Source organism: Streptomyces sp. PL-29 (assembly GCF_058344425.1).
Genome location: NZ_CP136996.1, coordinates 623,086 through 680,756, shown reverse-complemented (window position 1 = coordinate 680,756; position 57,671 = coordinate 623,086). Strand labels below are relative to the sequence as shown.

The 57,671-nt window shown below is 73.3% G+C and carries 40 protein-coding genes (2 of these 40 only partly in view); 24 read left to right on the top strand and 16 right to left on the bottom strand.

Translation table 11 applies throughout. The features are described from left to right. Positions 1-1,263, bottom strand: the 5' portion of a protein-coding gene (locus R4Z63_RS03085) for a tryptophan halogenase family protein (protein WP_037921705.1). 339 nt of this gene lie to the left of the window's left edge; the window shows 1,263 of its 1,602 coding nt (coding positions 1-1,263); its start codon is at positions 1,261-1,263; its stop codon lies beyond the left edge, outside the window. A 175-nt stretch (positions 1,264-1,438) separates the two neighbouring features. Here R4Z63_RS03085 and R4Z63_RS03080 point away from each other — a divergent pair, with 175 nt between their 5' ends. The 15 genes from R4Z63_RS03080 to R4Z63_RS03010 all read left to right on the top strand — a co-directional run bounded on the left by R4Z63_RS03080 (position 1,439) and on the right by R4Z63_RS03010 (position 26,556). After that, entirely contained in the window at positions 1,439-2,434 is a 996-nt protein-coding gene (locus tag R4Z63_RS03080) for an AfsR/SARP family transcriptional regulator (protein ID WP_052030546.1), read from the top strand. 127 nt (positions 2,435-2,561) lie between these two features. Next, positions 2,562-4,073 (top strand): aldehyde dehydrogenase family protein, encoded by a 1,512-nt coding sequence (locus R4Z63_RS03075; RefSeq protein WP_384456002.1) that lies wholly within the window; start codon positions 2,562-2,564, stop codon positions 4,071-4,073. After that, on the top strand, positions 4,070-5,902 hold the full coding sequence (locus R4Z63_RS03070; protein WP_384455994.1) for a non-ribosomal peptide synthetase: 1,833 nt from the start codon (positions 4,070-4,072) through the stop codon (positions 5,900-5,902). Before R4Z63_RS03075 ends, R4Z63_RS03070 begins: the two co-directional genes overlap by 4 nt. A 3-nt stretch (positions 5,903-5,905) precedes the next feature. Beyond that, the gene (locus R4Z63_RS03065) at positions 5,906-6,652 is read left to right on the top strand and encodes a thioesterase II family protein (RefSeq protein ID WP_384455991.1); all 747 of its coding nucleotides are present in this window, start codon (positions 5,906-5,908) and stop codon (positions 6,650-6,652) included. Positions 6,653-6,670: 18 nt separating this feature from the next. After that, positions 6,671-6,871, top strand: coding sequence for an MbtH family protein (locus R4Z63_RS03060; protein ID WP_384455999.1), 201 nt, complete (start codon positions 6,671-6,673; stop codon positions 6,869-6,871). Position 6,872: 1 nt separating this feature from the next. Then, on the top strand, positions 6,873-8,087 hold the full coding sequence (locus tag R4Z63_RS03055; protein ID WP_037921709.1) for a cytochrome P450: 1,215 nt from the start codon (positions 6,873-6,875) through the stop codon (positions 8,085-8,087). 15 nt (positions 8,088-8,102) lie between these two features. Further along, positions 8,103-12,041, top strand: coding sequence for an amino acid adenylation domain-containing protein (locus tag R4Z63_RS03050; protein ID WP_384455988.1), 3,939 nt, complete (start codon positions 8,103-8,105; stop codon positions 12,039-12,041). Beyond that, on the top strand, positions 12,041-12,685 hold the full coding sequence (locus R4Z63_RS03045) for a 4'-phosphopantetheinyl transferase family protein (RefSeq protein WP_052030553.1): 645 nt from the start codon (positions 12,041-12,043) through the stop codon (positions 12,683-12,685). Before R4Z63_RS03050 ends, R4Z63_RS03045 begins: the two co-directional genes overlap by 1 nt. A 12-nt stretch (positions 12,686-12,697) precedes the next feature. Next, complete coding sequence (locus R4Z63_RS03040) at positions 12,698-13,729, top strand: winged helix DNA-binding domain-containing protein (RefSeq protein ID WP_384455985.1); 1,032 nt, start codon at positions 12,698-12,700, stop codon at positions 13,727-13,729. A 118-nt stretch (positions 13,730-13,847) separates the two neighbouring features. Next, the gene (locus R4Z63_RS03035; RefSeq protein WP_384455982.1) at positions 13,848-15,125 is read left to right on the top strand and encodes an MFS transporter; all 1,278 of its coding nucleotides are present in this window, start codon (positions 13,848-13,850) and stop codon (positions 15,123-15,125) included. A 171-nt stretch (positions 15,126-15,296) separates the two neighbouring features. Next, the gene (locus tag R4Z63_RS03030) at positions 15,297-19,388 is read left to right on the top strand and encodes a non-ribosomal peptide synthetase (RefSeq protein WP_384445002.1); all 4,092 of its coding nucleotides are present in this window, start codon (positions 15,297-15,299) and stop codon (positions 19,386-19,388) included. Continuing rightward, positions 19,381-22,737, top strand: a complete 3,357-nt coding sequence (locus R4Z63_RS03025; RefSeq protein WP_384445000.1) for a non-ribosomal peptide synthetase — start codon at positions 19,381-19,383, stop codon at positions 22,735-22,737. The genes R4Z63_RS03030 and R4Z63_RS03025 overlap by 8 nt, the downstream gene beginning before the upstream one ends. Beyond that, positions 22,737-24,143, top strand: coding sequence for a condensation domain-containing protein (locus R4Z63_RS03020; protein ID WP_384444998.1), 1,407 nt, complete (start codon positions 22,737-22,739; stop codon positions 24,141-24,143). Before R4Z63_RS03025 ends, R4Z63_RS03020 begins: the two co-directional genes overlap by 1 nt. An 80-nt stretch (positions 24,144-24,223) precedes the next feature. Continuing rightward, positions 24,224-25,414, top strand: a complete 1,191-nt coding sequence (locus tag R4Z63_RS03015; protein WP_052030564.1) for an acyl-CoA dehydrogenase family protein — start codon at positions 24,224-24,226, stop codon at positions 25,412-25,414. Then, positions 25,411-26,556: an acyl-CoA dehydrogenase family protein gene (locus R4Z63_RS03010; protein WP_384444995.1), complete on the top strand. Its 1,146-nt coding sequence runs from the start codon at positions 25,411-25,413 to the stop codon at positions 26,554-26,556. The genes R4Z63_RS03015 and R4Z63_RS03010 overlap by 4 nt, the downstream gene beginning before the upstream one ends. 158 nt (positions 26,557-26,714) lie before the next feature. Here R4Z63_RS03010 and R4Z63_RS03005 read toward each other — a convergent pair whose 3' ends face one another. The 6 genes from R4Z63_RS03005 to R4Z63_RS02980 form a co-directional block, all read right to left on the bottom strand. Next, positions 26,715-27,296 (bottom strand): GNAT family N-acetyltransferase, encoded by a 582-nt coding sequence (locus R4Z63_RS03005; RefSeq protein ID WP_384444993.1) that lies wholly within the window; start codon positions 27,294-27,296, stop codon positions 26,715-26,717. Continuing rightward, positions 27,293-28,399 (bottom strand): threonine aldolase family protein, encoded by a 1,107-nt coding sequence (locus R4Z63_RS03000; RefSeq protein WP_384444991.1) that lies wholly within the window; start codon positions 28,397-28,399, stop codon positions 27,293-27,295. The genes R4Z63_RS03005 and R4Z63_RS03000 overlap by 4 nt, the downstream gene beginning before the upstream one ends. Beyond that, positions 28,396-29,085, bottom strand: a complete 690-nt coding sequence (locus tag R4Z63_RS02995) for a DUF2461 domain-containing protein (protein ID WP_384444990.1) — start codon at positions 29,083-29,085, stop codon at positions 28,396-28,398. Before R4Z63_RS02995 ends, R4Z63_RS03000 begins: the two co-directional genes overlap by 4 nt. Beyond that, positions 29,082-30,482, bottom strand: a complete 1,401-nt coding sequence (glyA, locus tag R4Z63_RS02990) for a serine hydroxymethyltransferase (protein ID WP_384444988.1) — start codon at positions 30,480-30,482, stop codon at positions 29,082-29,084. The genes R4Z63_RS02995 and glyA overlap by 4 nt, the downstream gene beginning before the upstream one ends. A gap of 54 nt (positions 30,483-30,536) precedes the next feature. Then, positions 30,537-33,827, bottom strand: coding sequence for a non-ribosomal peptide synthetase (locus tag R4Z63_RS02985; protein ID WP_384444986.1), 3,291 nt, complete (start codon positions 33,825-33,827; stop codon positions 30,537-30,539). A 91-nt stretch (positions 33,828-33,918) separates the two neighbouring features. After that, positions 33,919-35,781, bottom strand: coding sequence for an AfsR/SARP family transcriptional regulator (locus R4Z63_RS02980; protein ID WP_384827115.1), 1,863 nt, complete (start codon positions 35,779-35,781; stop codon positions 33,919-33,921). 213 nt (positions 35,782-35,994) lie between these two features. Here R4Z63_RS02980 and R4Z63_RS02975 point away from each other — a divergent pair, with 213 nt between their 5' ends. After that, positions 35,995-36,201 carry a hypothetical protein gene (locus R4Z63_RS02975; RefSeq protein ID WP_037921718.1) on the top strand — a complete coding sequence of 69 codons (207 nt, stop codon included), beginning with the start codon at positions 35,995-35,997 and terminating at the stop codon, positions 36,199-36,201. A gap of 124 nt (positions 36,202-36,325) precedes the next feature. Here the strand turns inward: R4Z63_RS02975 and R4Z63_RS02970 are convergent, their stop codons facing one another. Both R4Z63_RS02970 and R4Z63_RS02965 read right to left on the bottom strand, forming a co-directional pair. After that, complete coding sequence (locus R4Z63_RS02970) at positions 36,326-39,370, bottom strand: AfsR/SARP family transcriptional regulator (RefSeq protein WP_384444981.1); 3,045 nt, start codon at positions 39,368-39,370, stop codon at positions 36,326-36,328. Positions 39,371-39,510: 140 nt separating this feature from the next. Beyond that, positions 39,511-39,981, bottom strand: coding sequence for a MarR family winged helix-turn-helix transcriptional regulator (locus R4Z63_RS02965; RefSeq protein ID WP_037921720.1), 471 nt, complete (start codon positions 39,979-39,981; stop codon positions 39,511-39,513). A gap of 368 nt (positions 39,982-40,349) precedes the next feature. Here R4Z63_RS02965 and R4Z63_RS02960 point away from each other — a divergent pair, with 368 nt between their 5' ends. Further along, on the top strand, positions 40,350-41,852 hold the full coding sequence (locus R4Z63_RS02960; protein WP_384444979.1) for an FUSC family protein: 1,503 nt from the start codon (positions 40,350-40,352) through the stop codon (positions 41,850-41,852). Here the strand turns inward: R4Z63_RS02960 and R4Z63_RS02955 are convergent. Beyond that, positions 41,842-44,139, bottom strand: coding sequence for a HelD family protein (locus R4Z63_RS02955; protein ID WP_384444977.1), 2,298 nt, complete (start codon positions 44,137-44,139; stop codon positions 41,842-41,844). The two genes, R4Z63_RS02960 and R4Z63_RS02955, sit on opposite strands and share 11 nt — an antisense overlap. A 140-nt stretch (positions 44,140-44,279) precedes the next feature. Here R4Z63_RS02955 and R4Z63_RS02950 point away from each other — a divergent pair, with 140 nt between their 5' ends. The 3 genes from R4Z63_RS02950 to R4Z63_RS02940 all read left to right on the top strand — a co-directional run bounded on the left by R4Z63_RS02950 (position 44,280) and on the right by R4Z63_RS02940 (position 47,381). Then, entirely contained in the window at positions 44,280-44,867 is a 588-nt protein-coding gene (locus R4Z63_RS02950; RefSeq protein ID WP_384444975.1) for a GNAT family N-acetyltransferase, read from the top strand. A 257-nt stretch (positions 44,868-45,124) separates the two neighbouring features. Next, positions 45,125-46,261: a nitric oxide synthase oxygenase gene (locus tag R4Z63_RS02945; RefSeq protein WP_384444973.1), complete on the top strand. Its 1,137-nt coding sequence runs from the start codon at positions 45,125-45,127 to the stop codon at positions 46,259-46,261. A 55-nt stretch (positions 46,262-46,316) separates the two neighbouring features. Next, positions 46,317-47,381, top strand: a complete 1,065-nt coding sequence (locus tag R4Z63_RS02940) for a lactonase family protein (protein ID WP_384444971.1) — start codon at positions 46,317-46,319, stop codon at positions 47,379-47,381. An 84-nt stretch (positions 47,382-47,465) separates the two neighbouring features. Here R4Z63_RS02940 and R4Z63_RS02935 read toward each other — a convergent pair whose 3' ends face one another. From R4Z63_RS02935 to R4Z63_RS02925, 3 genes are all read right to left on the bottom strand, one after another. Continuing rightward, positions 47,466-48,380, bottom strand: coding sequence for a sirohydrochlorin chelatase (locus R4Z63_RS02935; RefSeq protein ID WP_384444969.1), 915 nt, complete (start codon positions 48,378-48,380; stop codon positions 47,466-47,468). Positions 48,381-48,476: 96 nt separating this feature from the next. Further along, the gene (locus R4Z63_RS02930; protein ID WP_037921730.1) at positions 48,477-49,163 is read right to left on the bottom strand and encodes a uracil-DNA glycosylase; all 687 of its coding nucleotides are present in this window, start codon (positions 49,161-49,163) and stop codon (positions 48,477-48,479) included. An 11-nt stretch (positions 49,164-49,174) separates the two neighbouring features. Continuing rightward, the gene (locus tag R4Z63_RS02925) at positions 49,175-50,266 is read right to left on the bottom strand and encodes a WD40/YVTN/BNR-like repeat-containing protein (RefSeq protein WP_037921732.1); all 1,092 of its coding nucleotides are present in this window, start codon (positions 50,264-50,266) and stop codon (positions 49,175-49,177) included. 236 nt (positions 50,267-50,502) lie between these two features. Here R4Z63_RS02925 and R4Z63_RS02920 point away from each other — a divergent pair, with 236 nt between their 5' ends. The 3 genes from R4Z63_RS02920 (at position 50,503) to R4Z63_RS02910 (ending at position 53,513) form a co-directional block, all read left to right on the top strand. Next, the gene (locus R4Z63_RS02920; protein WP_384444966.1) at positions 50,503-51,843 is read left to right on the top strand and encodes a wax ester/triacylglycerol synthase family O-acyltransferase; all 1,341 of its coding nucleotides are present in this window, start codon (positions 50,503-50,505) and stop codon (positions 51,841-51,843) included. 79 nt (positions 51,844-51,922) lie between these two features. Then, positions 51,923-53,032 carry an NADH:flavin oxidoreductase/NADH oxidase gene (locus R4Z63_RS02915; RefSeq protein ID WP_384444964.1) on the top strand — a complete coding sequence of 370 codons (1,110 nt, stop codon included), beginning with the start codon at positions 51,923-51,925 and terminating at the stop codon, positions 53,030-53,032. Positions 53,033-53,165: 133 nt separating this feature from the next. Then, on the top strand, positions 53,166-53,513 hold the full coding sequence (locus R4Z63_RS02910) for an ArsR/SmtB family transcription factor (RefSeq protein WP_384444962.1): 348 nt from the start codon (positions 53,166-53,168) through the stop codon (positions 53,511-53,513). Between the two features lie 100 nt (positions 53,514-53,613). Here the strand turns inward: R4Z63_RS02910 and R4Z63_RS02905 are convergent, their stop codons facing one another. After that, a complete protein-coding gene (locus tag R4Z63_RS02905; RefSeq protein WP_384444960.1) occupies positions 53,614-54,972 on the bottom strand; it encodes an FAD-dependent oxidoreductase in 1,359 nt (452 codons plus the stop codon). Positions 54,973-55,025: 53 nt separating this feature from the next. Next, positions 55,026-55,736 (bottom strand): DUF305 domain-containing protein, encoded by a 711-nt coding sequence (locus R4Z63_RS02900; RefSeq protein WP_384444958.1) that lies wholly within the window; start codon positions 55,734-55,736, stop codon positions 55,026-55,028. A 63-nt stretch (positions 55,737-55,799) separates the two neighbouring features. Between R4Z63_RS02900 and R4Z63_RS02895 the strand changes: the two genes are divergently transcribed. Then, positions 55,800-57,296 carry an LVIVD repeat-containing protein gene (locus tag R4Z63_RS02895; protein WP_384444955.1) on the top strand — a complete coding sequence of 499 codons (1,497 nt, stop codon included), beginning with the start codon at positions 55,800-55,802 and terminating at the stop codon, positions 57,294-57,296. 11 nt (positions 57,297-57,307) lie between these two features. On the opposite strand, the gene R4Z63_RS02890 is transcribed toward R4Z63_RS02895, so the two are convergent. Continuing rightward, positions 57,308-57,671: the 3' portion of a TetR/AcrR family transcriptional regulator gene (locus tag R4Z63_RS02890; RefSeq protein ID WP_384444953.1), read on the bottom strand. Its footprint extends 266 nt past the window's final position; only the last 364 of its 630 coding nucleotides appear in the window; its start codon lies off the right edge, out of view; the stop codon is at positions 57,308-57,310.

Here is a 57,671-nt window from a genome sequence, read left to right as displayed (position 1 = left end):
GAACGGCGTGTCGTTGCGCGGCGCGTAGAAGAAGTGCGCCTGGATGAAGTCGCGGGTGTCGTCGAACATCACCTCGATCTCGTGGTTGAAGCTGTCGATCAGACCCTCGTTGAAGGTCTTGTCCGGGAAGTGCTTGGCCAGCTGGTAGATCGCGGCCGTGATGAAGTAGATGCCGGTCGACTCCAGTGGCTCCAGGAAGCAGGACGACAGGCCGATGCTGACGACGTTCTTCACCCACGCTCGGCGGTTGCGGCCGACCCGGAAGCGGATGTGGTTGAACTTCGTCTCCTCGACGTCCAGGCCCCACATGTCGGCGAACTCGCGGGTGGCGGCGTCCTGGTCGGTGAACTTGCTGGAGTACACGTAGCCGGTGCCGAAGCGGCCCAGCATGGGGATCTTCCACGCCCAGCCCGACGACATGGCGATGGCCGAGGTGTACGGCTCCACCCCGTTCGCCTCGTCGTCGTGCGGGACGGCCGTTGCCACCGCGCTGTCGCACAGCAGGTGGTCGCTCATGTCGATGAACGGCTCCTGCATCGCCTGGTTGATCAGCAGCCCGCGGAAGCCCGAGCAGTCCACGAACAGGTCGGCGTCCAGCGCCAGTCCGCCCTTGGTGTGCAGTGTCGTCACGTGTCCGCGGGAGTCCTGCTCGGCCCGCACCATCTCGTCCTGCACGTGGTTGACGCCCTGCTTCTCGGTGGCGAAGCGGCGCAGGAAGTCGGCCACCAGCTGGGCGTCGAAGTGCCAGGCGTACCGGGTCGCCGGGCGACCGTCGAGCCAGCGCGGCGCCTTCATCGCGTCCATCACGGGGGGCTCGCGGAAGCAGGCGTAGTCGAACGGCTCGGTGGTGCGGCCCTCGTACTTGCGCTTGAACCAGTAGTGCGACAGCGGCGTCTGGTCGTAGTCGGGCAGCAGCCCGAAGGGGTGGTAGAAGTGGTCCGGGCCGCCGCCCGGCAGCTCCCGGGCCGTCGACTCGCCCTGCCCGTCGGTGCGCCAGTTCACGAAGCGCACGGCCATCTTGAAGCTGGCGTTGCACTCCCGCATCCACTCGTCCTCGGCGATTCCCAGGTAGTCGAAGAACGAACGCTGGAGATTGGGCACGGTGGCCTCGCCGACCCCGATGCGCGGGATCGTCGGGGCCTCCAGGACGGTGATGTCGACCGTTCCCTGGAGCGCCTTGCCGAGATACGCGGCCGTCATCCAGCCGGCCGTGCCGCCTCCCAGGATGACGACCTTCTGAAGCCGGGTGTCGGTGCTGGTCATGAAACAGCCCTCATTTCGGAGTCGGCGGTTCGGGTGGTCGTGCTCATCAGTGTCGAAAAACGCCCTATCACCGCCCTACACCGCAAGGATCCGGCCGTTGTAGGCCCGATATAGGCCCCCCGAACACACTCTTCGCAGGCAGAGCGGCAGGCGGGACGACGACCGGGAGGACGCGATGACCACCGCAGCGACCGAGAAAGCGGGGCCGGCGGTACGCGTCCGCTTCCTGGGCGATTTCGAGCTGACCGTGAACGGCACCCCCGTGCGGCGCTGGCGCGCCGGCAAGGCCCGCGGCCTCTTCCAGTACCTGGTGGTCCACCGCGGCCAGATGCTCACCCGCGACCGGCTCTATGCGTCCCTGTGGCCCGGCACCGACAGCACCGCGGGCAGCTCGCTCAAGGTCGCCGCCCACGCCCTGCGCCGGGTGCTCGACGCCCACCCCGACCGGCCCGGGGACTCCGGGATCCAGCTGGTCTACCGCGACTTCGGCTACGTCCTGCACGTCGCCGGCCTGTGGTGCGACCTCGACCGCTTCCAGGAACTCGTGCACGCCGGCCTGCGGGCCGCCACCGCCGGCGACACCGCGCTCGCCCGGACCCGGCTGCGGGCCGCGATCGCCCTCTACGGCGGGGAGTTCCTGCGCGGCGAGAGCGCCGACTGGGTCGTCGAACAGCGCGAGTACCTCCGGGCGCTGGTGCTGCGGGCACTGGGCGTGCTGCGCGCGGACGCCGAGGAACGCGAGGACTTCGTGGAGCTCATCGAGCTCTGCAAGCGCACCCTGGAGATCGACCGCCACCACGAGGAGACCTACCGCGCGCTGATGGCCGCCCACGGCCGGCGCGGCGAGCTGGCCTGCGTACGCCGCTGGTACGAGCTGTGCGCCCGCCGGCTGCGCGACGAGCTGGCGGTGGCGCCGGGCGCGGAGACCCAGCGGCTGCTGCGCTCCCTGATCCCGGCCGCCGCCCGCAGCGCCGCTCCGGCACCGGCCTCCGTCGGCGGCGCCCCCGCCACGGTCCGCGCGCTGCGGCCCGCAGGGCGCCAGCCCGGAACGCCCCCGTGGACCGCGGAGGTCCGTACGACCGTCACCCTGGCCCGCCCCGTCCGCAGGGCCAGGCCCGACACCCGGGCCCCGGCCGTCCTGGCCCGCACCGCGGACCCCGCGACCGCGTGACCGACGCAGCTGTTCAGCGAGCCCGTCAACTCCGTGACCGAGTGAGGAACCCACCGTGACCGTGCTGACCGTGCCGACCGTGCCGCAGGACTCCAGACCGCCCGGCGGCGAACCGAACGAGGCACCCCTGCCGCCCCGTTACACCGACCAGTGGATCGGCGGCGCCTGGGTCGCCTCCGACACCGACGGCCGCCTCGTGGTGACCGACCCCGCCACTGAGCGCGCCCTGGCCACCGTGCCCGCCGGCACCGCCCGGGACGCCGACCTCGCCGCCCGCGCGGCCGCCGCGGCCTTCGAGGGCTGGGCTGCCACCCCGCTGCGCGAACGCACCGCTCTGCTGCGCAGGGTCGTCGAGGCCATGGAGGCACGGGCCGACCGCTTCGCCGAGGTCATCACCGCCGAGGTGGGCGCGCCCACCCGGATGGCCCGCCACACCCACGTCGGGCTCTCCCTCGGCATGGCCGCGCACTGCGTCGAGACCGCAGCCTCCTACTCCTTCGAGGAGCGCGTGGGCCACTCGCTCGTCGTGCGCGAAGCGGCGGGGGTCGCCGCTTGCATCACCCCGTGGAACACCCCGCTGCTGCTCACCGTGCAGAAGATCCTCCCGGCGCTCGCGGCCGGCTGCACCGTGGTGCACAAGCCGAGCGAGATCACCCCGCTGCACGCCCGGCTGTTGGCCGAGGCCATCGCCGAGGCGGACCTGCCGCCCGGGGTCTTCAACATGGTCGTCGGCACCGGCGACACCGTCGGGACCGCGCTGGTCGCCCATCCGCTGGTCGACGTCGTCTCCCTGACCGGTTCCACCCGGGCCGGACGCGACGTCTCCGCGCTCGGCGCCGACCGCCTCAAGCGCGTCCACCTCGAACTCGGCGGCAAGAACGCCAGCCTCCTCCTCGACGACGCCGACCTGGCCCCGGCCGTCGCCGCCACCGTCGACCAGATGCTCTTCAACACCGGCCAGACCTGCCTGCAGTGGAGCCGGCTGCTGGTGCCGCGCGAGCGCCAGGACGAGGCCGTGGAGCTCGCCGTCCGGGCCATGGACGGCTACGTCACCGGCGACCCGCGCGACCCCGCGACCGATCTCGGCCCGCTGGTGTCCGCGGCCGCGCACGCCCGTGTCACCGCGTACATCCGCCGCGGCGCCGAGGAAGGCGGAGCCCGTCTGGTCCACGGCGGCCCCGACCGGCCCGCCGGCCTCGACACCGGCTACTACGTCCGGCCGACGGTCTTCGCCGACGTCGACCCGCTCACCACGATCGCCCAGGAGGAGATCTTCGGGCCGGTGCTGTCCGTCATCCCCTACGACGACGAGGAGCAGGCCGTCCGGATCGTCAACGGCACCCGCTACGGGCTGCACGGCGCGGTCTGGTCCGGCGACGACGCCCGCGCCCAGCGGATGGCGCGCCGCTTCCGCTCCGGCCTGGTCGACGTGAACGGCGGCCAGTTCAACCCGGCCGCACCGTTCGGCGGGTTCAAGCAGTCCGGGATCGGCCGAGAGTGCGGCACCGCCGGGCTGGAGGCCTTCCTGGAGACCAAGTCGATGCAGCTCCCGCAGGGCGCGGGGGACCAGGTGGTGGGTCCGCGGCTGCGGGCCACCGAGGCCGCCCGCCCCGTGGACACCGAGAGGAACGACGGATGACCGAGCCCCTTGCCGGGCCGCCCGGGGCGAACGCCCTGGGCGGGCTCCCGCCGCTGTTCGCCCGCCTGGAACGGTGGACCCGCGAACAGCCGAACGAGACCGCGGTCAAGGCCGTGGACGGGAATCTCACCTACGCCGCGCTGACCGCCCGCACCGCCCGGTACGCCGCCGCCCTCGCCCGCGCCGGAGTCGGCCCGGAGACCTCGGTCGGGCTCCTGCTGGGACGTTCCCGGGAGAGCGTGCCCGCCCTCCTCGCCGTCTGGAGCCTGGGCGGGACCGCCGTACCGCTGGACCCCGGGCACCCCGTGGAACGCCTCGGCGGCGTACTGCGCGACGCCGGGGCCGCCGTCCTGGTCGCCACCGGGGTGCCCGCCGGCCTGGAAGCGGGCGGGACCGAACTCCTGACCCCCCGCGAGGTCCGCCGCGGCGCCCCCGGGGCGCTCGCCGTGTCCCCGCCCGCCCCCGACAACTGCGCCTACCTCATCTACACCTCCGGAACCACCGGCCGTCCCAAGGGCGTCGAGGTCACCTACCGCGGCCTGGACACCTTCGTCGAGGCCCTCCGCGGACTCGGCCTGCCGCCCGGCGGTCTGGGCCTCAACGCCGTCTCGCCCGCCTTCGACGGCTGGCTCTGGTGCACCCTCCTCTACCTCGTGCACGGCCAGGGGGTGGCCCTCACCGACCTCTCCCTCGACGGACTGCGGCAGGCCGCGGCGGAGGGCCGCGAGCCGCTGCCCGCCGGACTGCGCACCGTCTCCCTCACACCGTCGCTGCTCGCCGCCCACGGCGCGGGACTCGAATCCGCCGAGGTGGTCGTCGTCGCCGGGGAGGCCTGCCCGGCCGCACTGGCCGAGCGGTTCGCCCGGGACCGCCGCCTGCTCAACGTGTACGGGCCGACGGAGGTGACCATCGCCGCCACCTGGGCCGACAGTCGACGAGGGGACGACGTGACCGGAATCGGACGACCGCTGCCCGGCTACCGGGCGTACGTGCTGGACGAGGAGCTGCGGCCGGTGCCCGCGGGTGCCGAGGGCGAGCTCTACCTGGGCGGGCCCGCCGTCGCCCGCGGCTACCGGGGCCGCCCCGGCCTGACCGCCAGCCGCTTCCTGCCCGACCCCTTCCAGGGCGGCGGCACCCGCATGTACCGCACCGGCGACGTGGTGGTCCGCCGCGACGGCGGCGAACTGGAGTACCGGGGCCGCCGGGACGACCAGGTCAAGATCCGCGGCCACCGCATCGAGCTCGGCGAGATCGAGCGCGTCGCCGCAGAACTCCCCGAGGTCGTCGCCGCCGCCTGCTGCCCGCTGGCCTCGGGACAGGCCCTCGGCCTCGCCGTCGTCGCCGCCCCCGGCGTCGACGACCCGGACGGGCTCGCCGGCCGGGTCGTCGAACGCTGCCGCAAGCAGTTGCCCGCCGCGGCGGTACCGGGCACGGTGCGGGTACTGGACCGGATCCCGACCCTGACCACCGGCAAGGCCGACCGGGTTGCGCTGGCCCGGGCCCTGGAGCAGCCGGAAGACGGCGCCGGAAGCGGCGCGGCCGGGGACGGCGCGGTGAGCGCGAGCGAGCGCACCGTGATGACGGTCTGGGCCGAGGTGCTCGCCACCGAGGTCCCCGGCCCCGAGTCGGACTTCTTCGACCTCGGCGGTCACTCCCTGGCGGCCGCCCGAGCGGTCTCCGAGCTGCGCCGTGCCACCGGACTGCGGGTCGGCCTCGGTGCGCTCCTGGCCCGGCCGACGGTCACCGACGTCGCCGCCGAGATCGACCGGCTGGCGGCCGAACAGGGCGGGTCCGCAGCCGATGCGGCCGGCGCCGCCGAAGGGGCGTAGGCCATGGGCACCTGGATCTCCACCTGGACGGCGGAGCCCGCCGACCCGGCCCTGCCGGTACTGCTCTGCCTGCCCCCCGCCGGGGCCGGCTGCCAGCAGTTCCGCGCCTGGCAGCCCGCGCTCGACGGCACCGCGCAGGTGTACGGCGTACAGCTGCCGGGCCGCGAGAACCGCTGGCGGGAGCCGATGCCGGACACCTTCGACGAAGCCGTCGAGGCCATCGCGGCCGAACTGGTGTCCGTCGTCGGGAACCGGCCGCTGATCGTCTTCGGCCACAGTTTCGGCGGCCTCCTCGGCTACGAGGTGTCTCGCCGTGTCACCCCGCGGGCCCTGGTGGTCAGTGGCTGTCGGGCCCCCGGCCACTGGACCGGCGCCGGACGCGGCATCGTCGACGACGGTGAGGAGCTGGACAAGCTCTTCGACACGGCCGACCTCGACCCGCGGCTGCTCGACGAGGACACCCGGGCCCTGATGGTCGGGATGCTCCGCAAGGACGCCCAGCTCTCCCTGAGCTATGTCCACCAGCCGGGCACCCGGCTGTCCGTGCCCGTCCACGCCTGGGGCGCCGATGGCGACGAGACCGTCAGCGCGGCCGAACTGGACGGCTGGGCGGAGGTCACCACCGCCGGCTTCACCCGGCACAGCACCACCGGCGGACACCATGCCGTACTGCGCCGCCCGCAGCCCGTACTGGACCACTTGACCGCCCTGTTGCGGGGCGAGGGCGCCCCCCTCGCCCCGACCGCCTGACAGCCCGCCCGCACCCATCTGCCGAGTCCGGAGGACACCGTGCCCACCACCCACCAGGTCCTCGTGAACCACGAGGGGCAGTACGCGCTGTACCCCGCCACGCGCGAGACGCCCGACGGCTGGACGCCGGCCGGCTTCGACGGCACCGAGGACGAATGCGCCGCCTTCGTCGACGCCCACTGGCCCGACACCCGCCCGCTCAGCCTGCGAGGAGCCTGAGATGGAGATCGACCTGCTCGACCCGGGCCCCTTCGGCCGCAACGACTTCTGGCCGACGTTCACCTGGCTGCGCGCCAACGCGCCGGTGCACTGGCACCCCGAGCCCGGCAGCGACGACGGCGGCTTCTGGGCGCTGAGCCGGCACCGCGACATCATGAAGGTCTACGCCGACAGCGACACCTTCCTGTCGGGCCGCGGGATGCGGCTGGGCAGCGACCCCGCCGCCGTCGCCGCGGTCGCCCAGCGGATGCTCATCGTCTCCGACGTCCCGCACCACACCCGCCTCAAGCGGGCCCTCGGACAGGCCTTCGGCCCGCAGCAGATGCCGCGCCTGGAGGCCCTCGTCGAGCAGGTCGTCGCCGACCTGGTCACCGAGGCCGCCGAATGCGACGAACTGGACTTCATCGACCTCGCCAAGCAGCTGCCCAACCGGGTGGTCTGTGCCATTCTGGGCATTCCGCGCGCCGACTGGTCCTGGATCGGCGCCCTGACCACCGACGCCTTCGACTCCCCGGACGAGGCGGTGCGCAGCAGCGCCCACTCGGAGATCTTCCTGTACTTCATCGAGCTGCTCGCCGAGCGCCGGGTCCGCCCCGGCGACGACCTGGTCAGCCAGATCGCCCACGACACGCTCGTGGACGAGGGCGACGGCAGCGAACGGCCGCTCAGCGACCACGAGATCGTCTTCAACCTCAACGGCGTCCTGTCCGGAGCCAACGAGACCACCCGCTACTCGGCGGCCGGCGCGGTCCACATGTTCGCCGAGCACCCCGACCAGTGGCGGCTGCTGCGCGGTCTGGGACCCGACGGAATCGCCCCGGCGGTCGAGGAGATCCTGCGCTGGACCACGCCCGGGGTGCACGCCCTGCGCACCGCCGCCCGCGACACCGAGATCAACGGGATCCCCATCGCCGAGGGCGCCCGCGTGACCCTGTGGAACGTTTCGGCCAACCGGGACGAGGACGTCTTCGCCGACCCGCACTCCTTCCGCGTCGACCGCCGCCCCAACCGGCACGTCGCCTTCGGGCACGGCCGCCACCTCTGCCTGGGTGCCCGCCTCGCCCGCTTCGAACTCGGCGCCCTGCTCACCGAGATGCTCGCCGTACTGGACGGGTTCGAACTGACCGGTCCCGCCACCTTCAACTCGTCCAACTTCACCTGGGGGATCAACAGTCTCCCCGTGCGGCTGCTGCGCAGCCGAGCCTTCGCGAAGTAAGAAAGGGCCCGTACTGTGACCACCGCACTCGTCGACTTCAACCGTTCGGACGCCGCGTTCCCCACGACCGGGTACCCGGAACTGCTCGCCGGACAGGCCGCCCGCACCCCCACGGCCACGGCCCTCGCGCAGGGCGGCCGCACCTGGACCTACGCCGAACTGGAGGGCGCCACCAACCGCCTGGCGCACGCCCTGATCGCCCGCGGTGCCGCGCCCGGGGCCAGAATCGGCCTGTGCTATCCGCGCAGCGCCGAGTACGTCCTGGGCTCCCTGGCGATCCTCAAGACGGGCGCGGCGATCGTCGCCCTCGACCCGGTCAACCCGGACGACCGGCTCGCCGCGATGATCGGTGACGCCGACCCGCTGCTCGTCCTCGCCCCGGCCGAACTCGCCCGCCGGATACCCCAGGACGTGCCGCGGGACGAGGTCGCCACCGCCGGACAGGGCATGCCGGACACCGCGCCGCCGTCCGTGACCGGGCCCGACACCGTCAGCCACCTCATCTACACCTCCGGCTCCACCGGCACCCCGAAGGCCGTCCTGGAACGGCACGGCGCGCTCACCAACCTGGTCCACTGGACCACCCGCGCCTACGGGGTCCGCCCCGGCGACCGCGCCTCGTGGATGTCCACCCCCGGCTTCGCCGTCCAGATCATGGAGTGGCTGGCCTACCTGCCGGCCGGCGCCGCGATCCACATCCCCGAGGCGGGCCAGGCGCAGACCCCCGAACAGATCCGCGACTGGCTGGCCGGCGAGGGCATCACCCACACCATGCTGGTGGCCGCACTGGCCGAGCCCGTGTGGGGCCTGAGGTGGCCGGCGGACACGGCGCTGCGGATCCTGGTGACCACGGCCGAACGCGTCCACAGCTGGCCGCCCGTCGACACCCCCTTCCGGGTGGTGATGACCTACGGAACCACCGAGACCACCAACGTCCTGTCCTGCTTCGACCTGGGCGCGGGTACCGACTTCACCAGTCAGGCCACGCCGGAGGAGGTCCGTGCCACCCGCCAGGTCCCGGTCGGCGTGCCCATCGCCAACCTCCGCGTCCACCTCCTGGACGACGACGGCCGTCCGGTTCCCGAGGGGGAGGTCGGCCGGCTGCACGTCTCCGGCGCCGGGGTGGCGGCCGGCTACCACGGCCGCCCCGAGCTCACCGCCGCCACGTTCCACCCGAACTTCGTCGAGGGCGACCCGCACCCGGTGCTCTACGACACCGGCGACCTCGCCCGCCGGCGCGAGGACGGGGCCGTCGAGCTCCTCGGCCGGTCCGACTCGCAGGTCAAGATTCGGGGCTTCCGCGTGGAGCTCGGCGAGGTCGAGACGCACATCGCGCGCCTCGACGGCATCGCCGAGGCGGTCGTCGTCGCCCAGGAGCGCGACCCCGGCGGCAAGCGGCTCGTCGCCTACGCGTCCCCGGCCGGCGGGGCCGAGCCCGACCCGGCCGGCGTGCGCGCCGACCTCGCCCGCACCCTGCCCTACTACATGGTCCCCGCCGCCGTCGTCGTGCTGCCCGCCCTCCCGCGGCTGCCCAACGGCAAGGTCGACCGGCGCAGCCTGCCCGAGCCCCCCGAGGGCCGCGACGGCGTCGGCGCCGGCTACGAGGCACCGCGCAACGAGGTCGAGGACGGCCTGAGCCGGCTGTGGGCCGACGCGTTCCGCACCGACGGCATCGGTGTCCACGACAACTTCTTCGAGCTGGGCGGACACTCGCTGCTCGCCTTCCAGCTCATCGACGAGATCCGCCGCCGCTACGGCGTCGAGCTGAGCCTCTCCGACCTGTCCACCTGCCCCACGGTCGCCGAGCTCGCCACCCTGGTCACCACCGAACGCGCCGGTGGCCGCGGCTCCTTCGGCGGACTCCCGGCGATCGTCCCCGACCCGGCCGCCCGCTTCGAGCCCTTCCCGCTGACCGAAAGTCAGCAGGCCCTGTGGATCGGCCGGGGCGGGCTCGTCGAGCTCGGCAACGTCGGCTGCCACGGCTACTTCGAGTGGGAGAGCGAGAAGCTCGACGTACCGCGCTTCGAGGGTGCCTGGCGCCGACTCGTCGAACGCCACGACGCCCTGCGCACCCGGGTCCTGCCCGATGGCACCCAGCAGGTCTTCGAGGAGATCCCGGCGTACGAGATCCCCGTGACCGACTTCGGCGGCCTCGACGAGGAGACCCGGACGGCGGAACTGGCCGCCCTGCGCGAGCGGCTCTCCCACCAGGTCCTGGACGCCGACGCCTGGCCGCTGTTCGACGTGCGGATCAGCCTGCTCGGCGGCGGGCGTGCCCGCATCCACCTGTCGCTGGACTTCCTCGTCGCCGACGCCTGGAGCTACTTCCAGGTCCTCGTCCCTGACCTGGTCACCTACTACGTCGAACCGGACGCCGAACTCGCCCCGCTGGAGCTGACCTTCCGCGACTACGTGCTCGCCGTAAGCAATTCGCTGCGCGACAGCGAGATCTACCGGCGTTCCGAGTGGTACTGGCGCGACCGTCTCGCCACCCTCCCGCCCGCGCCCGCGCTCCCCGAGCGTCCGGCCGACGCACCCGAACTGCCCGTCCGGTTCGAACGGCGCAGCCACATCGTCTCCCCGGAGCTGTGGACGCGCATCCAGGAGCGGGCACACGCCCGCGAGGTGACCCCCTCCGGGGTGCTGGCCGCCGCCTACGCCGAGGTCCTCGGCAGGGCCTGCGGGCAGGCCCGCTTCACCATCAACTTCCCGCTCTTCAACCGGCTTCCGCTGCACCCCCAGGTCAACGCCCTGCTCGCGGACACCACCACCACCCTGCTGCTCGCCGTCGAACAGCAGGACTCCACCTTCGCCGGACGCGCGCAGGCCGTCCAGCGCCGTCTTTGGGCCGACCTGGAACACCGTTACTTCAGCGGGGTGCAGGTGCTGCGCGAGCTGACCAAGCTGCGCGGCTCCCTCGCACCGGCCATGCCCGTGGTGATGACCAGTCTGGCCGGCCACCCGCCGCAGTACGAGGAGACCGAACTCGGCGCCCCGGTCTACGGCATCTCCCAGACCCCCCAGGTCTCCCTCGACTTCCAGGTCTTCGAGAAGCCCGAGGGGCTCACCTTCAACTGGGACTTCCTGCCCGCCGTCTACCCGGACGGGCTCATCGACGCCATGTTCGAGGAGTTCACCGCCCTGCTGCAGGCCCTCGGAGAGGACGAGGTCTGGGAGCGGTACTCCCCGCCGCCCGGCGAGGAGGGGACCGACAGCGGCAAGGCCGAGGAACGTGACACGGGCGACGCCTGGGAGCGCTACTGGGCCGGCATCCAGCGCACCGGCCGCGGCGGCGACGTCATCTGGGACGCCGACAGCGGCGAGGAGTTCCGGTGGCTCCTGGACCAGGCCAAGCGGCACTTCCGGGGCGACCTGCCGCTCATCGACCTCGGCTGCGGCAACGGCCGCTACAGCCGCGAACTCGCCCCGCACTACCCGTCGGTCATCGGTGTCGACGTCTCCTCCAGCGCCATCGACCACGCCAAGCGGGAAGCCGAGGGCGTGGCGAACGTCGACTACCTGGCGATCGACATGACCGACGCCGAACAGGCAGCAGTGCTGGGGGAGGGGCCCTACAACATCTTCGTCCGCGGTGTCTTCCACGTCCTGGACACCGAGGCGCGGGCCCGGCTCGCCGCGGTCGCCGACCGGCTGCTGGGCGACGAGGGCACGCTGATCGTGCACGAGCCCGACTACTCCAGCAACTCCTTCGGCTACCTGGGCTTCGTGGGAGGCAAGCGCGGCCGCGCCGAGGACCTGGTCGGCCCGCTGGAGGCGGCCGGTGTCCGCCACTCGCACCGCTTCACCCGGCCCGAACTGGCCGAGGCGTTCGGCGCGGACGGCTGGGAGATCGTCGAGGACGAGGCGATAGAACTGCATGCCATCGACCCCCGGTCGGACTCCGACGCGTTGCGGCTGCCCGGCTACTACGCGGTGCTGCGCCGCAGGCGCTGATGGCCGGTCTCGCACTGGCCGGGCCGACCGGGGCGGTGCTGGCCGCGGCCGGGGACGTACGGGAGCTGCTGACCCGTACCGAACTGGACCGCGCCGGCGCCCTCCGGTCGGCCGCCGACCGGGAGGACTTCCTGGCCGCGCACGCACTGGTCCGGCTCTGTGCCGGGCGGCTTCTGGGCCGCCCGGCCCAGAGCCTCACCGTCGTTCAGCGCTGCGGCTCCTGCGACCGGCCGCACGGCAGGCCGCGGCTCGCCGAGGTGCCCGGCACCGCCGTCAGCCTGGCGCACACCCGGGGCTGGGTCGCGGCCGCCGCGGCCGGCGGCCCGGTGGGCGTGGACGTGGAGGCCGTCGAGGAGGCGGAGATGGACTGGCGGACGGCCGAAGCGGTCTGCACCGGAAAGGAACTGGCCGCCCTGCGGTCGGACACCCACCCGCGGCGCGCTTTCCTGCGCCAGTGGGTGCGAAAGGAGTCCCTGGTCAAGGTCGGGGCGGGCACGCTCGACGAGCCCGCCCGCCTCGACGTTCCCGTGTACGGGCAGGAGCCGCCGCGCTGGCACGGCTGGCGGCTGCTGGACTGGGGTGGAGCGGAGGCCGTCGGATGCGTGGCGGCCCGCGAGGAGATGCGGCTGCGGCTGCTCGGCTGAAAGACTGGACACGTGGAACGACGTACGACCGAACGGCTGCTCAGGGCGCGCGCACAGGCGATCGGGGAGGAGGTCCGGGAGGAGTCCGTCGCCGGCGTCCTCGGCCGGGTGCTGGCGATCCAGGCCCAGGACCTGCCCGCGGCCGAGCTCGGACTGCGGGTGCGGGCCCGCGGGCTGACGCGGGAGGCGGTGCGCCGGGCCACCGACATCGAACGCACCGCCGTCCGGGGCTGGTTCATGCGGGGAACCCTCCAACTCGTGCCTGCAGCCGACGCCCGCTGGCTGCTGGCCCTGTTCGGCCCCGTCTACCTGGCCCTCGCCGCGCGGCGCCTGCGCGAGCTCGGCCTCGACGAGGCCCTGTGCACGCGTGCGGAGCGGCTCATCGCCGACGCGATCGCCGCGGAGGGCCCGCTGACCCGCGCCCGGCTCACCGACCGGCTCACCACCCTCGGGGTCGAGCCGAAGGGACAGGCCGCATTCCACCTCATCCGCCGCGCGGCCCTGGCCGGCCTCATCTGCCACGGACCACAACAGGGCGGCGAGGCCACCTTCGTCCTCCTCGACGACTGGTTGCCCGCCACCGGATCCCTGCCGTACACGGGGGAGGCGGCCGTACGGGAGCTGGCGCGGCGTTACCGCGCCGCCCACGGCCCGTCCGACGCCCTGGACTTCGTCCACTGGTCGGGACTGAAGACCACGACGGGCAGGAACGCATGGGCCGCCGTACGCGACACCGGCCCCGAAGCCCCTCCCGCCCCCGGCGAACCCGACGTACGGCTGCTGCCGGCCTACGACAACTACCTCGTCGGCTATCGCAGCCGTGACCTGTCGGTGCCCGCCGAGCACGAACGCCGGGTGTGGCCCGGCGGCGGACAGATCCGCGCCACCGTGGTGGTCGACGGCCTGGCCGTCGGCACCTGGTCCGGCGGCCGACGAGGGGCGCCGGTCACGGTCGAGCCCTTCCCCGGGTCCGAGCCGCCGAGCCCCGCCGTGGCCGCCGGAATCGCCCGCGAGAGCGCCGACATCGCACGCTTCTCCAGCTGAACCATCGCATGTCTACAAGCGTTCTATAGTCCCGGAATTCATAACCGGGGTCTAACTCGCGGTCCATAGCGTCGGTGCCGTCCGACAATTCCGTACCCAATCAGAAAAGGGCGTCGACATGGCACTCGGTCGGCATTCCGATTTCAATCGCCTGTGGTTCGGGCAGACCGTCAGCAACTTCGGCGACAAGATCTCCCTTCTCGCGCTGCCGACCCTCGCGGTCGTGGTGCTGGACGGCGGAGCCTTGGAGGTCGGCGTGCTCGGCGCGCTGCGCTTCCTCCCCTTCCTGCTGCTCGCCCCGATCGCCGGGCTGGTGGCCGACCGGGTCTCCAGGCGCACCGTCATGATCGTCGCCGACCTGGGCCGCTTCCTGGCCCTGGGGACGATCCCGCTGGCGTTCGCCCTCGACTCCGTCACCATGACGCACATCTTCATCGTGGCCGGCATCACCGGCTGCCTGACGACCTTCTTCGAGGTCTCGTACCAGTCCTGGCTGCCCCAGCTCATCGGTACCGAGAACCTCATCGAGGGCAACACCAAGCTGCAGATCAGCCGCAGCGTCGCCGAGGCGGTCGGCGCGGGCGCCGGTGGCGCACTCATCCAGCTGCTCGGCGCCGCACGCGCCATCACCGCCGACGCGTTCACCTTCCTCGTCTCGCTCGTCGCCCTGCTGGTCATCCGCCACCGGGACGTGCGCGAGCGGACCGAGGAGCGGAAGGCCTCCGCGAAGGCGGAGATGAAGGAGGGCATGAAGACCCTCTTCGGCAACCCGGTCCTGCGCGGCCTGTTCACCGCCAACGTCGTGGTCAACCTCGGTGCCGCGATGGGCGACGCGATCCTGATCGTCTACGCCTACAAGGAGCTGAACCTCAGCCCCGGCCAGGTCGGTGCCGCATTCGCCGTCATGTCGGTCTTCGTCATCGTCGGCGCGGTGCTCTCCGAGGTCGTCTCCAAGAAGCTCTCGGTGGGCCGCCTGCTGGTGATCACCGCGGTGGTGCTCGGCGCCGGCTACATCCTGGTCCCGACGGGCGGCGCGCTCGGCGGCTTCGTCGGCCTGATCGTCGTCCAGGCCGTCATCGGCTTCGTCTCCCCGATGTTCGACATCCACGTCCTGAGCCTCGTGCAGGGTGTCACCCCGAACGAGCAGATGGGCCGCGTCAGCGGCACCGCGCTCTCCGCGGTGTACGGCGCCCTGTCCCTCGGCTACTTCGCCGGCGGCGCGCTCGGCGAGGCGGTCGGCCTGACCGGCGGCCTCGCGGTGGCCGGCACCGTCACCATCATCGGCGGCCTGACCCTGCTCAGCGGGCCGGTCGCCAAGATCAAGGAAATGCCCGGCGGCGACGACACCGCCGAGGAGGGATCTCCGGCCTCCGACGAGACCAGGATCACCGCCTGACCGGCACCTCCAGAGGTGTGGAGTGGGTGCCGGCCCAACGGCACCCACTCCACACTGCGCCCCGCACACCGGCACATCCCCACCCGGCACATCCCCACCCGGCGCCGCCGCACGCGGCGTCCCCCTCGCCGTATCCCTCTCCCGACTCCCGAAGACGCACGGAGGCTCAAGGTGAGCGAGTCCCTCGCCGAACGCATAGCCGCACTGCCGAAGTCCCGCAGGGCACTGTTCCAGGCCCTGACGGGCCGCAACGGCGGGCGTGCCGCCGTACGGGAGGACCCTGAGCCGGCACCCCGTGACCCCGCCGACCCGCCGGTGCTCTCCTTCGCACAGCGCCGGCTCTGGTTCATCGACCAGCTCCAGCCCGGCAGCCCCGCCTACAACGTGCCAGTGGCCACCCGCATCCGGGGCCCGCTGGACGTCCCCGCCCTGCACGCCGCGCTCCAGGACGTCGTCGACCGGCACGAGGTCCTGCGCACCGTCTACACCTACCAGGAGGGCGCCTCCGAGGCCCTGCCCCGCGTGGTGGACGGATTCCGGCTGCCCCTGCCGCTGACCGAACTGCCCGACGAGGCATCCGTCCGACCGTTCTACGACGCGGACGCGGGCGCCCCCTTCGACCTGGCCGGCGCCGTCCCGCTGAGGGCCCGGCTCGGCCGCCTCGGCGCCGAGGACCACGTCCTCGTCCTCAACCTCCACCACATCGTCACCGACGGCTGGTCGATGCGGATCCTCTACACCGAACTGGAGCGCGCCTACGCGGCCCGCACCGGCGCTGCCGCCGAGGCGAACACCCCGCTCGCCCTCCAGTACGCCGACTTCGCCACCTGGCAGCGCCGCCGCGTCAGCGGTGACCGGTTGGAGGCACTCACCTCCTTCTGGCAGGAGGAGCTCGGCGGAGCCGTACCCGTGGACCTGCCCACCGACCGGCCCCGGCCCCCCGTCTTCGGTCACGCCGGAGCCTCCCGCTACATCGACCTGCCGCCCCAGCTGATCGCCCGGCTCCGCGCGTTCGGCAAGTCCGAGGGCGCCACCCTCTACATGACGATGCTGGCCGGGTTCGCCGCCACGCTGCGCCGCTGGACCGGCCAGGAGGACATCGTCGTCGGTACCTCCGTCTCCGGCCGCGACCACCCGGCCTTCAGCGACCTCATCGGCTTCTTCGTCAACACCCTGCCGCTGCGCATCAGAACCGGCGGAGACCCCGTCTTCGCCGAACTGGTCCGTGCCACCCGCCACACCACCCTCCAGGCGTACGCACACCAGGAACTGCCCTTCGACCTCATCGTCGACACGCTCGGACTGCCCCGTGACCCCAGCCGGCCGCCGCTCACCTCCGTGATGTTCCTGCTCGACGAGACCCCGGACACCGCCCCCGGCCTGGCCGGCCTCGCGACCGAGCCCATCGACTTCTCCTCGCACGCCACCAAGTACGACCTCATGATCAGCGTCCACGACACCGGCACCGCGGTCCGCGCCCTCGTGGAATACCCCACCGCCCTGTTCGACGCCTCGACCGTGGACCGGCTGCTCGGCCACTTCCTCACCACCCTCGAAGGCGCCGTCGACCGCCCGGACGCCCCGCTGTCGACCCTGCCGCTGCTCACCGACGCCGAACGGGCCGCCGCCCTGGACGACTGGAACGCCACCCGCGCCCCCTTCCCCCAGGACGCCTGCCTGCACCACCTGTTCGAGCAGCACGCCGACCGCCGGCCCGACGCACCCGCCGTGGTGCTCGGCGGAGTCGGCGGCTGGAGCGTCACCTACCGGGAGCTGGAGGAACGCGCCAACCGCCTCGCCCACCGGCTCGTCGAGTCGGGGGCGGGTCCCGGCCGGACCGTGGCGCTGTGCCTGCGCCGCGGTCCCGGACTGGTCACCGCGATCCTCGCCGTCCTCAAGGCCGGCGGGGCCTACGTACCGCTCGACCCGGACTACCCCGCCGAACGCCTCGCCCTGCTGCTGAAGGACGCCGCACCGCCCATCGTCGTCTCCGACGCCGAACTGATCGGCCGGCTCCCCGTGCCGGACGGCACCGCGCGCGTGCTCCTGGACACCGACCGGGCCGTCCTCGCCGAACTGCCCGCCACCCGGCCCGAGGCGCCCGTCACCGCCCGGGACCTCGCCTACGTCATCTTCACCTCGGGCTCCACCGGCACCCCCAAGGGGATCGCCCTGGAACACCGCGGCGTCGTCAACAACCTCCTCGACCTCAACCGTTCCTACGGCATCGGCCCCGCGGACTCCGTGCTCGCCCTGTCCTCGCCCAGCTTCGACATGAGCGTCTACGAAACCCTCGGCATCCTGGCGGCGGGCGGCACGCTCGTCCTGCCCGACCCCGCCGCCGCCAAGGACCCGGCGCACTGGGCCGATCTCGTCGAGCGGCACGGAGTCACCGTCTGGAACTCCGCCCCCGCCCTCCTCGGCCTCCTGGTCGACCAGCTCGAACACACCGGCGGCCCCCGGCTGCCGAAACTGCGCACCGCCTTCCTCGGCGGCGACTGGATCCCCGTCACCCAGCCCGACCGGATCCGCACCTTCGCGCCGGAGCTGTCCTTCGCGGCACTGGGCGGGGCGACCGAGGCGTCGATCCACTCGGTGGAGTTCCGGGTCGGCCGCGTCGACCCGCAGTGGACGAAGCTCCCCTACGGGCGCCCCATGGCCAACCAGCGCACCTACATCCTCGATGCCCACGACCGCCTCGTCCCCGTCGGCGTGCCCGGCGAACTCCACCTCGGTGGGGTCGGACTGGCCCGCGGCTACCTGAACCGGCCGGAGCTCACCGAGGAGAAGTTCGTCCACGTCGAGCTGGCACCCGGCCGCACCGAACGGCTCTACCGCACCGGCGACCTGGCCCGCTACGGCGCGGACGGCACCATCGAGCTGCTCGGCCGCACCGACTTCCGGATCAAGCTCAACGGGCTCCGCATCGAACCCGGCGAGGTGGAAAGCGCGCTGCGCGGCCGCCCCGGTGTCCGCGAGGCCGTCGTCGCCGCCCGCCGCTCCGCCGCCGGGTCCGACCGCCTCGTCGGCTACGTCGTCCCCGAGGCCGGCGCCGCCCTGGACACCGCCGCCCTGAGGACCGCGCTCGGCGCGGTCCTCCCGCCGCACTGCGTCCCCGCCGAGCTGGTGCTGCTGGAGCGGCTGCCGCTGAGCCCCAACGGCAAGGTGGACCGGGGCGCGCTGCCCGACCCGCGCCCGGCCGCCCCCGCCGCACACCTGCCCGCCGCCGCTCCCGCGCACGGCGACGGCGACCCCGTCGCGCTGCGGATCGCCGCCGTCTGGGCCGAGGTGCTGGGCGTGGCCGACGTGGCCCCCGGGGACGACTTCTTCGCCCTCGGCGGAGACTCCTTCGCCGCCGTGCGCGCCGTCCGGGCCGTCGCCGCCGCCCTGCCGGACGGCGGGGCCGCCGCCCTGCGCGTCGTCGACCTCTTCAGCAATCCGACCCCGGCCGGCCTCGCCGCCCGCAGCGCCGAACTCAGCGACCCCGGAACCCGGGCGCACAGCCTGCTGCACCGGCTCACCCCCGAACGCCCCGCCGGCACCACCGCGCTGACCCTGGTCTGCTTCCCGCACGGCGGTGGCGATGCCATCGCCTACCAGCCCCTCGCGGCCCAGCTCCCCCCGCACATCGAGCTCCTGGCCGTCTCCCCGCCCGGGCACGACCCGCTGCGCCCCGGCCCGATGCTGCCGGTCGCCGAGTTCGCCGAACTCGCCGCCGAGGAGATCGCCCGCACCGTGCGGGGCCCGTACGCGGTCTATGGCCACTGCGCCGGAGTCGTCACCGCACTGGAGACCACCCACGTCCTCGAACGCAGGGGACAGCGTCCGATCGCCCTGGACCTCGCCGCCGCCCTCCCGGAGGAGGACCCGGAGTACGCCCTGGAGATGGAACGGACCTCCGGCGACGACGACCTCGTCGCGTACCTGACCACCATGGACGGCTTCGACGGCGTCCTGGACGACCGCGACCTCAGCGCCGTCCTGCGGATGGTGCGGCACGACATGACCGAAGCCGCCCGGTTCTTCGCCCGCACCCCCGGCGGCTACGACCGGCCCCTGGCCACCCCGCTCACCTGCATCATCGGCGACGCCGACGACGCCACCGAGGGCTACGAGGACGGGTACCGCGCCTGGGGCCGGTACGCCGCCGACGTACGGCTCGCCGTGATCCCCGGCGGTCGCCACTACTTCGCCAAGCACCTGCCCGACCGGCTCGCCGCCCTGCTCGCAGACCTGCACCGCAACGGAGGAAACCATGTCTGATCTCGCCGAACGGCTCGGCCGCCTGCCCCAGGGACAGCGCTCCCGGCTGCTGGGGAGAATGCGCAACCAGATGACGGCCGGTGTGGGCCGCCGCATCGAACTCAAGCGCGCCGACCACGGACCGCGCTCCCGCTCCTCCTTCCAGCAGGAGCAGATGTGGTTCGTCGACAAGCTCGGCGCCGGCAAGGCCCGCAACAACATAGCCCTGTCCATAGCGCTGGGCGGTCCGCTCGACCGGGCCGCCCTGCACGAGGCCCTCAACGCAGTCGTGGCCCGGCACCAGGTGCTCCACAGCAAACTCGTCGAGATCGACGGGGTCCCCTGGCAGGAGCCCGTCCCCTCCTTCGTCCTCGGCGTCCAGAGCACCGACCTGTCGGGCAGCGAGGACGCCGACCGCGAACTGGCCGAGCTCACCGCCGACTGCGCCGCCGCCCCCTTCGACCTGGCCGCCGCCCCGCCCGTGCGCGCCCACCTCGTACGCCTCGCCGAGGACCGGCACGTCCTGCTCTGGGTCGTCCACCACATCGCCTGGGACCCGGGATCGACCCGGATCTTCACCGAGGAGCTGACCGCCAGCTACGCCGCGGCCGCCGCCGGCCGGCGTCCCGAGGCCCCCGGACTCGCCGTCGAGTACGCCGACTTCGCTGCCTGGCAGCGGGCCAAGCTGGAGAACGACGAGCACGGCCGGGCGCTCGCCGCCAAATGGCGCCAGATCCTCGCCGGCGCCGTCGCCACCGAGGTCATGCCCGACCACCCGCGCGGTCCCGAAACCCGTGGTGACGGCCGCGGTCTGAAGCTGAACCTCGACCAGAAGCTGCTCGACCGGCTCACCGAACTGGCCGACGCCAACAGCACCACCGTCTTCACCACCCTGCTGGCCGCCTTCAACGCGCTGCTCAGGCACTGGACCCGGACCGAGGACGTCGTCGTCGGCACGGCCAGCGCCTCCCGCCCGCACCCCGACCTGGAACGGGTCATCGGCTGCTTCGTCCAGATGATCACCCTGCGCACCGAGGTCACCGACGCGCTCACCTTCCGCGAGCTCGTCACCCGTACCGCGGCCTCCGTGATGGACTCCTTCACCAGCAGCGAACTGCCCTTCGAGCAGGTCGTGGAGGCCGTCCGCCCGGTCCGCGACCCGCTGCGCCACCCGCTCTTCCAGATCGAGTTCACTTCCCTCGGCCGGTGGGGCACCCACCGGGCACAGGCCGCGGACGTCGAGTTCGCCATGGACCAACTGCACGACGGCGCAGCCAAGTTCGACATGAGCTTCCTCGTCGGCGAGAACGACGGCCTGGAACTCTCCCTGGAGTACAACACCTCCCTCTACCGGCACGGCACGGCCAGCGCCCTGCTCACCGCCTTCAAGCAGGTCCTGGAGCAGGTCGCCGAGAACCCCGACCTTCGGGTCGGCGACATCAGCCTGGTCGAGGAGCCGGCCGCCTCCCGGCACGCCCGCGAGCTCTCGCGGGGCGGCCCGGTCGACGAGGCGGCCTGGACCACCACCCTGGACCGCGCCTTCCGCGAGCGGGCCACCATCCACCCCGACGCCGTCGCCGTCCGGCACGGCACCACCCGGCTGGACTACGCGGCCCTCGACCGCTGGTCCGAGGCCATCGCCCACCGGCTGCGCGACCGCGGCGTCGGACACGGCGACCCCGTCGCGGTGTGCGTGGCCCGCGGCCCGGCCGCCGTCGCCGGAGTCCTCGGCGTCCTGAAGGCCGGCGCCCACTACATCCCGGTCGACCCGGCCGCCCCGGCCGAGCGGACCCGCACGGTCCTCGCCGATGCCAAGGTCCGCCACGCCCTCGTCGACGAGAGCGCGCAGCTGCCCGTACCGCTGGAGCTGGTCACTACCGGGAGTGCGGCCCCGGTCCGCGAGGTGCCCTCCCTCGCCCTCAGCTCCACCCCCGCCGACCTGGCCTACGTGCTCTACACCTCCGGCAGCAGCGGAACCCCCAAGGGGGTCATGATCGAGCACCGCTCGGTCACCCACTTCTCCCGCACCATCGCCAAGGCGTACGAGATCGGGGCCGCGGACCGGGTGCTGCAGTTCGCTCCGCTCACCTTCGACGTCTCCGTCTTCGAGATCTTCACCACGCTGCTCGCCGGCGGCTCCCTCGTCATCGCCACCGACGACGAACGCCGCGACCCCGCCCTGCTCCAGGCCCGGATGCGCGCGGACGCGGTCACCGTCGCCGAACTCCCGCCCGCGCTGCTGCCGCTGCTCGACCAGGCGGCCCTGCCCGACCTGCGCCTGGTCTCGGTCGGCGGCGAGGCCTTCCCCGGCCGGCTGGTCGCCGAATGGACCGCGGGGGAGCGCCGGTTCGTCAACGGCTACGGCCCGACCGAAGCCACCGTCGCGGTGACGCTGATGGACTGCACCGGCAGTTACGACCGCAACCCGCCCATCGGCCGCCCCATGCCCGGTCACCAGGCGTTCGTGCTCGACGAGCGCCTGCGTCCGGTGCCCCCGGGCGTCCCCGGCGAACTGTGCGTGGCCGGACCCGGCGTGGCCCGCGGCTACCTGGGACGCCCCGACCTCACCGCCGAACGCTTCGCGGACAACCCCTACGGCGACGGTCCCGAGACGGCACGCCTCTACCGCACCGGCGACCTCGTCCGCTGGCTGCCCGGCGGCAACCTCGACTTCCTCGGACGCACCGACCGCCAGCTCAAGGTCCGCGGCCACCGGATCGAGCCGGGCGAGGTCGAGGCCGTCCTGACCGGGCACCCCTCCGTGCAGCAGGCCGTGGTGGTGGCCCAGCCCGCCGCGGGCGGCGAGCGCATGCTGGCCGCCTACGTCACCGTCGAGCAGGTCGGCTCCTACGCCTCGGAGGTCGCCGACGCCGAGGGCCTGCGCGCCTACACGGCCGTCCGGCTCCCCGGCTACATGGTCCCGGTCGTCGTCGTCCTGGACGAGCTGCCGCTGACCCCGCACGGCAAGGTCGACACCGCCGCCCTGCCCCTGCCCACCGAGCAGTCGGCGCAGGGCGGGACCCCGCCGCGTGACGCCGTCGAGGAGCAGATCTGCCGCGACATCCTCACCCCGCTCCTGGAGTGGCAGAACCCGGACGTGGAAGGCGACTTCTTCGCCCTGGGCGGCAGCTCCCTCCAGGCCACCATCGTGGTGTCCCGGGTGCGGGCCCTCTTCGGCATCGACATCGCCCTGGCCGACTTCTTCGGCCGTCCCACCGTCGCGGGCCTGGCCGAACTCGTCCGCGCCGCGAAGGCCGAGGCCGCAGGCGAACAGGATCGGCTGCTCGCGGTCTTCGAGCAGATCGAGAACATGAGCGACGAAGAGGCCGCCGCGCTCCTCGGCTCCCTCCAGCAGCCGGAGGGACCCTGATGGCCGGACCGGCAGGGCTGGAGGGGGCGCTCGCCGCACTCCCCGAGGGCAAGCGCGAACTCGCCCGCCTGATGCTGGCCGCCCGCCGGCCCGTCCCCGCACACCCGGCCCCGCGCCCCGGCGCGGGGCCGGTCCCGCCGACCGCCCTGCAGACCCGGCTGTGGCGCCGGGAGCGCACCCACCCGGCCGTCGCCACCGGCTCGCACGCGCTCCGGCTGGCCGGCCCGCTCGATCCGCAGCGGCTGACCGGGGCCCTCACCGCGGTGCTGCGCCGCCACGAGGCGCTGCGCACCCGGCTGGTCCGCTCCACCGCCGGCCAGCCGCGGCTCCACGTGGACGAGGAACCGGCCCTGCGGCTCACCCGGGCCGACCTGTCGGGCTTCACCCCGCGGGCCGCGGCCGAACGGACGGCCCAGCAGCTCACCGAGAGCGCCTCCACCGTCCTGGACCTGGAGAGCGGCCGCACCAGCGCGTTCCGGCTGCTGCGGACCGCTCCCGACGAGCACGTCCTGATCCTCGCCTCCCACCTCGCGGTCTTCGACGGCTGGTCCTCGGGGGTCTTCCTCGCGGACCTCGCCGCCGGCTACCGCGCGGGTCCCGAGGCCCTCACCCCGCCAGAGCTGCAGTTCCCCGACTACGCCGACTGGCAGCACCGCTGGCTTGCCGGACCGGACGGCACCGCCGAACTGGAGCGCCGCCGTGCCGTGTTCGCGGCCGACCCGCCCGCGCCCCGGGCCCCCGGCGGCTTCGAGCGCGGACACCTGCCCGTACGGCTGGCCCGCGGGCCCGTCGACGCCGGGCTGGAGCTGGGCGCGGCCGAGGGGGCCACCCCGTTCATGACCCTGCTGGCCGCGCTCGCCGTCGTACTGGCCCGCAGGGACGACCGTACCTCCGTGGTGATCGGCACTCCGGCCGCCGGCCGGTTCGCCGCACCGCTGGAGGGCGCGGTCGGGCAGTACACCACCGTGGTGCCGATCCGGCTCGACCTCGCGGGCGGACCGACCTTCCGCGAGCTCCTGCTCCGTACCCGCACCGCGGTGGCCGATGCCCTGGCCCACCAGCGCCTGCCCGTGGACGTGCTGTTCGGCGACGGCACGCCCCCGCCGTACAACGTCCTGTTCGCCCTGCACAACTACCCGGCCGTACCGCTGGACCTGCCCGGCATCGAGGTCGGTCAGCTGCCCGGGCCACCCGCCCGCCACCTGGAGCTTTACAGCCCCGACCCGGCCGCGGCCCTGGCCTGCGTCGGTCTGGTCGAGCGGGACGGCGAGATCGGCGGAACCGCCGAGTACAACCGGCACGCGGCCACGCCCGAGGACGTGCGGGGCCTGCTCACCGGCATCGAGGAGGTGCTGGACCGGGCCGTCACCGCGCCCGCGTCCCCGGTCGGCACCAGCCGGCACTGAGCCGGGGCCGGGGCCCCACGGCCCCGGCCTCCTCGCCGACCCCCACCCGGAACCACCCAGATCCGCCTGAGGAGTTGCCCGTGCTCACCACCGAGTTCTACCGCGCGCCCGCGGACTGCGGGCTCGTACGGAGCGGGGCCGACGTGCCCCGCACCCCCATGCGGGCCCTGCGCGAGGACATCCACGACATCCTGGTGTCCGCCCCCGTCGCCGAGGCCCGGCGCACCCGGGACCCCCGGCCCATCCACCGGGCCCTGGGCGAACGGGGCCTGCTCGCACCCCAGTGGCCCGAGGAGTACGGGGGGCGGGGCGTCAGTCAGGTCGCGGCCGCCGTGCTGGTCGAGGAACTCGCCATGCACGACGTTCCCGACCTGCTGCACACGCTCACCGTGCAGATCGTCGGATCCACCCTGCTCCATGTCGCAGGCCCGCAGATGAAGGCGCGCCACCTGCCCGGTTTCGCCGCCGGCACCTCCTTCGGGTGCGTCCTCTTCAGCGAGCCGCAGGCAGGCTCCGACCTCAACATCCTCTCCACCCGCGCCGTCTCCGACGGTCGCGGCGGCTACAAGCTCTACGGCACCAAGGTCCACTCCCTCTTCGCCCGTTTCGCCGACTACGGCCTGTGCCTGGCCCGCGGTGAGGACGACGCCTTCAGCCTGTTCCTCGTGCCACTGGACCAGCCAGGCGTCACCATCCGGCAGATCCCGGGCATCGGCGACGACGCCTTCCACGAAGTCGCCCTCGACGGGGTGTCCGTCACCGCCGACGACGTCGTCGGCGGCATCGGCCAAGGCTGGGCGATCGTCGTCAAGACATTGGCCTTCGAACGCACCGGTCTCGACTACTACGTCAAGGCGCTGCGTTGGTACCGGGCCGCCGTCGACCGGCTGGAGGCCCACACCGACCGGCTGGAGGCCGGCCAGCACGACCAGATCGGCCTGGCCAAGCTCAACGCCCGGCTGCTCGCGGCCGGCACCCTGGTCCGCCGCGTCCTCACCCGCCTCGACCGGGGCGAGCTCAACGAGGACGAGGCCGCCGCCGCGAAGTGGTACACCACCGAACTCGCCGCGGAGGTGGCCTGGTGGGCCGCCGAACTCGACGGCGACACGAGCATGACCCTCGACGACCCGGAGGTCGACGGGGTGGCCCACCCACTCGATTCGGCGATGCGTGAAGCCCCGGGGATGCGGATATCCGGCGGCACCGCCGAAATGATGCTGGAGACGCTGGCCCGGCTGCGTCTCGACTCAGGGGCGGAGGTACGGCCGTGACGACCCAGGCGGTCAACGGGAGCGGTACGGACGGGGCGGCCGGCGAGGCGCCCGAGCGGTGGCGGGAGCGGGAGGACGAGGACTCGCTCTTCCGGCAACTCCGGCTCACCGTGCGGCAGGGCCTGGAGGTCGACGGGGAGACCCCCGCGGGCGCCTGGGAGGCGCTGACCCAGGTCGGGGCCTGGGAGTTCGCCCTCCCCATCGAGAAGGAGGGCCTCGACCTCGGCCAGGCCGTGCTCGCCATGGTCTGCGAGGAGGCCGGCAACGCGATGCAGCCGGTCCCGCTCGTCGACACCCTGCTCGCGCTCGACGTGCTCTCCGCCCTCGGCCCCCTCGCCCCCGAGGGCACCGAGGACCTGCTGGACCGGGTGCGCGCCGGCGAGCTCCAGCTCGCCGTCCCGGGCCGGCTGCCCGATCCGCGCGGCTCCGTACCGCCGGGGATCGCCTGGAAACCGGACGGTGACGGCGCGGGTATCGTCCTGACCGGCACAGGAGGCCCGTTCGCCGCCGGCATCGGGCCGGACGCCCTGCTGGTCTTGGCGAGCGGTCCCGACGGCCCCTGCGTCGCCCTCGTCGGCCTGCCCGCGCAGGGCGTGACCGTACGCCCGCTGCGCGACCACGGCGGGGGAGCGGTCGCCGGTGCCGTCTTCGACGAGGCACGGATCCCGGCCCCCTCGGTACTGCTGCGAGGGATCGCCGCCGAACAGGCCCTCGCCCGGGTCGGCCTGCGCGCCGCCGTCCACCAGGCGTCCCTGCTGGCCGGCATCACCGCGGCCGCCCTGACCGCGGTCGTCTCCCGGATCCGCGGACGGCAGCAGTTCGGCCAGGCCCTGGTCAAGCACCAGGGGCCCCGGCTGCGGGTCGCCGGGCTCCTGGCCCGACTGGACGCCGTGCGCTGGGCCGTCGGCGACGCGGCCCGCGACCTCGACGAGGGCCGCCTCACCCCCGGGGAGGCCGCCGGGCTGATCGCCCTCACGGCGGAGACCGCGCTCGACGTGACGCGGGACGCGGTCCACCTGCACGGCGCCTCCGGTCTCGTGCGGGACGGCCTGGTCGCCGGCTGCTATCGGCGCGCGGCATGGGAGGCCCTGCGCTGCGGACGCCCTGCCCACCTGTGGGACACCGCGGCGCACACCCCCTGATCCGCCGGGCCCCGCGGCGGCCTGCGCCGGCGCCGCGGGGCCCGGCGGGACGTCGCGGACACGACCGGGTACGGCCCGGGCACGACCCGGTAGACCCGGACACGAGGAAGGGGCCCCCGCACCGCGGGAGCCCCTTCCCTGCACCACCGGCGCGACCGTCAGACCAGGTCGCGGCGCATGATCCAGCGGTGCCGCTTGTCGCTCTTGGCCTCGGTGCGCTGGATCCGGCGGAAGCCGGCCCGTTCGAACATGTCCATCGTCCCGACATAGGCGAGGGTCGGGTTCACCCGGCCGCCCTCGGGGTCCACCGGGTAACCCTCGACGGCGGGCGCGCCGTTGGCCCGCGCGTGCTCGACGGCCCCCTCCAACAGACCGGAGGCGACCCCCTTGCCGCGGAACTCCTTGCGCACGACGAAGCAGGTCACCGACCACACCGGCAGCTCGTCCACCGGCTTGATCGTCTTGGAGGAGGTGAGCCGGTCGAGCTGGCGGCGCGGGGCCACGTTGCACCAGCCGGCCACCTCACCGTCGAGGAAGCCGAGGACCCCCGGCGGCGGGTCCGCCTTCTCGGTGAGGGTGCGCAGGTGCTCGCCCCGCTCCTCGGCGGTCATCCGCCCGTAGTCGCCGGTGGTCAGCCGCCACGCCATGCACCAGCACGTGTGCGCGCTCTTGCGGGGCTGGAGCACCCGTCGGACGTCGTCCCACAGATCCGCCGTGGCGGGCCGGACTTCTAAACTCATGCTGTTACTTCGCTCTCTTCCGCTTCTTGTTCTTGCGAGCGTCCCGCCGGCGCGCTCCTGCGCGCCCCGGCGACGACGTCGGTCATCACGGCGGTCAGCACCTCCAGGGCGCGCCGACACGCCTTGTCCCCTGCGTCCAGATGCGTGACCAGCCGGACGGTGTCCGGGTCCGGCGCGGTCACCAGCACTCCTTCCTGCGATGCCCGTGCGACGACCTCGTCGGCGCCCGGCACCTCGACGAGGACGATGTTGGTCTCGGGCGGGCGCACGGGGAAGCCCGCGTCCCGCAACCCCGCCGCCAGCATCCCGGCGTGGTCGTGGTCCTCGCCGATCCGCTCCACGTGGTGGTCCAGGGCGTACAGCCCCGCAGCCGCCAGGATGCCCGACTGACGCATGCCGCCGCCCAGGCCGTGCCGCAGCTTCCGCGCCCTGGGCAGATGTTCGGACCGGAGCAGGAGCACCGAACCGACCGGCGCGCCCAGCCCCTTCGACAGGCACACCGAGAGCGAGTCGGCGGTCTCCCCGTACTGCGCCGCCGCCGTCCCGGTCGCGGCCATCGCGTTCCAGATCCGGGCGCCGTCCATGTGGACGGCCACACCCGCACCGGAGGTCAGCTCGCGCACCTCGCGCAGCGTCTCCAGCGGGTGGACGGTACCGCCGGCCCGGGTGTGGGTCTGCTCCACCTCCACGGCCCGCGTGCCCAGGGTGTACGCGTTGCCCCGCCGGACCGTGCCGGCCAGCAGCGCCGCGGTGACCACCCCGCGCTCCGCCGCCACCGTACGCGTCTGGATCCCGCCGTAGCGGGCGGGGGAGGCCTCCTCGTGGGCCAGGACGTGCGCCTCCGCGTCGCACACGAGCTCCTCGCCGGGGGCGACCAGGAGCTGGAGCGCGATCTGGTTGGCCATCACTCCCGAGGGTGTGAACAGGGCGGCCGGGAAACCGAAGAGACCGGCGAGGCGCTCTTCCAGGGCGCGGACGGTCGGATCCTCCCCGAAGAGGTCGTCACCGACCTCCGCGCCGGCCATCGCGGCCCGCATTCCGGGACCCGGCCGGGTCACCGTGTCGCTGCGCAGATCGACGATGCCGGAGCTGTCGGTGTTCATGACGGTTCCTCAACTCCTCGCTCACGGGGCTTCGGGGTCAGATCGCGCGCCGCCATCCAGTCCAGCAGCGGCCGCACCAGCAGCCAGGTCTCCCGTACGAGTTCCCCGGCGCGCGCCGTGTGCAGGCCCGCGGCCGGACCGTACCGGCGCCCCGCGTCGATCTTGCGGTGGCGCAGCAGGTCCAGCCGCGGGTGGTCCGCGGGCACTCCCCGCGGCCGGGACCTGAGCCGGTCCCCGCCCAGCGCGAAGCCCTGCTCCGTCAGCCGGGCCGCGATCGCTGCCAGCTCCGTGCCGCCGTCCTCCTCCTCGACGGCGGCACGGTAGCGGGCGACCTCGGCCCCGGCGTACGGGTACCAGCGGCCGGAGGCGTACAGCCCGTCCCGGTCCAGGTGCACCCACAGGCCGAGGCAGGGCAGCAAGTCCAGATAGGCGCCCTGGTAGGTCTTGTACGGGGACTTGTCGTGGGACATCCGGGTGTCCCGGACCGGGCCGAGCACCCGCACCGCGTCCGGCCCGGCCCACTCCTCGAAGAACGTGCCCAGTTCAGCGGCCAGCTCGTCCATCGGCGCACGTACGTCACGCTCGTACCGCTCGCGGTGGCGCAGCCGCCACGCCTCCTTGCTGTTGTCGGCCGCGAGGTCCTCGTACAGGCGTAGTGCCGAGGGCGGGAAGCCGCTGAAGGTCACGGCAGGTACCCCGGAAGGGGGTGGGCGGCGCACAGCTCGCCGACCCGGGTGCGGACCCGGTCGCGCAGGTCATCCGGCAGGCTGCCGCCCGGCGCGGCCAGCGCCGTCAGGACGTCCGCGACCAGGTCGGCGCACTCGGCGGCAACCGTCCGGTCCATTCCGCGCGCGGCCAGCGTGTTGGTCCCCAGCCGCAGGCCCCCCGTCACGCGTACGGGTGTGGTGTCTCCAGGGACGCGGTTGCGGTTGACGACGATCCCGCAGGCCTCCAAGGCCTCCTCGGCCACGTCCCCGGTGACGCCGCTGCCGCGCAGGTCGAGCAGCACCATGTGGGTGTCCGTACCACCCGTGACCAGCCGGAAGCCCCGGTCCAGGAGCCGCTCCGCGATCGCCTGCGCGCCGTCGGCCAGCCGCTTGGCGACCTCCGCGAAGTCAGGGCTCGCCACGAAGGCCAGCGCGCGGGCCTTGGCCGCCACGGACGCCAGGTCGGGGGTGCCCTGGGTGAAGGGGAACACGGCACGGCGCAGGGTCGCGGCCAGCGTGCCGCGCTCTGGTCCGGGCCTGCGGGCCTCGCGGCCCAGCAGGATCAGCCCACCGCGCGGACCGTACAGCTGCTTGTAGGTGCTGGTGGTCGTCACGTGGGCGTGGTCGACCGGGCTCTGGTGCAGGCCGGCCGCGACGAGTCCCGCGATGTGCGAGATGTCGGCGAGGAGGTAGGCGTTGGCCTCGTCCGCGATCTCCCGGAACCGGGCGAAGTCGATGCTGCGCGGGTACGCGCTCGCCCCGCACACGATGAGCTTCGGCCGGTGTTCCAGGGCCATTTCACGGATCTGGTCGTAGTCGAGGAGCCCTTCCGGTGTCACCCGGTAGCCGTGGGCGCGGTAGTACCGGCCGGTCACCGAGGCGGGGGAGCCGTGGGTCAGGTGGCCGCCGCAGTCCAGGTCGAGCCCGAGCAGGCTGTCGCCCGGACTCAGCAGCGCCGTGATCACGGCGAGGTTGGCGGAGGACCCCGAGTGCGGCTGCACGATCGCATCCTGCGCCCCGAAGGCGGCGCACGCCCGCTCGATCGCGAGGCGCTCGATGTCGTCGGCGATGCCGCAGCCCGCGTGGTAGCGGTTGCCGGGATACCCCTCCGCGGTCAGGTTCCCGAGTACGCTGCCCTCGCAGGCCAGCACGGACGGGTCCGCGACACTGGACGCCGCGACCATCATCAGCGTCTCGTGCTGGCGCGCCGACTCCCGCGCCAGCAAGTCGTACAGGACGGAATCGCTCTCTCTCAGCCGGGTGTTGGCGTGCGCGGAGAATGCGGCCAGGTCCGGCACGGGCACCCGCGGTGCGCCGCCCCGGTGTCCGTCCCCGTCCAGCGGATCGCTGACGGGCGCGGGCAGGGTGAGACTCATGACTGTCCCCTCTCGGAATCGTCCGTGATGGCCGTGCTGGATGCGCCGGTGTCCTCAGCGGGCCGCATCGGCGGTGTCCGTCCCGTCGGCCTCCAGCGCACCGAAGGCCTCGGCTGCCCGGACCGCTTCCGCACCGTGCTGCCCGTCCGCGGCGATCTTCTCGGCGAGCTCGGAGACCACCGGGTTCTGGAACACGGTCTTGACCGGTACCGGCACCCCGAGCAGCTGCCCCAGCAGCCCCGCGAGCCGGGTCCCGCTGAGCGAATCGCCGCCCAGGGTGAAGAAGTTGTCGCCGGGCGCCACCCCGTCCAGACCGAGGATGTCGGCGACGGCCGCGCACAGCACCAGCTCCAGCGCGCTGCCCGTCCCGTCCCCGCCCTCCCGTGCGGCCTCGTCGTCGGCGGACTGCCGGCTCCCGGCGGAGGAGGCCAGCCGCAGCCGGTCGACCTTGCCGTTGCGGGTCAGCGGCAGCTCGTCCAGCACGGTCAGTGTGGCGGGCACCATGGAGCCGGGCAGCTGCGCGGCGAGCCGCTCCAGCACCCGGTCCGCCGCGGCGGCATCGCAGTCGGCGCCGGCGACCACGAAGGCGTGCAGGCGCCGCACCCCGTGGGCGCTGGCGGGGGCCACCACCACGGCCGCCTCGACCTCCTCGTCCTGGCGCAGCACGGCCTCGATCTCGCCCAGCTCGATCCGATGGCCCTGGATCTTGACCTGGAAGTCGTCCCGGCCCAGGATCTCGATGCTGCCGTCCGGCAGGTAGCGGCCCAGGTCGCCGGTCAGATAGGCGCGTTCGCCCGTCTCCGGCAGGCGCACGAAGCGGCTCGCGGTGCGATCGGCGTCGTTCCAGTAGCCGAGCGCGAGGCCGACGTCACTGGCCACGGCCATCTCGCCGACGACCCCGAGGGGGCGCTCGTACGCCGCGCCGTCGACGATGTAGTAGCGCTGGTTGGTGATCGGCTTGCCGTAGGGGATGCTCGTCCAGGACGGGTCGACCTCGCCGATCGGCTGGAACAGCGACCAGCAGATCGTCTCGGTCGGACCGCCCGAGCCCACGACCTGGATCCGCGGGCTCTGCGCGCGCAGCCGGTCCGGCAGGGTCAGCGGGATCCAGTCGCCGGAGAGCACCGACAGCCGCAGCGACTCCAGCGGCCGGCCGCCGCCGCGGCGCTCGCGCACCTCTGCCTCGCCGACGAGCAGCTCCATCAGGACGGGCACGGAGTTCCAGAGCGTGACCCGTTCCGTCTGCACCAGATCGGCCCAGACATCGGGTTCGGCGTGGTCGAACGGCGGCGGCACCACCACGGTCCCGCCCTGCGTGAGCACCCCGAAGACGTCGTAGATGGACGCGTCGAAGTGCAGCCCCGAGATGGCCAGCAGCCGGTCCCGTGCACCGACCTCGAAGCGTGCCGCGACGTCGCGGATCAGGTTGACCACACCGATGTGGTCGACCATCACGCCCTTCGGCTCGCCCGTCGAGCCCGAGGTGAAGATCGTGTACGCGAGGTCCGCCGGGGTCTGCGCGGTGTCGGGCCGCGTGGCGGTGCCGGTCTCGAAGTCCTTGTCCACCCGATACCGGCGGGCGGTGGGCGGCCAGCTGATCCGGGACTCCAGCGAGGACTGCGTGAGGATCCGGTCGACCTTGGCCTCGGCCAGCAGCCGGCGCAGCCGCTCCGGCGGCACGGAGGCGTCCAGTGGCAGGTAGGCCGCGCCGGAGGCGAGGATCCCGTACACCGCGGCGTACTGCTCCCAGCCCTTCTCCATCACGACGGCGACCAGCTCGCCGGGAGCCGCCCCGTGCTCGCGCAGGGTGTGCCCGATCCGCCAGGCGTACGCGGCCAGCTCGGCATAGCTGAGCCGCCGCCCGGTGGCGTCCACCACGGCCTCCGCGTCGGGTGTGAGCTCGGCCTGCCGGGCGAACAGCTCGTGCAGGGTGGTGTACGGGATCTGCCCGGCGGTGTCGTTGACCTTGCGGCGCAGCTCCCGCTCGGCCGGCGGGATCAGGTCGAAGCGGGTGGTGTGCAGGCTGTCCGGGTCGTCGGTGAGCCGTTCCAGGAGGTCCACGTACACGCCGAAGGCGGCGTCGACGAACCCGGGAGCGAAGGCGCCGTCCACGAAGTCCCAGATGACGCGGAGCTCTCCGGCCAGTTCGCGCAGCTGCACGTCGAGCGTCACCTGCGGGGTCTGCGAGATCGAGTACACCTCCCGGCCCAGGTCCGTGACCGGCCGGCGCACCGGGTAGTCGAGCAGGCTGGTGACGACCACGGGCATCCCCGCCTGCGCGCCCACACCGTGCAGGCGGGTCAGCTCCCGCAGGACGCGCACGCCGTTGAAGGCCCCGTGCTCCACGTCGCGGGCGAGCTGGTCGCGCAGGGCGTGTGCGCGGTCCAGGAAGGTCGCGCCGGAACCGTCGGCGGCGAGCATCACCGCATTGGTGAAGTCGCCGAGCACGCCGGTGATGTCCGGGTGCACGGCCGGGCGCTGGAAGACCGGGTAGTTGATCGTGAAGTCGGACTCCTCCGCCCAGGCCCGGACCACCTCGGCGAAGGCCGCGGTGAGTAGCACCGACGGGGTCAGGCCCGCTCCTTGCGCCCGCGCGGAGAACCGCTGCCAGTCGGCGGGGGAGAGACGGTGCTCGCGCCGGTCGAAGCGGACTTCGCCGGTGTCCCCGCCGGAGCCGCCGGTGGGCAGCGACGGGGCCGGCGGCAGGGTGGGCACGCGCTCCACCCAGTAGTCGCGCGCGGCGCGAAAGGCCTCAGTGTGCGGCAGGGCCTCGGCGCGCCAGCGGGCGTATTCGGCGAAGCCGATTCCGGGCTGGGGGAGTTCCGCCTCCGGGTTCTCGTACAGGTCGACCAGCTCGGGGAAGAGCACCTGGAAGGCGCTGGAGGCATCCAGCACCTGCAGGTCGATCCCCAGGTGGACGCGGCCGAGGTTCTCGGGGCCGCCCAGCCGGAAGATCCGCAGGTCGAACAGCGGCCAGCTGCCCACCGGGAAGACCACGTGGCTCATCTCCTCGCGCAGGGCGGCGAGGTGCTCACGGGCGGCAACGGCGGACAGGTGGCGCAGGTCCACGACCGGTATCTCGAACGGCAGCGGGTCGGACGGCACCCACTGGGTGCCGTCCGTGCTGCCGATCGCCCGGAGCATGTCGTGGCGAGCGACCACCCTGCGCCAGGCGGTGGCGAACCGCTCCGGGTCGAGGTCGGCGCGCTCCCACTCGAAGTATCCGTAGCAGCCGATGCCGCCCATCTCGACGGCTTCGCCCCGCCCGATCATCAGTGCCTGCTGCGTCTCGGTCATCGGGAAGGACGCGGCACTGTCCGCGCGGGCGGGCAGGAGCTCGGTCATGGTCCAACTCCATTCGGTGTTACGGGCCGTTGGCTGTTGCGTGCACGGGTGGATGCGGGCCGGGGACGCCCTGCTGCGGGGCAGGGCGAGGCTAGGGGCGGCGAGTTAGCCGCCGGTTATGCTCCGCAAGGCCGGCCGGCCCGCCGGACACCGGAGCCCGCCCCTGCGCCAGGGAGAGCGCGAAGAGGCGTACGAGCGGATGGAACAGGTAGCAGGGCTGGCCCCACTCGTCGGCGCCGCTCACCTCCAACAGGGCCGCGTCGGCGAGCGCCTCCAGCAGCCGCTCGGCCTCCGCCTCCGGCAGGTCCAGTGCCGTCGCCGCCTCGGCGGCCGGGAAGGGCAGCGCTCCCAGCGCGGCCAGCGCCGGGAACACCGCCCGCACCTCCGGCTCCAGCGCACGCCAGGACGGCAGCAGGGAGGTGTGCACGTCCAGGTCGCCGGAGTGCAGCTCACGCAGCCGGGTGACGGGATCCGCCAGCCTGCGGGCCAGCCGGTCAGGAGTGCAGTGCGGCCGGGCCGCGATCCGGGTTCCGACGATCCGCAGCGCCAGGGGCAGGCCGGCGCAGTGCTCGACGATCGCGGAGGCGGCGCACGGGGCGGCCGCCACCCGGGCGGGGCCGGCCGCAGCGGCGAGCAGCTCCAGCGAGTCCCGCGGCTGCAAGGGGGCGAGGGCCACGGTGTGCGCCCCGGCCACCGTGGGCAGCGCCGTACGCCCTGTCACCAGTACGGCGGGCTCGGGGGTGTTGGGCAGCAGCGGGCCCAGCTGGGCGGCGCCCGAGGCGTTGTCCAGCACGATCAGCAGCCGCCTGCCCCGGGTCCGCTCCCGGTACAGGCGCACCAACTGGTCCTGGTCGTCGGCGGCCGGTACGTCGTCCATCGGGCCCAGCGCCCGCAGCAGAAGGCGCAGCACCCGGGCGGGGTGCCGTGGGGTACCGTCCGCGGCGCGCAGATCGGCGTACAACTGCCCGTCGGGGAAGTGTCGTTGGCAGCGGTGGGCCGCGTGCACGGCCAGGGCGGTCTTGCCCAGCCCCGCCATGCCGGTGACCAGCACCCGGCGGGGTCGTCCGGAGCTCTGCCGATCGGGGGCGAGCGCGCGGCACACCAGCTCCAGTTCCGGTCCCCGGCCCGTGAAGTCGACGGTGTCCGGCGGCAGCATCGCCGGAGCCGCGGCCGACGGTCCGGACGGCCGCGGCCGGGCGGCCGCGCGTACGGCGGGCGCGGCCACCGGCCGGCGGTCGAGTGTGCCGTCGAGCAGCGCCCGGTAGGTGGCCTGGAGCTCCTCGCCCGGATTGATCCCGAGCTCGTCCGCCAGTACCGCGCGGCCGTGGTGGTAGAGGTGGATGGCGTCCGCCTGCCGCCCGGACCGGCACAGGGCGGTCATCAGCTGGCAGCGGATGCGCTCGCGCAACGGGAACTCGGCGACCAGCCCGGTGAGCTCACCGGTGATCTGCTCGTGCCGGCCGAGGGCGAGGTCCGCGGCGATGCGGTGCTCCAGGGTCACGGCCCGGGCCTCCGTCAGCCGCGGGGCCTCGGCGTCCGCGAGGTATTCCGTGGCGTTCGCGAACGGCTGGCCGTTCCACCGGGCCAGGGCGTCGCGCAGCAGCTCTCCGGCGCGTTCGTAGTCCTCTTTGACCAGTGCCTCGCGGCCGGCGAGCGCCAGCTTCTCGAATTCGTCCAGGTCGACGGTCGCATTACCGATGCTCATGGCATATCCCGGCGGTCTGCGATCGATCGTCACATCGTCGCCGAGAATCTTGCGCAGGCGCGAAATATAGGTGTAGAGCTGTGCGCTGACCGTGGCCGGAGGCGCCCAGCCCCACAGCAGCCGGCACAGCCGATCGTCCGACACGACCTCTTCGCGGGCCAGGAGGAGCGCCGCGAGCACGGTGTGCAGCTTCGCTCCGGAGAACGCGACCCGGTGGCCGTCCCGCCGTACCTCTACTGGCCCGAGCACTCGGAATTCCATGTACCGCCCCATCCGTGATTCCTGAGAAGAATCTTCGAACGAAGCTAGAAGAGTCCGTTGTCTCCTCGATATCGTGTCGATTTCGCGGTGTGCCCGGGTCGCGAAATCGGTGGAACACGGAAGAGAAAGGAGCCGTCCCTACTGTTCCGTTCGTGCCGCAGCGAGCGGTGCAGAGATGATCCACCGAGAGGGGAACCCGAGATGCGCAGCACCCGGACGGCGAAGACGACGGCCGCCTGCCTGGTCGTTCTTGCGGGAATGTTCGTGGGTACCGGGGCCGTCTCGGCCGTCACGGCGGACGGGGGCACGAGCGTCGTGGCGGACGACATGCCGTGGGGGATCGTCAAGCCGGTGCACCCCTCGCACCCGGGCTCCGCCGGCACCCACGGCGACATGCCCTGGGGCTGACCGACGGCCGGCGCCCGCCGACGTACCGCACCACCGCGAACCCGCACGACCACACCACCGCACCACCGCAATCCCGCACTCGCGCGCATGCCGCCGCCGCGGCCCGATCCGTACCGGACGGGCGTCAGTCCGCCGGATGCGCCAGGAGGGCCGTCAGTTCCTCCGGAGTGAAGGAACGATGCGGCAGCCCTCCGGACTCCCCACGGCCCGGTTCTCCCGCTGCCTCCCGCACGGCCGTCAGCAGCCGGCTCGCCTGCGCCCGCCAGGGCTGCGCGCCGACCTCGCCGAAGCCGGCACAGGCCCGCCGGAACCTCTCCGCCGCCTCCGCACAGCGGCCCCCGAGTGCGTCCACGCATCCGAGGTCCGTTTCCACCCGCGCGTAGAGAAACCGGTCCGCCAGCTCATCAGTGATCTCCAGGGCCTGTTGCAGCGTGTCCCCCGCCGCCTGCAGCAGGCCCTGGCTCCACTGCGTCTGCCCCAGACCCCGCAGCGCGTGGGCCTCGCCGACCCGGTCGCCCTCACCGCGGGTGAGTCGCAGTACGGCGCCGAACGCCTTGCCGGCCTCACCCAGATCGCCCGCACGCAGCCGCACTTCGGCCAGCCGGTACACGCTCTGCGCCTCCGCCCGCACCGATCCGGTACGCCGGCTCAGTGCCACCGCCTGTTCCGCGAGCGGCAGCGCGGCCGACACGTTTCCCCGGTCCAGCTCGATCTGCGCCTGGAAGCCCAGCAGATGGGCCTCGTTCCCGATGTCGCCGGAGGCGTGGAAACCACTCAGGGCCGCTTCGCAGTACTCCAGCGCCCGCTCCCAGTCACCCTGGAAACGTGCGCACATGGCCAGGTTCCGCTGCGCGAGCGCCGCCCCGTCCAGGTCACCGGTGCTGCGCAACAGCCGCAGCGCGGCCATGTTCCAGCCCTCGGCCTGCTCGTAGCGCCGCTGGTAGATCGCCAGCGACCCCAGGAGCCGCAGCATCGTCGCCTCGCCCTGCTCGTCGCCGGCCCGCCGGGCCGAGGCCAGGGCCTGTTCGGCGCTGCGCTGCCAGTCCTCCAGGTAGTTCTTCGTCTCGAAGTGTGGAACCGCGCTCTCGGTCAGCATCCAGGCGTAGCCGGCCCGGCCCGTCTCCGCCGCCTGGGCCACCACGTCGGTCACCGCGGTGCGCTCCGACTCGAACCACTCCATCGGCGAGCCCAGCAGTTCCTCGGCGAGCTCGCCGAGGAAGCCGGGCGCGGGCGCCGCCGGCCGGCCCACCGGGAACCGCCTGCCGTCGATCCGCCGGTGCGCCTCCTCCGCCAGCCAGAGCCAGGCCCCGAAGGCCCGCTCCAGCGCGGCGTCCGTCTCCTCCTCCGGCTCGTCCGACTCCGCCCGCTCCCGGGCGAACAGCCGCAGCAGGTCCTGGAACCGGTAGCGGGCCGGCCGGCCCGGCGCCGCCTCCGCCACCTCCAGCAGCTGGGCGTCGACCAGGTGGTCGATCAGCTCCTCCGCGTGCCACACGCTGGTGTCCAGTACGGCCGCGCCCGCCCAGGCGGCGAAGTCCGCCGTGCGCAGCAGCCCGAGGCGCCGGTACATCCGGGCCGCCTCCGGCGGCAGGTCCCGGTAGGTGAGCCGGAAGCCGGCCCGCACCCCGCCCTCTCCCGGGCTCAGTACGTCGAGTCGGGACCGGTGGTCGCGCAGCCGCTCCACCAGGCTGCGCACGCTCAGGTTGGGCTTGGCCGCCAGCCGCGCTCCGGCGATCCGCAGTGCCAGCGGCAGGCAGTCGCAGAGCGCGCCGAGCTGCTCCACCGCCACCGGGTCGCTGCCGAACCGGTCCGCCCCGGCCAGTTTGATCAGTAGGGCGGTCGCCTCGGCCGGTTCCAGCATCCGCAGCCGGATGCTCAGCGCCGTGTAGTCGCCGGTCAGGTCACCCAGGTTCTCCCGGCTGGTGGCCAGCACCACGCTGCGTCCGCCGCCGGGCAGCAGGGGTCTGAGCTGTTGGAAGGAGCGTACGTTGTCCAGGACGATCAGCGTTTTGCGGGTGCTGAGCAGACTCCGCAGCAGTGAGGCCCGCTCGTCGGGGTCGGCCGGGACCTGGGGTGCGGCGATGCCGAGAGCGCGCAGGAAGCGGTCGAGCACGGCGGCGGGGGACACCGGTGCCTGCTCCTCGTCGTATCCCCGCAGGTCGGCGAAGAGCTGACCGTCCGGGAACTGGTCGGCGACCTGGCTCGCCCAGTGCACCGCGAGTGCCGTCTTGCCCACCCCGCCCACGCCCACGATCGTCGCCAGGGCGGGGGTGTGCGGGTTGTACGGTTCCTTCAGCAGCCGGTCCAGCGAGGCCATCTCGCGTTGGCGCCCGGTGAACGCCATGACCCCGGCCGGGAGTTGCGCCGGAATCGTGTGCACGGCGGCGGGTGCGGGGGTGACCACGGCCGGGGGCCGGGTCAGTTCCGGTGAGTCCCGCAGGATCAGGTCGTGCAGCTGGCGCAGCCCCGGACCGGGCTCGATCCCGAGCTGCTCGGTCAGTAACCGGCGGCCGTGCAGGAAGACGTCGAGGGCCTCGGCCCGCTGGCCCGACCGGTACAGGGCGAGCATGAGGTGTTCGCGGCACTGCTCGCGCAGCGGGTGCCGGGCCACCAGTTCCGTGAGTTCGCCGATCAGTACACGGTGCCGGCCCAGCTGGAGCATCAGCCCTGCGCGCTCCTCGATCAGCGTGAGCCTCACCTGTTCCAGGCGCGTCGCCTCGGCCTCCAGCCGGGACCCGGGCGTCTCGTCGAGCGCCGAGCCCCGCCAGATGCTGAGCGCCTCCTCGAACAGCGTGCAGGCCTCCTCGGTGCGGCCATGCCGGGCGGCATCGCGGCCCTGGTCGGCCCGTTCCAGGAACTCCTGGACGTCGATGCGGTGCTCGCCCTTGGCCAGCAGGTAGCCGGGGGGAGAGGTGATCAGCACGTCGGTCACTCCCGCCTGCTTGAAGGTCTTGCGCAGGGTGGCCACGCAGATCGCGATCTGGTTCCGCGCCGTCGCGGGAGGGGAATCCGGCCAGACGGCGTCCACCAGGGTGTCCACCGAGACGACGCGGTCGGCGTAGAGCACCAGCATCGCGAGGACGGTCGCCTGGCGCCGGCCGTTGATGCGCAAGGGGCCGTCCTCGGCCTGGACGAGCAGTGGCCCCAGCAGTCTGAAGACAAACCGATTCAACAGGTCCCCCGCCTTTGAAACCCCGCGTCAGGCGCGAACGGTACCGCAAAGACGATTCCCCGGTGCAGTCAACCTTTGGGAAAATCGCCGGCTGTTTCAGGCCAGCTTGTCCGTATAGGCGTAGAGCACCTGAGGGTTCATCACGGAGAGTCGCCGCCGCCGACCGAGGACAGGGCGCCCGACAGCCCCCGAAGCATCTCGGCCGTCCGGTGCACCTCCTCCTCGCCCCCCAGGCTCTCGCACAGATGCCGAGCCAGCTCCGCCAGGCAGGAGTCGATCTCCCGCTTCGCCGCCGCGCCCCGCTCGGTGGCGGCGAGGAGCTTCGCCCGCCGGTGCGCCGGATTGTCCAGGTAGGCGGCGAGCCCCTGGGACACGAGCAGGTCGGCTATGCGCTGCACGCTCTGCCGGGTGGTCCCCACCCGCCGGGCGACCTCGGAGACCGACAGCGACTCGTCCGTCACCGTGCTCAGGATCTGCCAGCGTGCCGCGCTGAGCCCGACCGACAGCGCCAGCCGGTCCACGGCCGCGGTGAACCGTCCGTTCAGTCGGAAGACCGCCACGGCGGCCCGGCTGAACGCCTCGACTTGCCCGGACTCCGCTGTACGCGTCAACGCCGGCCCCCTTCCGTACGCCCCCCGGGTCGCTGCACGATAACAGCGCGTGGTCGCCCGGACGAGAGCCCTGCGCGGTCGAGGTCGAGCAGCCTCCCCGACTGGTCCGTTGGCCGCATCATGGCCGACGAATCCCCTCAGGGGCCATGCCAATGGCCCTGCCCACCGTTCACGAGTTGAGCCAGTGGGCCTCCAGGTGCTTATCTGTGTCCTATCCATGTACTTACGGCGCCGCGCAGCGCCGGACGGCAACGAGGCCGGTTCCGGAGCGCGGCGCCTTCGCCGTGCCCGTCCGCCGCCCACCACCCCCGGGCGGCGCCGGGCCGGCGCGCACCGTTCCAGGGGGGCGGCACACCGCTGTGAAGAGGATGTTCGTAGCTCCGGATCCGGGGCGCCTGCGGCTCAGGACCTCGGCCCGCGCCGTGATCGGCGTCGGCGCCGCCGCAGCCCTCGCCGAACTGTGCGGTCTCTCCCTGACCGCTTCCATCACCGGCGGCCTCGCCGCCCTGCTCGCGCTCTTCACCGTCACCGACGCCAGCGTGCGCCGCCAGGCCGCCACCACCGCCCTGCTTCCCGCTGCCGGATTCCCGGTCCTGGCCCTCGCCACCGCCCTGCACGGGGTCACCCCGCTGCGCGACGCAGCCTTCGTCCTCGTCGTCTTCTGCGGGGTCTACGCCCGCCGCTGGGGTCCGCGCGGTCATGCCCTGGGGATCTTCGCGTTCATGAACTTCTTCATCACGCAGTTCCTGCACGCCCTCCCCGCGCAGCTCCCCGAGCTGTACGCCGCCGTGGGCCTCGCCCTCGGCGCCGCCGCGGCCGTGCGCTTCCTGCTGTGGCCCATTGAGCGGCGCACCCCGCCGCCCGCCGCCCCCGCGCCGCTGCCCGGCCGCGGCCTGGCCCGGCACACGACCCGCCAGGCCTTCCAGGCGACCGCCGCCTGCGCCGTCGCCCTCAGCGTCGGCCAGGTGCTCTCCGAGGAGCGCTGGTACTGGGCCGTCGGCACCGCCTGGTGGATCTTCGTCAACACCGCCTCGCGCGGGGAGACGCTCGTCCGCGGCTTCCGCCGGGTGCTGGGCACCGTCGTCGGCGTGGTGGCCGGGGTGCTGATCGCGATCCCGCTGGACGGCGCGCCCGTGCCCACCGCCCTCCTGGTCGGGGCCTGCGTGTTCGGGATCTTCTACACGGCCGCCGTCTCGTACAGCTGGATGATCCTCGCCGTCACGCTCATGGCAGGCCTGCTCTACGGCCTCCTCGGCGTGCTGGACCCGGGCCTGCTCGTGCTCCGCCTGGAGGAGACCGCCGTCGGGGCCCTGTGCGCCGCGCTGGCCGTGGTGCTCGTCCTGCCGGTCACCACCCACGCCACGAACGACGCCTGGATCCAGCGCGCCCTGCTCTGCGTGCACGCGGCCACCGCCGAGGCCACCGCCCGCCTCGCCGGCTCCCCGGCGGCGGATCCCGCCCCGCACGCCGCGGAGCTGGAGACGCTGCTGGCCCGGGTCCGGATGGCGCTCGCGCCGCTGGTCCACCCGCTCAGTCCGTTCCGCGCGCGCAAGGCCCGCGCCGGCCAGGTCATCACCCTGCTGGACGACTGCGCCCGCGAGGTGCGCGGCCTGGTGGCCGTCGCCGCCGATCCGGACGCCGGCCACGACGCCCGCCTCGCCGCGGCCTGCTGGCGCGTCGAGGCCGCGGTGCAGGCACTGACCGTCGGGGAAAGGGAACTCGAAGGCCCCGCGTCGGCGGACGCCACCGCGCCGCCCGCCGCCACGACCGAGCCCGCGCTCGCCCACCTCCAGGGCCTGGAGCGGGCCCTCGCCGAACTGGCCACGCCGCTGGGCAGCGACCCCAAGGCCCCGTTCGTCATCAGCGCCTGAGCAGCCCTCCCCAGGCCGGCGCCCGCCCCGCGGGCGTCCGGCCGGGGGAGTGCACCACGCCCAGGGCCTGGGTCGCCCGGGTCAGCGCCACGTACAGGTCGCTCGGCCCCAGATCGGCCGGCTCCACCACGATCACCGTGTCGAACTCCAGCCCCTTGGCCTGGCGAGGATCCAGCAGGACGACCTCCCGCGTCAGATCGGGCCCCTCCTCCTGCCGCACCTCCGGCAGCCCGCCCGCCAGCGCCCCGTGCAGATCCCGCGGCGCGATCACCGCCAGCCGCCGTCCGGCCGACCGCTCCCGCTCCACGGCCTGCGCAACCGCCCCGGCGAGGTCGTCGGCCTCCCGCACCCACGGCCGCACCCCGGTGGCCCGTACCGAACGCGGTGGTTCGAAGCCCGGATCGCGCTCGCGCAGCACGGCCGCCGCCACCTCCATGATCTCGGCCGGCGTACGGTAGTTCACCCCCAGCCGGACCAGCTCCCAGCGCTCGCCCACGTACGGCGAGAGGATCCGTTCCCAGGACCCGCAGCCCGCCTCGTCCCCGGTCTGCGCCGGATCGCCGACCAGGGTCATCGAGCGGGTCGGGCAGCGCCGCATGAGCAGCCGCCACGCCATCTCCGACAGCTCCTGCGCCTCGTCCACGATGACGTGCCCGAACGCCCAGGTCCGGTCGGCCGCGGCACGCTCGGCGGTGCTGCGGTGGTCGGCCTCCTCGTGACGCTCCGCCATCCGCTCGGCGTCGATGATGTCGTGCGCCGCGAGGTACTCGCTCTCCTCGTCCTCGAACTCGTACGACCGGGAACCCGCGGACAGGTCCAGCACGCCCTGCGCGTACGCGATGCGCCGCTCGCGCTGCCGCTCCTCGGCGGCGCGCAGCGCGCTGTCGTCCTCTCCGAGCAGCTCGGCCGCCTCGTCCAGGAGCGGCACGTCGGCCGGGGTCCAGTCGGGCCGCGCCGAGGGGCTCCGCCGGACGAGCCGGGCCTCGTCGTCGGGCAGGTGCGTGGGCTCTGCCAGGAAGTCGACGATCAGTTGCTGCGGCGTGAGCGGGGGCCACAGAGTGTCGATCGCCGCGTGCACGGCGGGGCTCGTGGCGATCTCCTTGCCGAGCTGGGCGACATCGTCGGGGCCGAGCAGGTTCGGTCCGCCGTACGGGTCGGCGCCCAGTCGGTCGGCGAGCTGCGCGGTGAGCGCGTCGATGATCCGGAAGGCGAAGACCGGCCTCGCCCGGTTGTGCGGCAGCCCGGTGGCCCGGGCCGCATCCCGTGCCCCGTGAGCCATCGTGCGGTCCAGCAGCAGGGTCCCGTAGTCGTCGTGGTCGATCTCCAGCGCGGGCTCGGGGACGGTGTCGTACTCCTCGCCGCTGTCCGCCGGCACGTGCTCCGGCAGGCGCTGCCGGTCGGCCACGACCCGGGCGAGGACCTGGGCCATCGCGGCGCGGCCCTTCACGGCGGCGGCCCCGGGGCGGTCGGTCCCGGTGGCGTGAACCCCGGGGAACAGCTCGCCCGGGGTGGACAGCAGCACGCCCGTCTCGCCGAGCGCGGGGAGGACCCCGCCGATGTAGCCGAGGAAGGCCGGACCCGGCCCGACGATCAGCACACCGCGCCTGGCGAGCAGCTCGCGGTGGGCGTACAGCAGGTAGGCCGCGCGGTGCAGAGCGACCGCGGTCTTGCCGGTGCCGGGTCCGCCCTCGACGACGAGCACCCCGCGGTGCGGGGAGCGGATGACCCGGTCCTGGTCGGCCTGGATCGTCCGCACGATGTCGTGCATGCGGCCGGTGCGGGCGGCGTCGAGCGCGGCCAGCAGGACCGCGTCGGCGTCGGAACCCTCGTGGCCGGTGCGCTCCGCGTCGGCCAGGTCCAGGATCTCGTCGTGCAGGGCGGTGACCACCCGGCCCCGGCTGCTGATGTGCCGACGCCGGCGCAACCCCATCGGGGTGTGTCCGGTGGCGAGGTAGAAGGGACGGGCGGCCTCGGCGCGCCAGTCCAGGACCAGCGGCGTGTGTTCCGTGTCGTCCGCGCGGATCCCGATGCGGCCGATGTGGTGGTCGCGGCCGTCCGAGAACTCCAGGCGCCCGAAACAGAGACCGTTCTCCCCGGCGTTCAGGGCGGACAGGAGACCGGACTGCTCAGCCACCAGGACATCGCGCTCCAGACGCGCCTGAAAGCCGCTTCCCACATCGCGCAAGGCGCTTTCCACCGCCTGTTCGGCCTGGTCGCGCAGGTCGTCGAGGCGCCGATAGAGATCGGTGACGAATTGCTGCTCTTTCCGGAATTCCTCGGTTGACAATTGCACTCCTGCCGCGATACTGTGCCCACGTTGCGTTTATCGCGCCTTCGTTCGCACGAAAACGCGAACTGATAAATATACGCCTTCCGCTCCCTCGGTTGCCCATTCGGCCGGGGGATTTTTTGCGTACGGTGGATCTCATGACCACCGCACACGGCCCGGCCGACGGAATCGTCTACCGCCTCGCGCGCCCCGAGGACGCGGGCGCCGTCGCGGCCCTGGACAGCTCCTTCACCACCCGCACCGTCTTCGAGGTGGCCGTCTCCGGTGACGGTTCCGGCTTCCTGCTCCGCGAGGTCCCCGTGGACCCGCCCGTGCGCAGGGCGTTCCCGCCCGAGGAGCACGACGAGCAGGGCATCGCAGGCCCCCGGGGGGCCGACGTGGACGCGGACACGCGCACCTTCGTCGCCCTCGACAGCGGCGAGCTCTGTGGCTTCGCCGCCGTCGGCTACGCCGCGTGGAACCGGCGTCTGACGGTCGAGGACATCGAGGTCGCACCCGGCCACCGGGGCCGCGGGATCGGCAGCGCCCTGATGGAGTGCGCGGCTCAGTTCGGCCGGCAGCGGGGTGCGGAGCACATCTGGTTGGAGGTCAGCTCGGTCAACGCCCCCGCCGTGCACGCCTACCGGCGCATGGGGTTCACCTTCTGCGGCCTCGACACCGCCCTCTACGGAGGCACCCCCGCCGCCGGCGAGCAGGCGCTCTTCATGAGCCGGCCCTGCCGCTGATCCGACCCCGCCCCCGCGTGGGGTGCGCCGGCGTGCGGCAGTGGGTCTGACGAAACGTCAACCCATTTCGCGCGCCGCATCGTACGCTTGTGCGGCCCTTGTTCGCAGCCCGTTCCGTGAGGATCACCCGGAGGAGTGTTCCGGGTGCCCGGACGGTACGCCGCTGACCTGCGGCAGGTACAACGGGTCATTGTTTACTGCACATTCATCCGGCACGTACAGGGTGGATCTGGTCGGACAGGGGGTAACCCGCCGGAATGGAAATTCTTCAACAGCGCTCCACCACCGCACAGGTGTGGCAGGCGGCCGAGGAGTTCATCCGACTCTTCCACCGGGAAAACGCCGGCGCGGGTGATCCGCGCGCTCGGCTCGCCGCCGTGAGGGCGGAACTCGCGGACACGGGGACTTACGTGCACACCCCCGAGGAGCTCGTCCACGGGGCGCGCGTGGCCTGGCGCAACAGCAACCGCTGCATAGGCAGGCTCTACTGGAACTCGCTGCGGGTCCGTGACCGCCGCGGGCTCGCCGACGCCGACGCCATCGCGGCCGAATGCTTCGACCACCTGCGCGAGGCCACGAACGGCGGCCGGGTCAGACCCACCATCACGGTGTTCGCCCCGGAGACCCCGCAGCGCCCGGGGCCGGTGATCTGGAGCGAGCAGCTCGTCCGCTACGCCGGCTACGGCGACCATCCCTCGATAACCGTCGGCGACGCCCGCAACGCCCCGCTGACCGAGGCCCTGCTCCGGCTCGGCTGGTCCGGCGGGGCCGGCACCCCCTTCGACCTCCTCCCGCTGGTGGTCCAGGGCTCCGACGACAAGCCCAGGTGGTTCGACACCCCCGCGGACGCGGTCATGGAGGTGCCGATCGGCCACCCCGACGGCGACGGCTGGGAGGACTGGGGCCTGCGCTGGCACGCCGTACCGGCCATCTCCAACATGTGCCTGGAGGTCGGCGGCATCCACTACCCGGCCGCCCCCTTCAACGGCTGGTACATGGGCACCGAGATCGGCGCCCGCAATCTCGCCGACACCGACCGTTACAACCTCCTCCCCGCCGTCGCCCGCCGCCTGGGCCTGGACACCTCCAGCGACCGCTCGCTGTGGAAGGACCGTGCCCTCGTCGAGCTCAACCGGGCGGTCCTGCACTCCTTCGACCGCGCGGGGGTCACGATCGCCGACCACCACAGCGAGTCCCGGCGCTTCCTCTCCCACATGGAGCGCGAGGAGCGCAAAGGCCGCGAGGTGGGGGCGGACTGGTCCTGGATCGTGCCGCCGATCTCCGGCGCCGCGACCCCGGTCTTCCATCGCACCTACGAGGACCGCCCCAGCAGCACGGCCTACGTCCACCATTCCGGCGCACAGGAGCGAGCCCGGGGGCGGGATTTGGTCTAGACCTTCTGTTACCGTCGGCTCGGGACGGATCCGAAAGCGGTGAGAGGGGTTTCCTGTGGGCGACGCGGACAGCACGGACCGAAGCGGCGAACACCGGGCCTACATCGGCTCCTTCACCTCGGGGGGCGGCCGCGGTGTCACCATCGCGGCCGTGGATCCGAAGACCGGGGCGCTGACCCCGCTCTCGGTCGCCACCGCCGAGGATCCGTCGTACCTCGCCCTCGCGCGGGACGCCGGCGTCCTCTACGCGGTGAGCGAGACCGAGCGGGGCGGGGTGGCGGCGTTCCGGCGCACCGCCGGGGGCCTCGCCCCGCTCGGCGCACCTGTGTCCGTCGGCGGCTCCGGACCCACCCATGTCAGCGTGGCCGGAGGTCGCCTGTTCACCGCGAACTACACCTCGGGCAGCGTCAGCAGCCTCCCCCTGGACGCTGAGGGCCGCCCGCACGGCCCGGCGCGCGTCCTCGCACACCGGGGCTCCGGACCCGACGCCGCCCGGCAGGCGGGTCCGCACGCCCACCAGGTGCTGCCGGACCCGACCGGCCGCTGGGTGCTGAGCGTCGATCTCGGCACCGATTCCGTACGGGTCTGCGCGCCGGACCCGGCCTCGGGCGGGCTGCGGCAGCACGCCGAGACGGCGCTGCGCGCCGGTACCGGCCCCCGTCACCTGGTCTTCCACCCGGAGGACGCGTTCGTCTACGTCCTGCACGAGCTGGAGCCGCAGGTGACCGTCTGCCGCTGGAACGCCGCGCTGGGGCTGCTGGAGCCGGTCGGTGAGGTTCCGGTGGCCTCCGAGGGTGCCTCAGGGGTCGTACGGGCGTACCCATCGGCGATCGTGGCCTCGCCGGACGGGAGGTTCGTCTGGGCGGCCGTCCGCGGTACCGACGCGCTGGCCACCCTGTCGCTCGCCGACGGGCCCGGGAGGCCGCGGCTCACGGGCACCGTCGCCTGCGGTGGCAGCTGGCCGCGCGACCTCGCCGCGGACGCCACCGGGAGCCGCCTCTACGCGGCCAACGAGCACTCGGGAGACGTCACCTGGTTCGACGTGGACCCGTCGACCGGGCGGCCGCACAGGGCGGGCGCGCTCGCCGTCCCCGCCGCCACCTGCGTGGTCCTCGGCTGAGATGCCACGCGGGCCGGACGTGCGACGGCCCCCGCAGTCCGGGTGCACCGGGTCTGCGGGGGCCTCCGTGGCGTGTCGGGCGGGTCAGTGCGCGGGCGAGCCCTGGGGGATCCCCAGCGTCGCGGTGTACTGCGCGACGGCCAGCTTGCCGAGCGCCGGGTAGGCGCCGAGCACCTCGGCGGTGGCGCAGTCGGCCTCCTTGCAGGCGGTGTCCAGCAGGCCGTCGGCCGCCTCCGGCCCGATCAGGTAGGGGGCGAGCGCGAGCTGCGTGGAGCCTTCGCGGCGCAGCTGCTCGGCGACCGCGGCCACCGAGCCCTCCTGGTCCAGCGCTGCCGCCTGGACGGGCACGGCGAGGCGGGCCGCGAGCAGCATGCCCGTGATCCCGGCGGCCTGCACGGCCTCCTCGCCCCCGGTGGTCGCCAGGACGATGCCGTCGGCGGCGGTGGTCACGGTGAAGAGGCGGGCGCGGTCGGCGCGGGCCAGACCGGCCTCGGAGAGGCGCACGTGCAGCCCCTCGGCCAGCAGCGGGTGCGGGCCGAGGACATCGGCCAGCTCGGCGGCGGCGGAGGAGTCCATCAGCGCCTGGCGCATCCGGCGCAGCAGGTCGCTGTCCGGACCGGCCAGCAGCGGGACGACCACGGCGTCCGGGCCGGACGGTTCGGGCACCTCGTGGCCGGCGGCGCGGGCGAACTCCGCACGCGCGGTCCGGTCGGCCGCGACGGCGCTCAGCACGCCCGACAGCGACGGGAACTCGGTCGCGTCGTCACCTTCGAGGAAGCCGATGCGGGCGTCGAGGCCCGGCAACTCGGAGCGGCCGATGCTGATGATCTCTTCCGCGAGCCCCCGCGAGGCGGCCGAGGGCGCACCGGGCACGGCGAGCACCAGCGCGGGCGCGCCCTCGGGCGCAGCCGCGGGCTCGGGCCGGCGGTGCCGTCCGGTCGGGCGGGGTCGCGGCATTCGTACGGGCAGGCCATTTGCGGGGCCAGTGGGGGAGCTCATGGCGCCGCATGCTACTGGCTTATCGGAACAAGGTGTTCGGGCAGGGCCTTTTCGTGCCGCATCTGTCCGTATTTATCCGTTGAATTGCAGATACGCTCAACTGACGGACGGCAAGCGCCAGTCCACAGGCTGTGCACCCTGGCCCACCAGCAGCTCGTTCGTCCTGCTGAACGGCCGGGAGCCGAAGAACCCGTAGTCGGCCGACTTGGGCGAGGGATGCGAGGACTCCACCACGGGCAGGTCGCCGAGCAGCGGCCGCAGGTTGCGGGCGGCCCGGCCCCACAGGATGGAGACCAGCGGCTTCCCTCGGGCGGCCAGCGCGCGGATCGCCTGGTCGGTGACGGCCTCCCAGCCCTTGCCCTGGTGTGCGTTCGAGCGGCGGGGAGCTGTCGTGAGCGAGCGGTTGAGCAGGAGCACGCCCTGCCGGGTCCAGGGGGTGAGGTCGCCGTTCGCGGGCCGGCCGGTCCCTATGTCCCGGTGCATCTCCAGGAAGATGTTGTCCAGGCTCGGCGGCACGGGACGCACCTCGGGGGACACCGAGAAGGACAGGCCCACCGCGTGCCCCGGGGTGGGGTACGGGTCCTGGCCCACGATGAGGACCTTGACCTCGTCGAAGGGCTGCTGGAAGGCGCGCAGCACATGGGCCCCGGCGGGGACGTACGTCCTCCCCGCCGCGATCTCGGCTCGCAGGAAGTCGCCCATCGCGGCGATCTGCGCCGCCACCGGCTCCAGAGCGCGGGCCCAGCCCGGCTCGACGATCTCGTTCAACGGTCGTGCTGCCACGGTGGATCACTCTACTGGCCGATCGTCGCCGCCCGCACGCACAGCACGTCCGGCAGGTGCTCGGCGAGCAACTGCCAGCTGTCGCCGTCGTCGTGGCTGGCGTACAGCTCGCCGTTGCGGTTGCCGAAGTAGATGCCCGCGGGGTCCGCGTCGTCCGTGCAGAGTGCGTCCCGGAGCACCGTGCCGTAGTGGTCGGAGTCGGGCAGTCCGCGCGTCAGCGGCTCCCATGTGGCGCCCGCGTCCCCGGTGCGGAAGACCCGGCAGCGGCGCTCGGCCGGCACCCGGTCGGAGTCGGCGTTGAGCGGGAAGACGTAGGCGGTGTCCGGCCGGTGCGGGTGGGCCGCGACGGCGAAGCCGAAGTCGGAGGGCAGCCCGTCCCCGATGTCGCTCCAGCGGCCCCCGGCATCGTCGCTGCGGTAGACGCCCCAGTGGTTCTGCAGGTACAGCCGGTCCGTGTCCCCGGCATCCCGGGCGATCTTGTGGACGCACTGGCCGAACTCGGGGTTCGGGTCGGGCAGGAACACCGCCGAGACGCCCTCGTTGGACGGCTGCCAGCTCGCCCCGCCGTCCACGGTCCGGAACACCCCGGCCGTGGAGACGGCCACCGTCACCGCGTCCGGGTCGCGGGGGTCGGTGAGGACCGTGTGCAGGCCCTCGCCACCCCCGCCCGGCACCCACTTCCCGCGGGTCGGGTGCTCCCACAGCGGGCGGACCAGCTCGAAGGACTCGCCGCGGTCGGTCGAGCGGAACAGCGCGGCCGGCTCGGTCCCGGCGTAGACCACGTCCGGCGCCTCGGGCCCGGCCGGCTGGAGCTGCCAGACCCGCTCCAGCGAGGCTCCGGTGTCCTGGGGGAACTTCACGGCCGGCCTGGCCGGTTCCCGCCAGGTGGCTCCTAGGTCGTCGGAGGTGAAGACGGACGGCCCCCAGTGCGTGCTGTCCGCGCCGACCAGCAGCCGGGGCGCCGGGCCGCGCCGGTCCACCGCGGCCGCGTAGACGGCCTGGGCGTTGAAGTGGGGCTCACCGAACTCCCAGGGCCCGTCGCCCCGGCGGCGGCCGATGAACAGTCCCTTGCGGGTTCCCACGAGCAGCAGTACGTCGGCCATGGCCGGCACCTCCGGACCTCGTCCTCGCGCGCTTCGTTCCTCACAGAGCGTCTTTCCGGCCAGTCTGCACCCGGCCGCCGGCGAAGGCCCGGCAGGCGCCGCACGCCTCGCATCGGATGATCTATACCGATCATTTACCGGCCGGAAATGATTGCGCCTTGCATGGGGGTGTTCGTAATGGGTTGACTTCAAGGGGTTGACTTCAAGCCAACGCCGCCGCACGTGAGAGGACGTATGTGGCCACCGAGCACCTGTCTCCGCTCGACCTCGCCTTCTGGCGGATGGAGTCCGCCGACCACCCGATGCACCTCGGCGCCCTCGCCGTCTTCCGCGCCGCCGGACCGCCCGGCTCCGGCGGCGGGCGCCCCGCCGAGCGTGCCGCCGCACTCCTTACCGCGCGCTGCGCGGCGGTGCCGGGCCTGCGCCGCAGGATCCGGGACGTGCTCCTGCCCCTCGGCGCCGCCGCCTGGTCGCCGGACCCGGACTTCGACCCGGCGCGGCACGTCTTCCTCGTCCGCGCCGACCGAACCCTCCCGCACGAGGCTGCCGGGCCGCTGATGGCCCGCCCGCTGGACCGCGGGCTGCCGCCGTGGGAGGCGCACGTGCTGGACGGGCCGGATCCGGACTCCTTCGCCGTGCTCTTCAAGTTCCACCACGCCCTCGCCGACGGTCTGGGCGCCCTCGCCCTCGCGGCCGCGCTGTTCGACGACGTGCCGGGGCCGCGGTCCCCTGCGCGCCCGGTCCCGGGACAGCGGGCCGGGTCCGTCCTGGGGCGGCTGCCGGGGGCGCTGGCCGCGCGGGTCCAGGGGGTCGGACAGGCCCTGGAGATCGGGGCCGCCGTGGCCCGAGGCGGGTTGCCGCTGGGCGTTCCGGCCGCGCTCACGACCGGTCCCGCCGGCGCGGGCAGCCGCGCCGTCGCCGGTCTCGCGCTCGATCTGGACGAGGTCAATCTGATCCGCAAGGGGGCCGGCGGTACCGTCAACGACGTGCTGATCACCCTGGTCGCGGGCGCTCTGCGGCGCTGGCTGGCCGAGCGCGGCGACCCCGAGCCTCTGGGGGCGGGGCCGCGGGCCCTGATCCCGGTGTCCCGCCGCCGCGGTCCCCGGGGCGCCGAGGGCGCCGGGAACAGGCTTTCCGGGTACTTGCTCCGGCTGCCGTTGGCCGAGCCCGATCCGCTGCGCAGGCTGGACCGCGTACGGGCCGGCATGGACCGCAACAAGGACGCCGGGCCCGCCCGGGGTGCGGGGGCTGTCGCCCTGCTCGCGGACCACGTCCACCCGCTCGGCCACCGGCTCGGCGGCCCGCTCGTCGCCCAGGCGGCCCGCCTGCTCTACGACATCCTCGTCACCAGCGTCCCGCTGCCCGGTCTGACCTTTTCCCTCGGCGGTAGCCGGGTCCACGAGGTCTACCCGCTCGCGCCGCTGGCGCGCGGCCAGTCGTTGGCCGTCGCGGTCTCCACCTACAAGGGGACGGTTCACTACGGCCTGGTCGCCGACGGAGCCGCCGTTCCGGACCTGGCGGCGCTGGCCGGGGCGCTGCGCGCGGAGCTCGACACACTTGTACGAGAGGTCTCGTAGTACGAGGAGGTTCGTAGTATGGTGATTCTCGTACTTAGGCGCCGACCCCGGCGCGCCCGGTGACCCCTGGAGAGCCCCGATGAGTGCTGCCCCCGCCGTACCCGCTGCTTTCGCCGCCCTGTTCGAGCCGTACACCCTGCGTTCGGTCACCGTGCCGAACCGCGTGTGGATGGCCGCGATGTGCCAGTACAGCGCCGAGGCCTCCGGGCCGGACGCGGGGGTCGCCAACGACTGGCACTTCGCCCACTACGCCGCCCGCGCGACCGGCGGCACCGGCCTGATCATCCAGGAAGCCACCGCGGTCTCCCCCGAAGGCCGGATCTCCCCCTACGACCTCGGCATCTGGAACGACACCCAGGTCGAGGCGCTGCGCCGGAGCACCGGCTTCCTCAAGGCCCGGGGGGCCGTGCCCGGCATCCAGATCGCCCACGCGGGCCGAAAGGCCTCCACCGACCGCACCTGGAAGGGCGGCGCACCGGTCGGCCCCGACGCGCACGGCTGGCAGCCGGTCGCCCCCAGCGCCGTGCCGTTCGCCGAGGGCCACGCGGTACCGCACGAGCTGACGACCGATGAGATCGCCGAGATCACCGGCCAGTTCGCGGCCGCGGCCGAGCGGGCGCTCGCGGCGGGTTACGAGGTCGTCGAGATCCACGGGGCCCACGGGTACCTGATCGGGGAGTTCCTCTCCCCGCACAGCAACAGGCGTACCGACGCCTACGGCGGATCCTTCGAGAACCGGACCCGCTTCGCCCTCGAGGTCGTCGACGCCGTGCGGGCGGTGTGGCCCGAGGAGCTCCCGCTCTTCTTCCGCATCTCCGCCACCGACTGGCTGGAGGAGGAGGGCTGGACCGCCGACGAGACCGTGCGCCTGGCCCGGCTCCTGCGGGAGCACGGAGTGGACCTCCTCGACGTCTCCACCGGCGGCCTCGCTCCGGGGGTGACGATCCCGGTCGGCCCCGGATATCAGGTGCCCTTCGCCGCCCGGGTGAAGGCCGAGACGGAGCTCCCGGTGGCCGCGGTCGGCCTGATCACCGAGCCCGAGCAGGCCGAGAAGATCCTGGCCAACGGCGAGGCCGACGCGGTGCTGCTGGGCCGCGAACTGCTGCGCGACCCGTTCTGGGCCCGCCGCGCGGCCGCCCGGCTGGGCGCGCCCGTCCGCACGCCCGAGCAGTACCACCGGTCCTGGTGACGGCGGTGCGGCCGCGCCCACCGCGCCGTGGCCGCACCCACCCGTTCCCGCCGATTCCCGCGACCGCCACGCCTCCTTCGATGCCTCTCGTACCATGGGGATCCGGACCAAGCCGAGTGAGCGGAGCAGGGACATGACGGATCGGGACACCTCCCGCACCCTGGCCCACCCGGAGGCGGCCGAGATCCGCCTGGAAGGCGTGCTGCACGCCCTCTCCGACCCGGTGCGGCTCTCCATCGTCCTGGACCTGGCCGGCTCGGTGGAGGACCTGGCCTGCTCGCACTTCGAGCTGCCCGTCACCAAGTCCACGACCACGCACCACTTCCGTGTCCTGCGGGAGAGCGGTGTCGTGCGCCAGGCCTACCGCGGCACCACCAAGCTCAACGCCCTGCGCCGCGACGACCTGGAGGCACTGTTCCCGGGTCTGCTCGACAGCGTCCTGACGGCGGCAGCGGCCGAGGCGGCCCGGCGCCCGTCCTGACCCGCTCCGGCCGTCCGCGCGGACCGCTGTCGTGGCGTCGGTCGAGGGACGGCTGCCGCGACCGCCTTCCGCGTGCCCCGACCTGACAGGGCGCCCCTCCTTAGGTTCGCCCGGCCGCGTCCAGCAGGCCCGCCCAGTCCGGGATCTTGACGGAGCGCCGTCCCAGGGAGTGTCCGAGGTCCGCCTCGGCCGACTCGATGGCCAGCCAGCCCGGCCACCGGACCGGGTGCAGGCCGGCCGCCCGCAGGGCGTCCAGCGGGTCGCCGGGCAGCTCGCGCCGGGCCAGTGCCCCGGCGTCCTGGAGCAGCGAGGAGGCGGTCTCCTTGGCACACGGCCGGTTCGTGCCGATCACGCCGGTCGGGCCGCGTTTGATCCAGCCCGCCACGTACTCGCCGAGGGAGGCCCGGCCCGCGCGCAGCACCCGGCCCGCGGCATGCGGGACGGTGCCCTTCGCCGGGTCGAAGGGCAGCCCGGCCAGGGGCACGCCCCGGTACCCGACGGAGCGCAGCACCAGCTGTGTGTCGAGGTCCTCGTGGACGCCCGTACCGGTCACCCCGCCGCGGCCGTCCGGCGCGGTCCGCTCGAAGCGCATCGCGCGGACCCGCCCGTCGGGCCCGCCCAGGATTTCCACCGGGCGCAGGTAGAACCGCAGTGCGATCCGGCGCGGTCCGGAGCCGGCGGCTCCGCCGGCCCACCCGCGCAGCACCTCCAGGTTGCGCCGCGCCACCGCAGGCAGTGCCGCGGCCGCGCCCGGATCGGCGTACAGCGGGTCCAGCGCCAGCTCGGCGGGGTCGGCCCGGGCCTCCACGCCCGGCAGCGTGCCCAGCTCCCGCAGCTCCTTGGTGGTGAACTTCCCTTGCGAGGGCCCGCGCCGGGCCACCATCGACACGCTGCCGAGCCCGCTGTCCGCGAGCGCGGCGAGTGCCGGCTGAGGCATGTCCGTGGGCGCCAGCTCCGCCGTGCCGCGGGCCAGGATCCGGGTCACGTCCACTGCGACGTTGCCCGCCCCGACCACCACCGCCGCCTCCACCCCGGGCAGGTCGAAGGCCTCGGCAGCGGCGTCCGGGTGCCCGCTGTACCAGGACACGAAGGCCGTCGCGGAGTGCACCCCGGTCAGCTCCTCGCCCGGGATCCCCAGCAGCCGGTCCCGGGCGGCGCCCACGCAGTACACGACCGCGTGGTACAGCTCCAGCAGCCGCGGTACGGGCAGGGTCTCCCCGCCGACCTCCACGTTCCCGAGGAAGCGGATCCGCTCGTCCTCCAGCACGGTGCGCAGGCTGCCCTGCAGTGATTTGATCTTCTCGTGGTCGGGTGCGACCCCGTACCGCACCAGCCCGTAGGGGGCGGGCAGCCGGTCCAGTACGTCGACCCGTACCCCGGGCACCTCGCGCTGCTGGACCAGCGTCTGGGCCGCGTAGACCCCGCTGGGGCCCGATCCGACGACGGCGACACGAAGCACGGCGGAACTCCTCCCGCAGGTGGTTACAGCATGACACCGGTCCCTTCCGCCGGTCAGCCCATCGTGCGCATCCGGTGGATCTCGGCGCTCTGGGTGGCCACCACCTCGTTGGCCATCTCCTCGACGGCCACGTTGTTCCCGCCGGCCAGTGCCTCGCCCGCCATCGTCAGGGCCCCTTCGTGGTGGGTGGTCATCAGCTTCAGGAAGAGCCGGTCGAAGTCGGTTCCCCGGGCGTCGGCCAGCTCCCTGAGCTGCTGTTCGGTCGCCATGCCCGGCATCGAGGCGTGGTCGTGGACGGGGTCGTGGGCGTGTCCGGGGGCGGTCGTGGCGGTGCCCGCCGGCACCGGCGCCGGATGGCGGGCCAACCACTTCTCCATGGCGCCGATCTCCGGCTTCTGGCCGGCCGCGATCCGTTCGGCGAGGCGCTTCACGGGGTCCGCCGCCGCCCGTTCGGGTGCCAGCGCGCTCATCGTCAGCGCCTGGCGGTGGTGCTCGATCATCCGCTCCACATAGGAGCGGTCGGCGGCGTTCGGGCTGTCGTCGGGTTTCGCCCTGGCGGCCTGTTCGGGAGTGAGCGTGCGTGACGTTTCGCCGGGTCTGCCCGGCGCGACGATCCGGGCCGGACCGTCGTCGGCCCGGTCCGCCCCGCCGTCTTGGCAGGCGGTGAGGGTCAGCAGGAGGCCGGCGGTCGCCGTCGCCGCGGCGAGCCGGAAGGCAACCGCGGTCGAGGCCCTGCGGCCCCGGAGGTCTTTTGCCATGTCCATGAAGGGAAGATACTGCCGGGGTCCTGGTTTCGTTCCCCTGCGGACGGAACCGATCGGGCTCCCATGGGAGGCACAGTGACCTCGCTGCACACCAGGAGAGCGCGCAACAGGGGAGTGGGGGTGGCCGTCGCGGCGGCCGGACTCCTCACGACCCTCCTCGCGGCCGGACCGGCCGCAGCCACCCCCGACCCGGGCGACCTGACGCCCGGCCACGGCAACCACCAGAGCGCGGGCACCGCCGAGGGCGGGCAACCCGCCCCGGGCGACATCCCGGGCCAGGACGAGATCGTGCACAGCGCCAACATCAAACCCCTGGCCAACGTCCCCTCCACCGACCCGACGGCGATCAACTCGGACCTGGCGTTCCAGGGCCGGTACGCCTACGCGGGCAACTACAACGGCTTCACGATCTACGACATCGCCGATCCCAAGGCTCCGAAGAAGGTCACCGAGGTGTTGTGCCCCGGCGGGCAGAACGACATCTCCGTCGACGGCGACCTGCTCTTCCTCTCCACCGACTCCTCCCGCAGCGACGACTCCTGCAACAGCGTCTCGCAGCCCGCGACGGAGAAGTCCTCGTGGGAGGGCATCAAGATCTTCGACATCAAGGACAAGAAGAACCCCAAGTACATCAAGTCCGTCGAGACGGCCTGCGGCTCCCACACCCACACCCTGGTACCGGGCCGCAAGGACATCTACCTCTACGTCTCCTCCTACTCCCCGAGCGAGGCCTTCCCCGACTGCCAGCCGCCGCACGACGGCATCTCGGTGGTCAAGGTCCCCAAGAAGAGCCCGACGAAGGCCGCGGTCGTGGCCTTCCCGGTGCTCTTCCCCGACGGCGGCAACCCGGGTGCGCCCACCAACCCGGGCGTCTCCAAGACCACCGGCTGCCACGACATCACCGTGCTGCCGTCGAAGAACCTTGCCGCCGGCGCCTGCATGGGCGACGGCATCCTCTTCGACATCAGCCGGCCCGAGCAGCCACGCGTCATCGACCGGGTGCAGGACAACGTGAACTTCGCGTTCTGGCACTCGGCCACCTTCAACGAGCGAGCGGACAAGGTGGTGTTCACCGACGAACTCGGCGGCGGTGGCGGGGCCACCTGCAACGAGGCCACCGGCCCCGACCGGGGCGCCGACGGCATCTACGACATCACCGGCCGCGGGAACCAGCGCACACTCACCTTCCGCGGCTACTTCAAGATCCCGCGACACCAGGCCGACACCGAGAACTGCGTGGCCCACAACGGCTCACTGGTCCCGGTCGGCGGCGGCCGCGACATCATGGTGCAGGCCTGGTACCAGGGCGGCGTCTCGGTATGGGAGTTCACCGACTCCACCCGGCCCAGGGAGATCGCCTACTTCGAGCGCGGCCCGCTGACGACGGACCGGCTGGGCGTCGGCGGTTCCTGGTCCGCGTACTACTACAACGGGCACATCTACTCGAACGACATCACCAAGGGCCTCGACGTGCTGCGGCTCGACGACCGGCGCACCGACAGCGCCAAGAGGGTCCGCATGGACCGGCTCAACGTACAGACCCAGCCCGACTACCACTGAGCCGCGTGAGGTCAGGGGTGTGAAGGAGACGTTCCGCCGGGCGGCCCGCCGTCCGGCGGAACACCGAGCTCCCAGTCCAGCCCGTAGCGCTGGAACAGTTCCGCCCGCAGCCGGACGGCCGGCATCGGGGCACCGGGCAGCAGCACCGCCACGACCGCGCCCATCAGCAGGGCGCGCAGCAGCGGGTAGTCCGTGTCCACGTCCGCCGAGCCGTAGCGACCGACGGTGTCCCGCAGCAGTTCGGCCAGCCGCTGCTGCTCCGGGCACTGCACGAAACCCTCGGCCGTGAGGATGCCCGCCATGTGCGTCCGCATCAGCAGCGGTTCGTCCCGCGCGAGCCCCAGGACCGCGTCGATGGCGCGCGCGAGCCGCTCG

Excerpts from the sequence above, each read along its gene's own strand:
- R4Z63_RS03080 (WP_052030546.1), top strand. The coding sequence starts at position 1,439 with ATGACCACCGCAGCGACCGAGAAAGCGGGGCCGGCGGTACGCGTCCGC.
- R4Z63_RS03070 (WP_384455994.1), top strand. The coding sequence starts at position 4,070 with ATGACCGAGCCCCTTGCCGGGCCGCCCGGGGCGAACGCCCTGGGCGGG.
- R4Z63_RS03065 (WP_384455991.1), top strand. The coding sequence starts at position 5,906 with ATGGGCACCTGGATCTCCACCTGGACGGCGGAGCCCGCCGACCCGGCC.
- R4Z63_RS03055 (WP_037921709.1), top strand. The coding sequence starts at position 6,873 with ATGGAGATCGACCTGCTCGACCCGGGCCCCTTCGGCCGCAACGACTTC.
- R4Z63_RS03045 (WP_052030553.1), top strand. The coding sequence starts at position 12,041 with ATGGCCGGTCTCGCACTGGCCGGGCCGACCGGGGCGGTGCTGGCCGCG.
- R4Z63_RS03035 (WP_384455982.1), top strand. The coding sequence starts at position 13,848 with ATGGCACTCGGTCGGCATTCCGATTTCAATCGCCTGTGGTTCGGGCAG.
- R4Z63_RS03025 (WP_384445000.1), top strand. The coding sequence starts at position 19,381 with ATGTCTGATCTCGCCGAACGGCTCGGCCGCCTGCCCCAGGGACAGCGC.
- R4Z63_RS03020 (WP_384444998.1), top strand. The coding sequence starts at position 22,737 with ATGGCCGGACCGGCAGGGCTGGAGGGGGCGCTCGCCGCACTCCCCGAG.
- R4Z63_RS03005 (WP_384444993.1), bottom strand. The coding sequence starts at position 27,296 with ATGAGTTTAGAAGTCCGGCCCGCCACGGCGGATCTGTGGGACGACGTC.
- R4Z63_RS03000 (WP_384444991.1), bottom strand. The coding sequence starts at position 28,399 with ATGAACACCGACAGCTCCGGCATCGTCGATCTGCGCAGCGACACGGTG.
- glyA (WP_384444988.1), bottom strand. The coding sequence starts at position 30,482 with ATGAGTCTCACCCTGCCCGCGCCCGTCAGCGATCCGCTGGACGGGGAC.
- R4Z63_RS02985 (WP_384444986.1), bottom strand. The coding sequence starts at position 33,827 with ATGACCGAGCTCCTGCCCGCCCGCGCGGACAGTGCCGCGTCCTTCCCG.
- R4Z63_RS02975 (WP_037921718.1), top strand. The coding sequence starts at position 35,995 with ATGCGCAGCACCCGGACGGCGAAGACGACGGCCGCCTGCCTGGTCGTT.
- R4Z63_RS02960 (WP_384444979.1), top strand. The coding sequence starts at position 40,350 with ATGTTCGTAGCTCCGGATCCGGGGCGCCTGCGGCTCAGGACCTCGGCC.
- R4Z63_RS02950 (WP_384444975.1), top strand. The coding sequence starts at position 44,280 with ATGACCACCGCACACGGCCCGGCCGACGGAATCGTCTACCGCCTCGCG.
- R4Z63_RS02945 (WP_384444973.1), top strand. The coding sequence starts at position 45,125 with ATGGAAATTCTTCAACAGCGCTCCACCACCGCACAGGTGTGGCAGGCG.
- R4Z63_RS02935 (WP_384444969.1), bottom strand. The coding sequence starts at position 48,380 with ATGAGCTCCCCCACTGGCCCCGCAAATGGCCTGCCCGTACGAATGCCG.
- R4Z63_RS02925 (WP_037921732.1), bottom strand. The coding sequence starts at position 50,266 with ATGGCCGACGTACTGCTGCTCGTGGGAACCCGCAAGGGACTGTTCATC.
- R4Z63_RS02915 (WP_384444964.1), top strand. The coding sequence starts at position 51,923 with ATGAGTGCTGCCCCCGCCGTACCCGCTGCTTTCGCCGCCCTGTTCGAG.
- R4Z63_RS02910 (WP_384444962.1), top strand. The coding sequence starts at position 53,166 with ATGACGGATCGGGACACCTCCCGCACCCTGGCCCACCCGGAGGCGGCC.
- R4Z63_RS02900 (WP_384444958.1), bottom strand. The coding sequence starts at position 55,736 with ATGGACATGGCAAAAGACCTCCGGGGCCGCAGGGCCTCGACCGCGGTT.
- R4Z63_RS02895 (WP_384444955.1), top strand. The coding sequence starts at position 55,800 with ATGGGAGGCACAGTGACCTCGCTGCACACCAGGAGAGCGCGCAACAGG.